At 68.0% G+C, this 57,671-nt stretch carries 41 protein-coding genes (2 of these 41 only partly in view); 22 read left to right on the forward strand and 19 right to left on the reverse strand.

The window, feature by feature from the left end:
• Both J2W22_RS20450 and J2W22_RS20455 read right to left on the reverse strand, forming a co-directional pair.
• A protein-coding gene (locus tag J2W22_RS20450; protein WP_307120123.1) for a TonB-dependent receptor crosses the window boundary here: on the reverse strand, nt 1–1,513 show its 5' portion. It extends 761 nt beyond the left edge of the window; the window shows 1,513 of its 2,274 coding nt (coding positions 1–1,513); the start codon lies at nt 1,511–1,513; its stop codon lies beyond the left edge, outside the window.
• 31 nt (nt 1,514–1,544) lie between these two features.
• Entirely contained in the window at nt 1,545–1,943 is a 399-nt protein-coding gene (locus J2W22_RS20455) for a DUF2946 family protein (RefSeq protein ID WP_307120124.1), read from the reverse strand.
• A gap of 219 nt (nt 1,944–2,162) precedes the next feature.
• Between J2W22_RS20455 and J2W22_RS20460 the strand changes: the two genes are divergently transcribed.
• A complete protein-coding gene (locus J2W22_RS20460) occupies nt 2,163–2,657 on the forward strand; it encodes an asparaginase domain-containing protein (RefSeq protein WP_307120125.1) in 495 nt (164 codons plus the stop codon).
• Between the two features lie 197 nt (nt 2,658–2,854).
• On the opposite strand, the gene hutU is transcribed toward J2W22_RS20460, so the two are convergent.
• From hutU to hutI, 4 genes are read right to left on the reverse strand one after another with little or no spacing between them, the layout of a single operon-like run.
• The gene (gene hutU, locus J2W22_RS20465) at nt 2,855–4,510 is read right to left on the reverse strand and encodes a urocanate hydratase (protein ID WP_307120126.1); all 1,656 of its coding nucleotides are present in this window, start codon (nt 4,508–4,510) and stop codon (nt 2,855–2,857) included.
• Entirely contained in the window at nt 4,507–5,319 is an 813-nt protein-coding gene (gene hutG / locus J2W22_RS20470; RefSeq protein WP_307120127.1) for an N-formylglutamate deformylase, read from the reverse strand. Before hutG ends, hutU begins: the two co-directional genes overlap by 4 nt.
• Nucleotides 5,316–6,845, reverse strand: a complete 1,530-nt coding sequence (gene hutH, locus J2W22_RS20475; RefSeq protein WP_307120128.1) for a histidine ammonia-lyase — start codon at nt 6,843–6,845, stop codon at nt 5,316–5,318. Before hutH ends, hutG begins: the two co-directional genes overlap by 4 nt.
• Nucleotides 6,842–8,035, reverse strand: coding sequence for an imidazolonepropionase (gene hutI / locus J2W22_RS20480; RefSeq protein WP_373423004.1), 1,194 nt, complete (start codon nt 8,033–8,035; stop codon nt 6,842–6,844). The genes hutH and hutI overlap by 4 nt, the downstream gene beginning before the upstream one ends.
• Nucleotides 8,036–8,223: 188 nt before the next feature.
• Here hutI and J2W22_RS20485 point away from each other — a divergent pair, with 188 nt between their 5' ends.
• The 7 genes from J2W22_RS20485 (at nt 8,224) to J2W22_RS20515 (ending at nt 16,328) form a co-directional block, all read left to right on the forward strand.
• Complete coding sequence (locus tag J2W22_RS20485) at nt 8,224–9,564, forward strand: formimidoylglutamate deiminase (RefSeq protein ID WP_307120130.1); 1,341 nt, start codon at nt 8,224–8,226, stop codon at nt 9,562–9,564.
• Nucleotides 9,561–10,253, forward strand: coding sequence for a UTRA domain-containing protein (locus J2W22_RS20490; RefSeq protein ID WP_307120131.1), 693 nt, complete (start codon nt 9,561–9,563; stop codon nt 10,251–10,253). Before J2W22_RS20485 ends, J2W22_RS20490 begins: the two co-directional genes overlap by 4 nt.
• A 205-nt stretch (nt 10,254–10,458) precedes the next feature.
• Nucleotides 10,459–11,340 carry a LysR family transcriptional regulator gene (locus J2W22_RS20495; protein WP_307120132.1) on the forward strand — a complete coding sequence of 294 codons (882 nt, stop codon included), beginning with the start codon at nt 10,459–10,461 and terminating at the stop codon, nt 11,338–11,340.
• Nucleotides 11,341–11,433: 93 nt separating this feature from the next.
• The gene (gene dgcN, locus J2W22_RS20500) at nt 11,434–12,468 is read left to right on the forward strand and encodes an N-acetyltransferase DgcN (protein ID WP_307120133.1); all 1,035 of its coding nucleotides are present in this window, start codon (nt 11,434–11,436) and stop codon (nt 12,466–12,468) included.
• Nucleotides 12,426–13,412: an N-acetyl-D-Glu racemase DgcA gene (dgcA, locus tag J2W22_RS20505; protein ID WP_307120134.1), complete on the forward strand. Its 987-nt coding sequence runs from the start codon at nt 12,426–12,428 to the stop codon at nt 13,410–13,412. The genes dgcN and dgcA overlap by 43 nt, the downstream gene beginning before the upstream one ends.
• A complete protein-coding gene (locus J2W22_RS20510) occupies nt 13,412–14,974 on the forward strand; it encodes an N-acyl-D-amino-acid deacylase family protein (protein WP_307120135.1) in 1,563 nt (520 codons plus the stop codon). The genes dgcA and J2W22_RS20510 overlap by 1 nt, the downstream gene beginning before the upstream one ends.
• A 112-nt stretch (nt 14,975–15,086) precedes the next feature.
• Nucleotides 15,087–16,328: a dicarboxylate/amino acid:cation symporter gene (locus J2W22_RS20515; RefSeq protein ID WP_307120136.1), complete on the forward strand. Its 1,242-nt coding sequence runs from the start codon at nt 15,087–15,089 to the stop codon at nt 16,326–16,328.
• A gap of 125 nt (nt 16,329–16,453) precedes the next feature.
• Here J2W22_RS20515 and J2W22_RS20520 read toward each other — a convergent pair whose 3' ends face one another.
• Together J2W22_RS20520 and J2W22_RS20525 are read right to left on the reverse strand one after the other, a co-directional pair.
• Nucleotides 16,454–17,710, reverse strand: a complete 1,257-nt coding sequence (locus J2W22_RS20520; RefSeq protein ID WP_307120137.1) for an amidohydrolase family protein — start codon at nt 17,708–17,710, stop codon at nt 16,454–16,456.
• Nucleotides 17,711–17,718: 8 nt separating this feature from the next.
• Complete coding sequence (locus J2W22_RS20525; RefSeq protein WP_307120138.1) at nt 17,719–19,728, reverse strand: S9 family peptidase; 2,010 nt, start codon at nt 19,726–19,728, stop codon at nt 17,719–17,721.
• A 128-nt stretch (nt 19,729–19,856) separates the two neighbouring features.
• Here J2W22_RS20525 and dacB point away from each other — a divergent pair, with 128 nt between their 5' ends.
• Nucleotides 19,857–21,296, forward strand: coding sequence for a D-alanyl-D-alanine carboxypeptidase/D-alanyl-D-alanine endopeptidase (gene dacB, locus J2W22_RS20530; RefSeq protein ID WP_307120139.1), 1,440 nt, complete (start codon nt 19,857–19,859; stop codon nt 21,294–21,296).
• A gap of 170 nt (nt 21,297–21,466) precedes the next feature.
• On the opposite strand, the gene J2W22_RS20535 is transcribed toward dacB, so the two are convergent.
• From J2W22_RS20535 to J2W22_RS20545, 3 genes are read right to left on the reverse strand one after another with little or no spacing between them, the layout of a single operon-like run.
• Complete coding sequence (locus J2W22_RS20535; RefSeq protein ID WP_307120140.1) at nt 21,467–22,654, reverse strand: dipeptidase; 1,188 nt, start codon at nt 22,652–22,654, stop codon at nt 21,467–21,469.
• Nucleotides 22,655–23,656, reverse strand: a complete 1,002-nt coding sequence (locus J2W22_RS20540) for a serine hydrolase domain-containing protein (RefSeq protein WP_307120141.1) — start codon at nt 23,654–23,656, stop codon at nt 22,655–22,657.
• Nucleotides 23,653–25,191, reverse strand: coding sequence for a permease (locus tag J2W22_RS20545; protein WP_307120142.1), 1,539 nt, complete (start codon nt 25,189–25,191; stop codon nt 23,653–23,655). The genes J2W22_RS20540 and J2W22_RS20545 overlap by 4 nt, the downstream gene beginning before the upstream one ends.
• A 259-nt stretch (nt 25,192–25,450) precedes the next feature.
• Between J2W22_RS20545 and J2W22_RS20550 the strand changes: the two genes are divergently transcribed.
• From J2W22_RS20550 to J2W22_RS20560, 3 genes are read left to right on the forward strand one after another with little or no spacing between them, the layout of a single operon-like run.
• Nucleotides 25,451–28,477, forward strand: a complete 3,027-nt coding sequence (locus tag J2W22_RS20550; RefSeq protein ID WP_307120143.1) for a TonB-dependent receptor plug domain-containing protein — start codon at nt 25,451–25,453, stop codon at nt 28,475–28,477.
• A 37-nt stretch (nt 28,478–28,514) separates the two neighbouring features.
• Entirely contained in the window at nt 28,515–29,684 is a 1,170-nt protein-coding gene (locus J2W22_RS20555) for a serine hydrolase domain-containing protein (protein WP_307120144.1), read from the forward strand.
• Between the two features lie 4 nt (nt 29,685–29,688).
• A complete protein-coding gene (locus tag J2W22_RS20560; protein ID WP_307120145.1) occupies nt 29,689–30,930 on the forward strand; it encodes a threonine synthase in 1,242 nt (413 codons plus the stop codon).
• A 77-nt stretch (nt 30,931–31,007) separates the two neighbouring features.
• Here J2W22_RS20560 and J2W22_RS20565 read toward each other — a convergent pair whose 3' ends face one another.
• Entirely contained in the window at nt 31,008–31,622 is a 615-nt protein-coding gene (locus tag J2W22_RS20565) for an alpha-ketoglutarate-dependent dioxygenase AlkB (protein WP_373423005.1), read from the reverse strand.
• Nucleotides 31,623–31,727: 105 nt separating this feature from the next.
• Here J2W22_RS20565 and J2W22_RS20570 point away from each other — a divergent pair, with 105 nt between their 5' ends.
• Nucleotides 31,728–32,051, forward strand: a complete 324-nt coding sequence (locus J2W22_RS20570; protein WP_307120146.1) for an ArsR/SmtB family transcription factor — start codon at nt 31,728–31,730, stop codon at nt 32,049–32,051.
• Here J2W22_RS20570 and J2W22_RS20575 read toward each other — a convergent pair.
• The 4 genes from J2W22_RS20575 to manD form a co-directional block, all read right to left on the reverse strand.
• Nucleotides 32,030–32,953 (reverse strand): 1-phosphofructokinase family hexose kinase, encoded by a 924-nt coding sequence (locus tag J2W22_RS20575; protein WP_307120147.1) that lies wholly within the window; start codon nt 32,951–32,953, stop codon nt 32,030–32,032. The two genes, J2W22_RS20570 and J2W22_RS20575, sit on opposite strands and share 22 nt — an antisense overlap.
• Nucleotides 32,953–33,954, reverse strand: a complete 1,002-nt coding sequence (locus tag J2W22_RS20580; RefSeq protein ID WP_307120148.1) for an AAA family ATPase — start codon at nt 33,952–33,954, stop codon at nt 32,953–32,955. Before J2W22_RS20580 ends, J2W22_RS20575 begins: the two co-directional genes overlap by 1 nt.
• Nucleotides 33,955–34,171: 217 nt before the next feature.
• Complete coding sequence (locus tag J2W22_RS20585) at nt 34,172–35,311, reverse strand: endo-1,4-beta-xylanase (RefSeq protein WP_307120149.1); 1,140 nt, start codon at nt 35,309–35,311, stop codon at nt 34,172–34,174.
• A 17-nt stretch (nt 35,312–35,328) separates the two neighbouring features.
• Nucleotides 35,329–36,540 carry a D-mannonate dehydratase ManD gene (gene manD, locus J2W22_RS20590; protein WP_307120150.1) on the reverse strand — a complete coding sequence of 404 codons (1,212 nt, stop codon included), beginning with the start codon at nt 36,538–36,540 and terminating at the stop codon, nt 35,329–35,331.
• A gap of 166 nt (nt 36,541–36,706) precedes the next feature.
• Here manD and J2W22_RS20595 point away from each other — a divergent pair, with 166 nt between their 5' ends.
• On the forward strand, nt 36,707–38,830 hold the full coding sequence (locus tag J2W22_RS20595; protein WP_307120151.1) for an alpha-glucuronidase family glycosyl hydrolase: 2,124 nt from the start codon (nt 36,707–36,709) through the stop codon (nt 38,828–38,830).
• A 165-nt stretch (nt 38,831–38,995) separates the two neighbouring features.
• Here J2W22_RS20595 and J2W22_RS20600 read toward each other — a convergent pair whose 3' ends face one another.
• Entirely contained in the window at nt 38,996–40,000 is a 1,005-nt protein-coding gene (locus J2W22_RS20600) for a cupin-like domain-containing protein (RefSeq protein WP_307120152.1), read from the reverse strand.
• A gap of 145 nt (nt 40,001–40,145) precedes the next feature.
• A complete protein-coding gene (locus J2W22_RS20605) occupies nt 40,146–43,460 on the reverse strand; it encodes a TonB-dependent receptor (RefSeq protein ID WP_307120153.1) in 3,315 nt (1,104 codons plus the stop codon).
• 304 nt (nt 43,461–43,764) lie between these two features.
• Here J2W22_RS20605 and J2W22_RS20610 point away from each other — a divergent pair, with 304 nt between their 5' ends.
• The 6 genes from J2W22_RS20610 to J2W22_RS20635 all read left to right on the forward strand — a co-directional run bounded on the left by J2W22_RS20610 (nt 43,765) and on the right by J2W22_RS20635 (nt 53,326).
• Nucleotides 43,765–45,216, forward strand: coding sequence for a tryptophan halogenase family protein (locus J2W22_RS20610; protein ID WP_307120154.1), 1,452 nt, complete (start codon nt 43,765–43,767; stop codon nt 45,214–45,216).
• Nucleotides 45,213–46,616 (forward strand): tryptophan halogenase family protein, encoded by a 1,404-nt coding sequence (locus tag J2W22_RS20615; protein ID WP_307120155.1) that lies wholly within the window; start codon nt 45,213–45,215, stop codon nt 46,614–46,616. The genes J2W22_RS20610 and J2W22_RS20615 overlap by 4 nt, the downstream gene beginning before the upstream one ends.
• Complete coding sequence (locus J2W22_RS20620; RefSeq protein WP_307120156.1) at nt 46,613–48,130, forward strand: tryptophan halogenase family protein; 1,518 nt, start codon at nt 46,613–46,615, stop codon at nt 48,128–48,130. Before J2W22_RS20615 ends, J2W22_RS20620 begins: the two co-directional genes overlap by 4 nt.
• Entirely contained in the window at nt 48,127–49,632 is a 1,506-nt protein-coding gene (locus J2W22_RS20625) for a tryptophan halogenase family protein (RefSeq protein WP_307120157.1), read from the forward strand. The genes J2W22_RS20620 and J2W22_RS20625 overlap by 4 nt, the downstream gene beginning before the upstream one ends.
• Before the next feature lie 113 nt (nt 49,633–49,745).
• Complete coding sequence (locus tag J2W22_RS20630; protein WP_307120158.1) at nt 49,746–51,380, forward strand: glycoside hydrolase family 43 protein; 1,635 nt, start codon at nt 49,746–49,748, stop codon at nt 51,378–51,380.
• A 158-nt stretch (nt 51,381–51,538) separates the two neighbouring features.
• The gene (locus J2W22_RS20635; RefSeq protein WP_307120159.1) at nt 51,539–53,326 is read left to right on the forward strand and encodes a glycoside hydrolase family 9 protein; all 1,788 of its coding nucleotides are present in this window, start codon (nt 51,539–51,541) and stop codon (nt 53,324–53,326) included.
• Between the two features lie 145 nt (nt 53,327–53,471).
• Here the strand turns inward: J2W22_RS20635 and J2W22_RS20640 are convergent, their stop codons facing one another.
• On the reverse strand, nt 53,472–55,862 hold the full coding sequence (locus J2W22_RS20640) for a glycoside hydrolase family 3 N-terminal domain-containing protein (RefSeq protein ID WP_307120160.1): 2,391 nt from the start codon (nt 55,860–55,862) through the stop codon (nt 53,472–53,474).
• A gap of 147 nt (nt 55,863–56,009) precedes the next feature.
• On the opposite strand from J2W22_RS20640, the gene J2W22_RS20645 reads away from it, so the two are divergent.
• Together J2W22_RS20645 and J2W22_RS20650 are read left to right on the forward strand one after the other, a co-directional pair.
• Nucleotides 56,010–57,098, forward strand: a complete 1,089-nt coding sequence (locus tag J2W22_RS20645) for a LacI family DNA-binding transcriptional regulator (RefSeq protein WP_307120161.1) — start codon at nt 56,010–56,012, stop codon at nt 57,096–57,098.
• 313 nt (nt 57,099–57,411) lie between these two features.
• On the forward strand, nt 57,412–57,671 hold the beginning of the coding sequence (locus J2W22_RS20650; RefSeq protein WP_307120162.1) for a sugar porter family MFS transporter. 1,144 nt of this gene lie beyond the right edge of the window; 260 of the gene's 1,404 nt are visible here — the first part of the coding sequence; it begins with the start codon at nt 57,412–57,414; its stop codon lies off the right edge, out of view.

Genomic DNA, 57,671 nt, shown 5'->3' on the forward strand with positions numbered 1-57,671 from the left:
AGCTGCTCGCGTTCCGCACCGCGTAGCGATGGACGCCCGAGCCGGCACGCCCGAGCCCGCCATCGAACGCTCGCCAGCTCTCGAACCGCGCGCCCAGCGTGAACACCAGCGCATCGGCCTTCAGCCGCCCCTCGGCCCAACCGGAGAGCAGACGCGTCTTGCCGAAGGTCCGCGTCGAGAAGTTGCGGCCATCATCCGACCGCCAGCGCGGCACGGCGTAGCTGGTCAGGTCGGTCTGGTAGAGATTGGCGCTTACCCCGGCAGCGAGATCGAACGGGCCGGTCTTCGCATCGAGCGAGAACTCGCCCGTGTACCAGCCGGTCGGCCCCTGCCGCGCCAGCGTGCCTGCGCCATTCGAGGCGCCGGACGCATAGCCGCCCGAGGTGAACCCGTCCGAACGCGCGACCTGATAGGTCGAGACGTTTAGCTTGGCGGTCACGTCATTGCCCAGCGGCGCCGCGATCTTGCCTCCGGCGAGGAACTCGTCACGGACCGTGCGCGACCAGTTGGCGCCGTTGGCGAGCCAGGTCTTGCCCAGCGTGGTCACGGTGCCGCCGCAGACGGGGGCGCCGGCAGCGTCGCGCAGATAGCATTGCGGCGCGGTCTGGCTGTCGAGATTGTGCCAATATGCGAACAGCAAATCGCCGGCGATGCCTGAGGCACCGTCATAGCCGATGCGCAGCTTGGCCTGGTCCTGCGTGGTGGCGGCAGGGCTCTGGGCGGCGAAGATCGGGTTGGTGCCGTTGCCGGGGGCGTTGGCGATCGCCTGGCCGGGGTCGACGATCGCGCCGGTGACCGGGATGCCGATGGCGCCTGCAGGGGCAGGTGTCAGCCCGTACCAGCTCATCGGCTGGCCGTCGTTGCGGAAGTGCCGCCCGGAGAGCCGCGCCGACCAGGGGCCATCCTTCTGCCGCCAACCCAGGCCCGCCTCGCCCGACCAGCCCCAATAGGTGGCGTGGGTGCCGTACTGGTCATAGGGCTCGGCGAGACCCTGGACGGTGGCGAACGCCTCGGTCTTCTCGGGCGAGCGGGTGGTGATGTTGACGATGCCGCCCATCGAATTGCCCGAGTAGCGCGCCGAATAGGGACCGTAGACGATGTCGAACTGCTCGACCTCGCCGGGGCCGACCACCCCCCATTTGGGCGCGAAGGCGAAGCTGTTGCCGAGGAAGTTCGACACCACGAACCCGTCGACCATCACCAGTGACCGCGCGCTCTGCATCGAATGGGTGCCGCGGAAGCCGGGTACGCCGTTGGAGTCGCCGGCATAGCGTTTGCGCACGAAGAAATCGGGCGCGTATTTCATCAGATCCTCGACATTCTGGGCGTTGATGCCGGCGAATTGTTCGTCACCCAGGCTCACCGAGAGCCCGCGCGGATCGATGCTGATCGGCGCATCCTTCTGGCCGATGACGAGGATGGAGGGTTCGTCCTGCGCCTCCTGGGCGAGGGCAGGGGCGGCAATGCAAAGCAGCGGCAGCGCGGCAATGCGCGCGCGGCGGTATGAAGACATGGGATTTCACCTGAACGAGGAAAGACGCGGTTCAGGTGCGGGAAGGCGGTCCTCGAAGGGGCGGCCGGGCGAAGGCGCGGCGACGCACCACGGGCTGCGCGACGGGCGCGAAGCCCAAGGCGAGGAGGAAGGCGATCGCGGCAAGCAGCAGCACCGGATCGGTGCCGCCGAGCATGGCATGGCCGAGCCCCGACCAGGCGCAATCCTGCTTGCCGCTGTCGGGGGTCTTGGCGTGGTCGGGGTCCATCGGAATGTCGATGGTCATCGTCGCGGGGCCGTTGCCGTCGCAGATCGCCATGGTCAGCGTCTTGCCGCCGGTTTCGGCGAGCATGTAGCCGGCGGGCACGAGCGCCTTCACCGCCAGCGCCATGGCGATCAGCCACAATGCCAGACAGCGATGTTCTTTCAGGAAGACGCGCCATGCCCCCATGGACGGTCGGGCTACGCCGTTCGGGGCGAGCTGTCATCAGCGTAATCGCGAAGGCGGGCTGGGCATTTTGTCCCACACCTCCGTCATCCCCGCGAAGGCGGGGATCCAGAGTCACAAGGGACGTCGCTCTGCTACCCTGGATCCCCGCCTTTGCGGGGATGACGAATGAAAGGAGGCGCGGGGATGACGCTGCGAACGAACCGGCGTAAGGGGCCGCGCATGACCAGCACCCAGCCCATCCTCGTGCTCACCACCGGCGGCACGATCGACAAGCAATATTTCGACGCCTCGAGCCAGTACACGATCGTCGGCACCGTGGTGACGCGGCTGCTCGAGCTCGGCCGGGTGCTGCATCCCTTCCAGGTCGAGGAAGTGATGCGCAAGGACAGCCTGGAGATGGACGACGCCGATCGTGCGAAGATCGCCGCCCGCGTCGCCGCTTCGGATGCTGCACGGATCCTCATCACCCATGGCACCGACACGATGACCGAGACCGCCAAGGCGCTGGCCGGGATCGCGGGCAAGACCATCGTGCTGGCCGGCGCGCTGGCGCCGGCGCGCTTCGCCGAGAGCGACGCGACCTTCAACCTGGGTATGGCCTTCGCCACGGTGCAGGTTGCGCAGCCTGGTGTTTACATCACCATGAACGGCACCGTGTTCGAAGCCGGCAAGGTGGTGAAGGACCGCGAAGCGGGGCGGTTCGTCGAGCTCTAACTTTCTTTTCCCCGGCGAAGGCCGGGGCCCAGTCTTGAAAGTCACGCGCCTTGGCGCGTCTTCGCCGCGTACTGCTTAGTCTGGGCCCCGGCCTTCGCCGGGGAAAAGCACTGCGCTGCCATGAGCGTTAGGAGGCGGAACGTGGTTGCAGCATGCCCCGCCTCCGTCCCTTGCCGTTTCCGGCAAGACCAGACTGCCTACAAGATACCGGGCAATTTCAGCCTCTTCTCACGCGCACAGTCCAAGGCTTCGACGTAGCCGGCATCGGCATGCCGCATCACGCCCGTCGCCGGATCGTTCCACAGCACCCGCTCGAGCCGCTTCGCCGCCTCCGGCGTGCCGTCGGCGACGATCACCATGCCGGCATGCTGCGAATAGCCCATGCCGACGCCGCCGCCATGATGCAGCGAGACCCAGGTCGCGCCCGATGCGGTGTTGAGCAGGGCATTGAGCAGCGGCCAGTCGGACACCGCGTCCGATCCGTCCCGCATCGCCTCCGTCTCGCGATTGGGGCTGGCGACCGATCCGCTGTCGAGATGGTCGCGGCCGATCACGATCGGGGCCTTGAGCTCGCCGTTCGCCACCATCTCGTTGAAGGCGAGGCCGAGCCGGTGGCGGTCGCCCAGGCCCACCCAGCAGATGCGCGCGGGCAGGCCTTGGAAGTGGATGCGCTCGGCCGCCATGTCGAGCCAGTTGTGGAGATGCGCATTGTCGGGCAGCAGCTCCTTCACCTTGGCGTCGGTCCTGGCGATATCCTCGGGATCGCCCGACAGCGCCGCCCAGCGGAACGGGCCGATCCCCCGGCAGAAGAGCGGGCGGATATAGGCGGGGACGAAACCCGGGAAGTCGAAGGCATTCGAAACCCCCTCGTCGAGCGCGACCTGGCGGATGTTGTTGCCGTAATCGACCGTCGGAACGCCGGCTTTATGGAAGTCGAGCATCGCCTTCACATGCTGCGCCATCGAGGCCTTGGCGGCTTTCGCCACGCGTTCGGGGTCGCGCTCGCGGGCGGAGAGCCATTCGTCGACGGTCCAGCCGACGGGAAGATAGCCGTTGACCGGGTCGTGCGCGCTGGTCTGATCGGTGAGCAGGTCGGGGCGGATGCCGCGGGCGAACATCTCGGGCAGCAGTTCCGCCGCATTGCCGAGCAGGCCGACCGAGACCGGCTTGTCGGCGCTTTTGATGATCGCCAGCGCCTCGTCGATGCTCTCGGCGGCGCGGTCGAGATAGCCGGTGCGCAGGCGCATCTCGATCCGGCTCGGCTGGCATTCGATGGCGAGGCAGGAGGCGCCGGCCATCACCGCCGCCAGCGGCTGCGCGCCGCCCATGCCGCCGAGACCCGCAGTGAGCAGCCAGCGACCCTTCAGGCTCCCGCCATAATGCTGGCGGCCCATCTCGGCGAAGGTCTCGTAGGTACCCTGCACGATGCCCTGGGTGCCGATATAGATCCACGAGCCGGCGGTCATCTGGCCGTACATCGCCAGGCCCTTGCGATCGAGCTCGTTGAAATGCTCCCAGGTCGCCCAGTGCGGCACCAGGTTCGAGTTGGCGAGGAGGACGCGGGGGGCGTTCTCGTGGGTGCGGAACACGCCGACCGGCTTGCCCGACTGGATCAGCAGGGTCTCGTCGGCCTCCAGGTCGCGCAGCGCGGCGACGATCTTGTCATAGCTCTCCCAGTCGCGCGCCGCCCGGCCGATGCCGCCATAGACGACCAGTTCCTCGGGCCGCTCGGCCACGTCGGGGTGGAGGTTGTTCATCAGCATGCGCAGCGGCGCTTCGGTGAGCCAGCTCTTGGCGGTCAGTTCGGTGCCGGTGGCGGGCTTGATGATGCGGCTGTTGTCGAGGCGGGTCATTCCGGGGCTCCGGCAAATTCGAGGCAGGCGGTGAGGACGTTGGTCAGGGCCTCGCGCATCGGCGCGGCGCGGGCTTCGGTGTAGGGCGTGGGCCAATGGGCTTCGTCGAAGGCGGCGGGCTCGTCGATATAGCCGCGGCAGGCCAGCTCCATCTGGATGGCGTGGACGCCCTGCTCGGGGCGGCCATAATGGCGCGTGGTCCAGCCGCCGCGGAAGCGGCCGTCGGTCACCCGGCTCCAGGGTGTCGCGGCGCAGGCGGCCTCGACCGCGCGGGCGAGGGCGGGCGCACAGGTGGTGCCGCCATTGGTGCCGATGTTGAACTGGGGCAGCTCGCCATCGAACAGCCGGGGGACATGGCTGCGGATCGAGTGCGCGTCGTAGAGGACGATTTTGGGGTGGATCGCGCGGAGGCGGGCGATCTCGACCTCGATCGCGGCATGGTACGGATCGAAATAATGCTCGCGCCGCCAGGCGATGTTCGCGGCGTCGGGCATGTCGTCGCGGTAGAGCGGGTCACCGTCGAAGGTGGTGGTCGGGCAGAGTTCCGTGGTCGCCTGACCCGGGTAGAGCGAGGCGCCCGAGGGATCGCGGTTCACGTCGATGACGCTGCGGGAGATGGTGGTGCGGATGGTCGTGGCACCCAGCCCGGCGGCAAAGTCGTAGAGCCGGTGAATCCACCAGTCCGCGTCCTTGGTCGCCAGCCAGGGCGAAACAAAACGGTTCTTCAGATCGTGAAGCAGGTCCGTCCCGGTATGCGGGAAGGCGACGATCAGCGGCGCCTCGCCGCGATGGATCTCCAGCCAGCTCATGCGACGCCTGGCAGGACGATCCCTGCCGCCTCGGCCACCGTGCCCGCGCGGACCAGCGCGGTGGCGGCTTCGATATCGGGGTGGAAATGCCGGTCATGGTCGAGCGTCGGCACATCCTGGCGAAGGCGGGCGCGGACGCGCTCCAGCGCCTCGGACGAGGTAAGTCCGGCATGGAAGTCGCAGCCCTGCGCGGCGGCGAGCAGCTCGATGCCGATCACCCCGGCACAGTTCGCCGCCATGTCGAGCAGGCGGCGGGCACCGTGCGCGGCCATCGAGACATGGTCCTCCTGGTTAGCCGAGGTCGGGATCGAATCGACGCTGGCCGGAGTGGCGCGCTGCTTGTTCTCGGAGACGAGCGCCGCGGCGGTCACCTGGGGGATCATGAAGCCCGAGTTGAGGCCCGGCTGGGGCGTGAGGAAGGCGGGCAGGTTGGAGAGGGCAGGATCGACCAGCATGGCGATGCGACGCTCGGCAATCGAGCCGATCTCGCAGATCGCCAGCGCGATCATGTCCGCGGCGAAGGCGACCGGCTCGGCGTGGAAATTGCCGCCCGACAGCGCCTCGTCGGTATCGGGGAAGATCAGCGGGTTGTCGCTGACGCCGTTCGCCTCGGTCTCCAGCGTCGTGCCGGCCTGGCGGAGCAGGTCGAGCACCGCGCCCATCACCTGGGGCTGGCAGCGCAGGCAATAGGGGTCCTGGACGCGCGGATCATTGTCGCGGTGCGAGGCGCGGATCGCCGAGCCGGCCATCAGCGTGCGCAGCGTCTCGCCAACCGCGATCTGGCCGGGGTGGCGGCGCAGCTGGTGGATGCGCGGGTCGAAGGGGGCGTCGGTGCCCTTCGCCGCCTCGGTCGACAGCGCGCCGGTGACCAGCGCAGCCTGGAACAAAGTCTCGGTCTCGAACAAGGCGGCAAGGGCATTGGCGGTGGAGAATTGGGTGCCGTTGAGCAGTGCCAGGCCTTCCTTGGGGCCGAGCGTTACGGGCGCGAGGCCGGCTTCGGCCAGCGCCTGTTCGGCGGGAAGCACATGGCCATCCACTTCGATCGAGCCGACCCCGATCATTGTCGCTGCCATGTGCGAGAGCGGGGCGAGGTCGCCGCTGGCACCGACCGAGCCTTGGCTCGGTACCACGGGGGTGAGCCCCTTGGCGAGCATCGCTTCGAGCAGCTGGACGGTGGCCGGCTGCACGCCCGAGGCGCCCTGGGCCAGGCTGGCGAGCTTGAGCGCCATCATCAGCCGGACGACCGGGGCAGGCGAGGGGGCGCCGATGCCGGCGGCATGGCTCAGCACGATGTTGCGCTGGAGCGTGGCGAGGTCCTCGGCCTCGATCTTCACGCTGGCGAGCTTTCCGAAGCCGGTGTTGATTCCATAGACCGGTTCGCCATGCGCGAGGATGCGCGCGACTGCGGCGGCGCTCTCCGCGATGCGCGGGGCGGATGCGGGATCGAGCTTCGGCACCGCGCCGCGCCAGATTGCGCGCCATTCGGCCAGCGGCACGTCGCCGGGGATCAGCAGGATTTCGGTCATTCGCCCTTCCAGATACCTTTGAAGACTCTGGCATGGAGCGGGTTCAGCCCCATGCGATAGACAAGCTCGGCCGGCCGCTCGATGTCCCAGATCGCGAGGTCGCAGCTCTTGCCGGGTTCGATGGTGCCGATTTCGGTGTGGAGGCCCAGCGCGCGCGCCGCTTCGCGGGTCACGCCGGCCAGGCATTCCTCGACGGTGAGGCGGAACAACGTCGCGCCCATGTTCATGACGAGCAGCAGACTGGTCAGCGGGGAGGTGCCGGGATTGCAGTCGGTGGCGAGCGCGATGGGCACGCCGGCGTTCCGCAGCGCCTGGATCGGCGGCAGCTTGGTCTCGCGGACGAAATAGTACGCACCGGGCAGGAGCGTAGCGACGGTGCCGGCCCTGGACATTGCGGTAATGCCTGCATCGTCGAGATATTCGAGATGGTCGGCGGAGAGCGCGCCGTACGAAGCCGCCAGGGCGGCGCCATGCTGGTTGGAGAGCTGCTCGGCGTGGAGCTTGACGTTCAGGCCATGGGCCTTTGCCGCATCGAAGACCCGCGCGGTCTCCTCGGGCGTGAAGCCGATTCCCTCGCAAAAGGCGTCGACCGCATCGGCGAGGCCGCCGAGCGCCGGGATCATCTCGTTGCAGACCAGATCGATATAGCCCGCGCGGTCATCGGTATATTCGGGCGGCAGGGCATGCGCGCCGAGGAAGGTCGTCGCTATCCGAACGCCGCGCTCCTGTCCCAGGGCGCGGGCGGCGCGCAGCATCTTCAGCTCGTCATCAAGCGACAGGCCATAGCCGGACTTCACTTCGACCGTGGTCGCACCCTCGGCGATCAGCGCATCGAGCCGGGGGAGGGCGCTCGCCACCAGCTCCGCCTCGCTGGCTTCGCGGGTGGCGCGCATCGTCGAGACGATTCCGCCGCCGGCCCGGGCGATCTCCTCATAGCTGGCGCCCTGCAGCCGCAGCTCGAATTCGTGCGCGCGATCGCCGCCATGGACGAGGTGCGTGTGGCAATCGATCAGCCCGGGGGTGATCCAGCGGCCTTCGCAGTCGATCGTCTCGGCGGCGGCCGGCGCCTCGTGCGCGGGGCCGACCCAGGCGATCCGCCCGTCCTTAGCCGCGACGGCGCCATGCTCGATCGTGCCGAGGCCAGGCCCCGCCATCGTTGCGATCCGTGCGTTGGTCCAGAGTCGGTCCATGCCGCGCATCCTTGCCTGTGGGGCTGGTTATGTCTAGACATAATCAAAGGCGCGTCGCACACTTCAACCGTCATCCCGGCGAAAGCCGGGATCTCGTGCGGCTCTTTGCCCGCCTTCGCCTGAGATCCCGGCTTTCGCCGGGATGACGGAAATGGGTGGCGGGATGATGGCTATGAGGAAAGCTGGGCATGGATCTCTGGTTCGAAACCGCACTACTCCCCACCGGCTGGGCCGAGCGCGTCACCCTGCGCATCGCCGATGGGCGCATCGCCGAGGTCCTCCCGAACACCGATCCCACCCCCGACGCCGAGCGCCACCGCGTCGCCATCCCCGGCCTGGGCAATGTCCACAGCCACGGCTTCCAGCGCGGCATGTCCGGGCTCAGCGAGCGGCGCGGGCGGCCCGATGACGATTTCTGGAGCTGGCGCGAGATCATGTACCGGTTCCTCGACCGGCTCACCCCCGACGACATCGCCGCGATCACCGCCCAGGCCTATGTCGAGATGCTTGAGACCGGCTATACCCGGGTCGGCGAGTTCCATTATCTCCACAACGACGTGGACGGCGCCCGCTATGCCGATCCGGCCGAGACCGCCGGCGCGATCGTCCACGCCGCCGCGCAGACCGGCATCGGCCTGACCCTGCTTCCTGTCTTCTACGCGCATAGCGATTTCGGCGGGAAGGACCCCAAGCCCGGCCAGCGCCGCTTCCTTTCGGACGTCGATGGTTTCGCGAAGCTGGTCGAGGCGAGCCGCGACAAGCTTCCCGCCGATGCCGTGCTCGGCGTCGCCCCGCACTCGCTGCGTGCCGTCACGCCCGAGGAGCTGGCGGCCGTCACCGCGCTCACCGACGGCCCGATCCACATCCACGCCGCCGAGCAGGTCAAGGAAGTCCAGGCCTGCGAACAGTGGAGCGGCGCGCGCCCGGTCGAGTGGTTGCTCCACAATGCCGGGGTCGACGTGCGCTGGACGCTGATCCACGCGACGCACCTCAACGCCTCCGAGACCGACAGGCTCGCCCGATCCGGCGCGGTCGCCGGCCTGTGTCCGGTCACCGAGGCCAATCTCGGCGACGGCATCTTCCCCGCCGAGGCCTATCTCGCCGCCGGCGGGCGGATCGCCACCGGCACCGATTCCAACATCCAGATCGATGCGGTGTACGAGCTGCGCTCGATCGAATATTCGCAGCGCCTGTCGCTGCGCCGCCGCGCGATCCTCTCGCCCGAGGGGGCATCGGTCGGCGAGACGCTGTTCGGCGCGGCGCTTGCCGGTGCGGGGCAGGCGCTGGGCGTCGCGACCGGTATTGCGCCCGGCGCCCCGGCCGATATCGTGAGCCTGAACATGGACCATCCGAGCTTCGCCGGCGCTTCCGCCGATACAATCCTCGATCGCTGGATCTTCGCCGGCCGCGCCGGCGCGATCGACTGCGTCTGGCGTGCCGGCCAGTTGCAAGTCGTTCGCGGCAGGCACCACGCGGGCGAGGTTATTGCTAATCATTATCACAAAATCCTGGGGCGCCTGCTCGGGTGACGCTGCAGGAACGCATCCGCTCGGACATCGAGGAGCGCATCCGCTCGGGGGAATTGCGCCCCGGCGACCGCATCCCGTTCGAGCACGAACTGGTCGCGCACTATGGCTGCGCCCGCGCCACGGTCAGCAAGGCGCTGGAGCGGCTTGCCCATGCCGGGCTGATCGAGCGGCGGCGCAAGGTCGGCTCCTTCGTCGCGCATCCCCAGGTCCATGCCGCGGTGCTCGAAGTGCCCGATCTCGCCCAGCTGATCGCGGCGCGCGGCGAGGCATATCGCTGGGAGCTCGATACCTGCCGGGTGGTCAACCGCGATGCCGATATCGAAGTCTCGGGCATCCCGGCGCCGGCGCTGCTGATCGAGGGCGTGCACTTCGCCGGCGGCCAGCCCTTCGCGATGGAGCGCCGGCTGATCGCGCTCGACACCGTGCCGGTTCCCCGCGCCGACACGTTCGAGAGCGAGGCGCCCGGCTCCTGGCTGCTCCACCACGTCCCCTGGACCGATGCGCGTCACCGCATCCGCGCGGTTCCGGCCGGCGGGGCGCTGGCCAAAAGGCTCAGGCTCGACGCGCATGCCGCCTGCCTCCAGGTCGAGCGCTGGACCTGGCGGACGGGCAGGGCGGTGACCTTCGTCCGCCAGACCTTCCCGGGCGACCGCTACGACCTGGTCGCGGAGTTCACGCCGGGGGGATAGTTCTCGACCGCCGGCAATGATGTTCGATCGTCATCCCCGCGAAAGCGGGGACCCATCTCCTGAACTCTCCCCGGTTACAGCGGCGGTTGTACTTCCTGATTTCTCTCCGAGATGGGCCCCCGCTTTCGCGGGGGTGACGGCGGGTCGGGAAATTTGCCCCAAAGCGGGGCCTTCCCCTTTTCGCGCAGTTCGATAGGCTGGCGCGATGAACCTGCGGCACATCGAGATCTTCCACGCCGTCTATGTGAACGGCTCGGTGAGCGGGGCGGCGCGCGCGCTCAACGTGTCGCAGCCCTCGGTCTCCAAGATGCTGCGCCATGCCGAGAGCCTGCTCGGCTTCCAGCTTTTCCACCGCACCAATGGCCGGCTCGTCCCCACCGAGGACGCGCATACGCTGTTCACCGAAGTCTCGGAGATCCAGGACCGCGTCTATGCGCTGCGCGAGGCGGGGCGGAACCTGAAGCGCGGCGCCGGCGGCATGCTGCGCATCTCGGCGCTGCCGAGTTTGGCGCTCAACGCGCTGCCTACCGCCGTCTCGCGCTTCATGCGCAATCACGAGGGCGTGCGCTTCGACCTGCAGACCGTCCATCACGACGACCTGCTGCGCAAGCTCTATGAGCGCGAGACCGATGTCGCGATCGCCTATGAGGTGCCGCATGCCGCGCCGATCGGCCATCGCTGGCTGGGCGAGGGCGAGCTGGTGGTGCTCTACCGCGAGGAGGACATGCCCGACGCGCCGCCGCGCATCGAGCTGGACCGGCTGCGCGGCCGCCCGTTCATCAGCCTCGCCAATTCGGGCCCGATCGGCCAGCTGTTCAGCCAGGAATGCGCCCGGCTCGAGCTCGAGCTCGACGAGGTCATCTCGGCGCGCACCTTCTACATCGCCACCGCGCTGGTCGCCCAGGGCGTGGGGATGACGGTGGTGGACAGCTTCACCGCGCAGGCGTCGCTCGTCCCCGGCTTGTCGATGCGGCCGCTGAAGCCGCAGCTCACCTTCGACGTCCATGCGATGTTCCTGCTCAACCGGCCGCCCACCGCGCTGGCCACCGATTTCCTCAAGACCCTCGCCAAGGTAATCGACGCCTGAGGGTGCGCAGGCAGGTGCCATAACGACAGGCTATGCCGAGCGGCGCACTCGCTATGCGCGGTGCCGGATGCGGGGCGATAGCGTTATCACCCAATGATACCGGCACCTTACCTCCTTTACCTCGGTCACAGCACCGATTTCGTGGGCATCAAGACGTCGCGCGGTCTCGCCGAGTTCCGGCGGGACGATTGCGTGGGCGAGTTCCGCCACGACGATTCCACCCTCACGCTCAGCCTGCCACGCATGACCATCGCGGAAGGAGCGGCGGCGGGGGCGAAGACGCTCGTGCTCGGCATCGCCAATTCGGGCGGCGTCATGGGCGGCGACCTGGTCCGCGATGCGATGGCTGCGCTCAACGCGGGGATGAACATCGCCGCAGGGCTGCACCAGCGGCTGCGCGACGTGCCCGAGTTGGCCGCGCTCGCCAGGGAGAAGAACCTGCAGCTGTTCGACGTGCGCGATCCGCCGGCGGACATGAAGGTCGGCAATGGCTATGCCCGCGCCGGCCGCCGTATCCTCACGGTCGGCACCGATTGCTCGGTCGGCAAGATGTACACCACCATCGCGCTCACCGATGCGCTGAAGGCGCGTGGCGAGAAGGCCGATTTCCGTGCGACGGGCCAGACCGGCATCCTGATCGCCGGATCGGGCGTGCCGATCGACGCGGTCGTCGCCGATTTCATCTCGGGCGGGATCGAGGCGCTGGCGCCCGAGCGCACCGACGGCGGCTGGGACGTGATCGAAGGCCAGGGCTCGCTGTTCCACCCGAGCTTCGCCGGCGTCTCCACCGGCCTGCTCCACGGCGCCCAGCCCGAGGCGCTGGTGCTGTGCCATGATCCGAGCCGCAGCCATATGCGCGGCCTTCCGGGCCGGGCGCTGCCGGGGCTGAAGGAATGCCTGGAGGCCAATCTCCAGACCGCGCGCCTGACCAGCCCGAACGTCCGCGCCGTCGGCGTCTGCCTCAACACCTCCCGGATGGAGAAGGACGAGGCCCTGGCGCTGTGCCGCCAGATCGAGGCCGAGCTCGGCCTTCCCTGCACCGATCCGATCGCCTTCGGGGTCGAGGCGATCATCGACGAATTGCTATGCAGCGAACCCTCTCGGTCCGCCACGACCGCTTCGCGCTGACCAAGCCCTTCCGCATCTCGCGCGGGGTGAAGACCGAGGCCGATGTGGTCACGGTCACGATCCATGCGGGGGATGTCGAAGGCTGGGGCGAGGGCGTGCCCTATGCCCGTTATGGCGAGAGCGTGGAGAGCGCGCTCGCTGCGATCGAAGGCATCCGCCCGGCGATCGAGGCGGGGGCGGGGCGCGAGGAATTGCTGGCGCTGCTGCCGGCCGGTGCCGCCCGCAACGCCATGGATTGCGCGCTCTGGGACCTGGAGGCGCGCCAGGCGGGCACCAGCGTGGCTGCACTGATCGGGGCGCCCGAGCCGGGTCCGATCGCCAGCGCGCTGACCATCGTGATCGACACGCCGATGATGATGGGCTGCGCTGCGCGCCGCCTTGCCCATGTGCCGTTGCTCAAGGTGAAGGTCGACGCGCGGCTGCCCGACGCCCAGATCCGCGCGGTCCGCACCGGCGCGCCGGATGCCAGGCTGATCGTCGATCCGAACGAAAGCTGGGACGCCACTCTGGTCGAGGCGATGCAGCCGGTGCTGGCCGAGCTGAAGGTCGACCTGCTCGAGCAGCCGGTCGCCGCTGGGATCGACGCCTGCCTCGAGACGTTCCGCCCGCTGGTGCCGATCGCCGCGGATGAATCGATCCACACCAGCGCAGAGCTGGACGTGATCGCGGGCCGCTATCAGGTGGTGAACGTCAAGCTCGACAAGTCCGGCGGCCTCACCGAAGGCCTGAAGCTCGCCCAGGCCGCGCGGGAACGCGGGCTCGGGCTGATGACCGGCTGCATGGTCAGCTCGTCGCTGTCGATCGCCGCCGCGCTGCACATCGCCCGCATGTCCGATTTCGTCGATCTTGACGGTCCCATCTGGCTCGCCAAGGATCGCCCGGGCGGAGTCGAGGATCGCGACGGCACGCTCTATCCGCCACTTCCGGGATTTTGGGGAACATGATGAAGACCGCGCTGCTGCTGGGGATCGCCGCCATCTCGCTGGGCGCCGCCGCGCCGGCCCCGCCGCAGAAGGTCGATCTGCTGATCCGCGGCGGCACGATCTACACCGGCTCGGACGCGCCGTTCATCGGCGATGTCGCGATCAGCGGCGACCATATCCTCTCGGTGAGCAAGCATGCGAACGTGCTTGCCGCGCGGGTGATCGATGCCAAGGGCATGATCGTCGCCCCCGGCTTCATCGATCCGCACACGCATATGGGCGAGGATCTCGCCTCGGACGACCAGGCCAGGCGGCTGATTCCCGCCTTCCTCATGCAGGGCGTCACCACCGCGTTCATCGGCAATGACGGCGGCGGCGATCCCGATGTCGCCAAGGTGCTGGGCAGCGCGAAGGCGAAGCCGGTGGGCATCAACTATGCGAGCTGGGTCGGCTTCGGCGCGATCCGCGAGAAGGTGGTGGGCGAGGACAATCGCGCGCCGACGCCGGAAGAGCTGGCGAGGATGAAGGGGCTGGTCGCCGATGCGATGTGCCACGGCGCGCTCGGCCTCTCGACCGGCCTGTTCTATGCGCCGCAGAGCTTCGCCAAGACCGAGGAAGTGATCGCGCTGGCCAGGGAAGCGGGCAAGCGCGGCGGCAGCTATGACAGCCATATCCGCGACGAGAGCAGCTACACCGTCGGCCTGGTCGCCGCGATCGACGAGGCGATCCGCATCGGCCGCGAGGGCGGGCTGCCCGCGCATATCAGCCATATCAAGGCGCTCGGCGTAGACGTGCAGGGCCAGGCGCCGAAGATCATCGCGATGGTCGAGGCCGCGCGCGCCCGCGGCGAGAAGGTGACGGCGAACCAGTACCCCTGGTCGGCATCGGGCACGAGCCTGGTCGCCTCGCTTGTGCCGCTCTGGGCCCAGGATGGCGGCCGTCCGGCGCTGCTCAAGCGCTTCGACGATCCGTCGCTGACCCAGAAGATGCATGACGGCATGGTCGAGAACCTGCGCAAGCGCGGTGGGGCGGACAAGCTGCTGATCGTCGAGGGCAAGTACAAGAACCGCTATCTCGATGCGGTGGCCAAGGAGATGAACCTGGCGCCGGTCGATGCGGCGATCGCGGTGATCCGCATCGGCGATCCCGGCACCGTCTCGTTCAACCAGAGCGAGGCAGACATCGCCGCCTTCATGAAGCAGCCCTGGGTGATGACCGGGTCGGACGCCTCGGGCGGCCATCCGCGCGTCTATGGCAGCTTCGCGCGCAAGTACGACAAGTACGTCAAGGCCGATCATGTGATCACGCTGCGCCAGTTCATCGAGCGCAGCTCCTCGCTGACCGCCGACACCTTCGGGCTGACGGGGCGCGGGCATCTGCGCAGCGGCGCCTTCGCCGATGTCGTGGTGTTCGATCCCAGGACCTATGCCTCGCGCGCCACTTACGAGGATCCGGCGCAGCTGGCAGCGGGCGTGCGGACGGTGGTGGTCAACGGTGTCGTCGCGGTCGACAAGGGCGCGATGACCGGCAAGGCCGCCGGCCGCGCGCTGGCGCATAAGCCGACGCCGGGTACGTGCGGCTAACAGACAAGAGCCTGTTCGTGCTCCTGCGAAAGCAGGAGCCCAGGGCAACGGGCGGATCGTTTTGGGCTCTGGGCTCCTGCTTCCGCAGGAGCACGGTGGAGGGGTGGGTAGCATGAAAACTTGGTTCGGCATCGCGCTATGGAAGCGCGTCCTCGCCTTCCTCGCACTCGGCGTGGTCTTCGCGCTGGTGGCGCCCCAGGCGACGCCGTACGTCCAGTTCATCGGCGATCTGTTCGTCCGGGCGATCCGCATGCTGGTGGCGCCGATCGTGCTGGTGACGATCGCCTCGGGCATCACCACGCTCGCCGATCCCAAGCGGCTCGGCAGCCTGGGCGGGCGGACCGTCGGCATGTTCGCGCTGACCACCTTCATCGCCGTCTCGATCGGCATGCTGGTCGCCGCGATCGTCCAGCCCGGCATCGGCGCGCCGCTGGGCACGGCCGAGGCGCATGTGCTGGGCAAGCCGGTCGCGCCCTATGAGCAGTTGATCAACATCATCCCCACCAACATCTTCGACGCGCTGGCCAAGGGCGACATGCTCGCGCTGATCTTCACCTCGATCCTGATCGGCTGCGGCACGGTGGTGGCGGGGGAGGCGGGCAAGCCCTTCGCCAATCTGCTCCAGTCGACCTCGGCAGTCCTTCTGCGGGTCGTCGGGCTGGTGATGGAAGCGACGCCGTTCGGCGTGTTCGCGCTGATCGCCAACGCCGTGGCGGCGAACGGCGCGGCGGTGTTCGTCCATGTCGGCTGGCTGGCGCTGGCGGTGGTGCTCGGCTCGCTGCTCCAGATGCTGGTGGTGCACAGCCTGCTCCTGCGCTTCGTCGCGCGCCTGCCGCTGCTGCCCTTCTTCCGCGGCATCGTCGACGCGCTGGCGGTGGCCTTCTCGACCGCTTCGAGCGGCGCGACCCTGCCGGTGGCGATGCGCGTCTCCGAGCAGAATCTCGGCATCGGCCGCCCGGTCTTCTCCACCGTGCTGCCGCTCGGCGCGAGCATCGGCAAGGACGGCACCGCGATGTATGTCGGGCTGCTTTCGATGTTCGCCCTCCAGGCCTTCGGCGTGCACCTGACCCCGACCGTCTACGCCACGGTGCTGCTGACCGGCGCGCTCGCCGCCTTCGGGACGGCGCCGGTGCCCTCGGCCTCGCTGTTCATGCTGGCTGCCGTGCTGAGCGCGGTCGGCGTCTCGCCCGAGCAGACGGCTTTGGTGGTCGGCTTCGTGCTGCCGTTCGACCGGCTGCTCGACATGACCCGCACGGTGCCGAGCGCGAGCGCGAACCTGACGGTGGCCACGCTGGTGGCGCGCTGGGAAGGCGAGCTGGACGAGGAAGTCTACAAGGCGCCGGATATGGCCTAGAAAGCCCTCTCCCTTTGGGAGAGGGTTGGGTGAGGGCAGCCTCTCGACGTAGAGGTGCGACTGCCCTCCTCCCTCCCACCGCCTTCGGCGACGGGCCCCTCCCTTCTCCCAATGGGAGAAGGGGTTTAGTCCAGCGAAACCTCGCGCCCCGCCACCCACACCCGCTTCACCGCGTACAGGTCCCGGAACGTCACGTCCGGCGCGCCGCCGGTCAGCACCAAGTCGGCCCGGGCGCCCTTGCGGATCACGCCTTCGTCCTTCCGTCCCATGATGCCCGCGCTCACCTTCGTCCCTGCCTCGATCGCCTCGGCAGGCGTGAAGCCCAGCTCGGTCAGGATGCGCATCTCGCGCAGCGCGCCGAAGCCCGGATAGACGCCCTCGATGCCGGTGTCGGTGCCCACGCCGATGCGGATCCTGGCCGCCTTCAGCCGGCGGATATTGTCGCGCATGATCGACCAGCGCCTGCTGTCATAGGGCGCGATCGCCTCACCCTTGGCCTGTCGCGCCGTCTCGCGCGCCTGCTGCTCGGGGGTGAGCAGCGCCAGCTCCTCGGGCGCCAGCACCCGCGCCTCGAGCGGCTCATAGGTCGCCAGCGTCGCGACATAGGCCATGTGGTGCTTCTTCATCAGGCGGATCAGCTCGTCATCGACCAGCGCGTCGCCCACGCCGTGCGCAACCGAGTCTACGCCCGCCCGCGCCGCGATCTTGGCGCCCTCCAGCGTCACCGTATGCGTCAGCACCTTGATGCCCGCCTTGTGCGCATCCGCGACGATCGCGGCGAGGGTCGGCTCGTCCATGCTCGGCCGGTCGGGACGGTCCGGGTCGCCATAGCGCCAGCCGTCGTTGAACACCTTCACCATGTCGGGCCTGTAGACCAGCGCCCCGGCCATCGCCGCATGCGCCTCGGCCGGGGTGGTGACCTGGATGGTGATCGAGTTGGTGAACTGGCTCTCGGTGCCATGTCCGTCGGGCACGCCGAGCCGCACTGCCAGAGTGAGGCGCGGCGTATCCGCCTGCAGCGCCCGGATCCCGGCCATCATCGCACCCGAGACCGAGAATTCGTTCACGCTGGTCACGCCCGCCCGCAGATAGGGCAGGTAGAAGCGATGCAGCGACGCCGCGTCGGTGAACGCCTCGCGCCGCGTATGGATGTGGAGGTCGTGCAGTCCGGGGATCAGCGTCATCCCGGTCGCGTCGATCACCTCGGTGCCCTCGGGCACGCGCAGCTTCCTGCCGACCCGCGCGACCTTGCCGTCTTCGATCAGCACGTCGGCGATCTTCGCCGGCTTGCCAGTGCCGTCGAACACCCGCGCCCCGTGGATCAGCGTCGCGCGCTCCTGCGCCTCCGCACTGCCCGCTCCGGCCATAGCCGCCACTGCCATCAGCCACCTCATTTCAGATGTCCGTCGAAGAAGGAGATGGTGCGGCGATAGGCGGTGAGCCAGTCGGCATAGCGGAAGAATTCGTGGCGCTCATTGGGGAAGACCAGCTCCTCATGCGGGATGCGCCGCGCCGCCAGCTCGCGGGCGAGCAGCAGAGACTGGGCGAAGTCGACATTGCGGTCGTCGTCGCCGTGCACGAGCAGCACCGGCGAGCGCCATGTCTCGATCGATCCCATCGGCGAGCTTTCCCACTGCTTCTGCCGCACCGCAGCTTGCCGCTCGGGCGCGGTGCCGTTGTCGACATTGCGGAGCAGGCTGTGGACGCCGTGGAAGTCCGCGCCCGCCTTGAACAGGTCGCTGTTCCGCGCCAGCGCCAGCGCGGTCAGATATCCGCCCCAGCTGCCGCCCCAGATGCCGATCTTCTCGGGCGCCACGTCCTTCTGCGCCGCCAGCCAGCGCCCGCCGGCGAGCACGTCGCGATACTCGCTGGCGCCGTCGCGGGCGATCTCCGGAGCGTCGCGGAAGGCCTGCCCATAGCCGGTGCCGCTGCGGTAGTTGACCGAGAGCACCGTATAGCCCTTCGCCGCCAGCGCTTGGTTCATCACATAGGCGTTCGAATAATATTGGCTGTGGTGGAAGCCGAGCACCATCTGCCGGCGCGGCCCGCCATGGACGAAGATCAGCGCCGGGCGCGGCCCCTTGCCCTTGCCCCGGAACAGCTGGCCATGGACGGTCACCCCGTCCGCGGCGGCATAGGTGACCGCCTCGGGCTCGATCGCGCCCTTCAGCTCTGCCACCTCGCCCAGCGGCGCCAGTGCCTTGGCCAGCACCGGATGCGCCGGGTGGCTGGCATCCGCGCCGATGCCGGCGAGCTGTCCGCCCGCGAACAGCGGCAGGCTCTCGCTGCCCTTGCCATTGGTGATCCGCTTCGCCGCGCCGCCAGCCGCCGGCACCTGCCAGAAATGCCGCCGGTCGGCCTCGTCGGCATTGGCGGCGAAGGTCACCACGTCATCGGCGCCGAGAATGAAGGTCTCGACCTCGAACCCGCCCGGGGTCAGCTCGCGCGGCTCGCCACCCCTGGCCGCATCGATCGCATAGACATGGAGGAAGCCGGTCCGCTCCCAGGGGAAGAGCAGCTGGCCAGCCTTGCTCCACCAGAGATTGTGCTGGCGCGTGCCGTAATAGCGCCCGCCCATGCCCTGCGGCGCGGTCCAGAGCGTGCGCGCCTTGCCCGTCGCCGCATCGGCCACCCGCAGCGACCAATAGGGGCCGCCGTCGCGCGCCGCGCCGGATGGCGGATCGAGATACTGGATATAGGCGACCTGTGTGCCGTCGGGCGACAGCGCCGGCTCGACCGAATAGCCGAGCGCCGGTTCCATATAGGTCAGCCTGCCGCCATCGACATCGAGCAGCGCGACGAACGCATGGTCGTTGCGATTATCGACGAACAGCAGCTTGCGGCCGTCGGGCGTCCATTTCAGGTCGGTCACCTCGCCGGGCACCGTCGCGATCCGCGCCGCCTTGCCGCCCTGCCACAGCCACAGCTCGCCGCGCCGGGTGAAGGCAATGCGCTGCCCGTCGGGCGAGAAGATGGGCAGGTGTCCGTCTCCGATGGGCGTGGGATCTCCGCCCTCTTCAACGACGAACACCTGCTGCCCCGGCGTCGAGATTGCCGAGGCGGTATTGGGAATCTTGCCGTCGGGGAACTCGTCATCCCCGCCGCGCACGAAGGCGATGCGCCGCCCGTCCGGGCTCAGCGCCAGATCGTAGAGCATCATGCCGTCATCCTCGGCATAGCGCGTCAGCTGCCGGGCCTTTTGCCCCGCATCGGCCACCCAGAGGTTGCGCGCGCCGGCGCGGTTCTCGACCCAGGCGAAGCGCGGCACGTCGCGTGCCCCCGCCATCTGGCTGGCAGTGGGCAAGGCGAGCGCTGCCGCCAGGTCGTCGGTCTGGGCCAGCGCCGGCGCGGCCAGGGCCAGCGTCATGGTGCAGCATAGGGTGAGGGTGGTCCGCATCATCTTCATTACGCCAGCGTGCCGGGCCTATGTTGCCCAAACAATGCTGGCATGCGCGGCGGTTATGCCCGGGCGACTCCTCTGAATGATCGCGGGTTTGCACTGCGTCCGGCGAGAGTTACGCTTGCGGCATGAAGCACATCGCCCTCGGCATCGCCCTTGTCCTCGCCACGCCGGCGCTCGCCCAGCAGACGCTGGAGCAGCGCGTCGCCGCCAAGCTCGCCGAGGCGCCCACCGGCACGCGCTTCGGGCTGGTGGTGGTCGACGATACGGGGAAGGAGATCGTCGCGATCAACCCCGACGGGCGCTTCATCCCGGCTTCGAACACCAAGATCTACACCACCGCCGCCGCCTTCGCGAACCTGCCCGGCATCAACCAGCCCGACACCATCGGCGGCGCCACCGTGGCGCTGCGGGGCGAGGACGTGGTGTTGCGGGGCCGGGGCGACGCGCGCCTGTCGAGCGCCGACGACTGCACCGTCGATTGCCTCGCCACGCTCGCCGATGCGATTGCCGCGAAGACGAAGCGTGTCCGCAACGTCATCGGCGACGACACGCTCTTCCCCGATCAGCGCTGGGGTCCCGGCATGAGCTGGAACAACATCCCCAGCTCTTCGGGCACCGGCGCCTCGGCGCTCACCCTGGACGACAATGAGCTCAAGCTCACCATCACCCCGGCCAAGGCAGGCGAACCCGCCAAGGTCGATCTCTGGCCCTATTTCACGATCGACAACCAGGCCCGGACCGTGCCCGGCGCCGAGACCGAGCTGGGCTGGGACCGCGATCCCAACGGCAAGCAGCTCCGCATCACCGGCACGGTCGGCGCCGATGCCAAGCCGAAGAGCTGGCAGCTCGGCATCGACGATCCCGCCGATTATGCCGCCTGGCGGCTGAAGGTGCTGCTCGAGGCGCGCGGGGTGAAGGTGAAGGGCCAGGTTCAGGTCCGCCACCGCGCGCTCACGCCGCAGGACGATCCCGATTATCGCGCCAAGAAGAGCCTGCCCGTGGTCCAGGCCGCGCCGGGCGAGCCGGTCCTTGCCGGCCTGACTCCGCCGCCGCTCGCCGATGATCTCAAGCACGTCAACAAGGTCAGCCAGAACCTCCATGCCGAGCTGACCCTGCGCCGCGTTGCGTCGCTGCAGGGCAGCGGCTCGATCGCGGACGGTGTCGCGCAGGTCGAGAAGATGCTGGAGACCGCCGGCGTGCCGCGCACTGCCTGGGACTTTTCGGACGGCTCGGGCATGTCGAGCTACAACCGCGTCGCGCCGCGCGGCACGGTGAAGCTGCTGCGCTGGATCGCCGCCCAGCCCTGGGGCGCGCAATATCGCGAGACCCTGCCGATCGGCGGCGTCGACGGCACGCTGCGCAATCGCTTCAAGGGCACGCCGCTGGAGGGCAGGGTCTTCGCCAAGACCGGCACGCTCAACGCCACCAATGCGCTGGCCGGCTATTTCACCGGCGCGAGCGGCCGGACCTACACCTTCGCCTTCTACGCCAATGACGTGCCACGCGACGCGAGCGGGACGAAGTACATGGACGATGCGCTGAACTTGGTGGCGGCGGGGAACTAGGTCTTCACTCCCTCTGCCGCTTTCGCGGGAGAGGGACGGCTCGCAACGCGAGCCAGGGTGAGGGTGTGTGCGGGAGGCAGGCACATCGCTCGCGGCCCGCACACACCCTCACCCGGCCTCGCTAAAGCTCGACCACCCTCTCCCGCGAAAGCGGGAGAGGGTTGATTGCGTCACCTCCCCTTCGCCGCCCAGTCCTCCGCCTGCTTCAGCACGCGCAGCACGTTGCCGCTCCAGATCTTCTCGATGTCCGCATCCGAGAACCCCTCGCGCCGCAGCCGCGCGGTGATCTTGGGCAGGGCGGTGATGTCTTCCATCCCGCGCACGCCGCCGCCGCCGTCCCAGTCGGCGCCGATGCCGACATGGTCGACGCCCATCACCGCGATGCAGTGGAGCAGGCTCTTCATGAACAGCTCGAAGTCCGCGCCCTGATAGGGATTGGTCGCGTCCGCCTTGGCCTTGTCGGCGATCAGCTTCTTCTGCTCGGCATCCGAGAGCGCGTGCCAATTGTCCTGCCGGTCGGAGATCTTGTTCCGCGCATCGTCATGGTCGCCCTCGACCAGGTAGACGCTGTTCACCTGCAGCACGCCGCCCGCCTTGGCGAGCTTGCGCATGCGCTCGTCGTCCAGGTTGCGCGGGTGGTTGAAGATCGCCCTGGGCCCGGAGTGGGAGGCGATGATCGGCACCTTGGACAGTGCCAGCGCCTGGTCGAACACATCGTCCGACGAGTGGCTGACGTCGATCACCATGCCCAGCCGGTTCATCTCGGCGACCCATTGCTTGCCGAGCGGGCTCAGGCCGTTCCACTGCTTCACCTTGTCGGTGGCGCTGTCGCCGAACTGGTTGTTGCGGAAATGGATCGGCCCGGCGAGCCGCACGCCCTGGTCGTGATACCATTTGAGCAGGGTCAGGTCGGTGCCCAGCGGATAGCTGTTCTCGATCGACTGGAAGACGACGCGCTTGCCCGCCTTGGCGATCCGGTACGCGTCCTCGGGTGTGGTCGCGAGTTCCATCTTGTCGCTGTTCGCCGCCACCACGCGCTGGATCCACATCTCGCGGGTCAGCGCGGCGTCGCGCGCCTTGGCATAGCCTTCCGGCGTCAGCGGGCCCTGGCCGGTGTAGATCACGAAGAACCCGCCATCGAGCCCGCCTTGCTCCATGCGCGGCAGGTCGATCTGGCTCTTATCGAAGTCGCGGTCGTGCCACTCGTCGAACTTCCAGCCGGGATGCTCGAACAGTTCGGGGGTGTCCAGGTGCGTGTCGAGCACCAGCATCTGCTGGTGCGCCAGCCGGTCGGCCGGGGAGGGGGTGTCGCTATCGGGCCCGGACAGGGCGATGGCGAGGGCGAGTAGCGAGATCATTTAGGCCTCCCAGGCAGTGATGACGGCATCCCCCGTCGCGGGGCGCAGCACGAAGATGCCGCTGTCGAAATGGCGGGTCGGGTGGACGCGGTTGGTGAGCAGGGTCCAGGCGAGCCCACGCTCGAAGTCGATCCACAGGCCGGTGCCGGTGAAGCCCGTGTGGCCGATCGTCTCGTCCGAGCAGGCCTGGCCGCCCGACCAGCCGGCGAACTTGCGCTCCCAGCCGCAGGTGCGGTGGCTGTATTGCGGGGTGCGGATCGCCTTCAGCATGGCCTCCGAGAAGCTGCCGGACAGCACGCCCTGGGCGAAGTCGAGCACCCCGGCGACGGTGCCGAACAGCCCGGCATGGCCAGTCTGCCCGCCCATCGCCCGGCAATTCTCGTCATGCACCTCGCCCTTGAGCACGCGGTTCTGCCACATGCAGCGCTCGGTGGCGACCGCGGGGCCGGGCGGCGGGCCGTAGCTGAGGCCCGGGCCGAGCGGCCACTCCCCCAGCGGCTTGCCGGTCACCCGCTCGATCGCGATGCCGAGCAGCAGGAAGTTGATGTCCGAATAGACCGGCTCCGGAATATGCTTCCACTCGCGCTGGAGCACGAAAGCCCGGAGGCGATCCGGATCGTCGCCATAGGTATAGATCGGCTCGACCGCGGGGAAGAGCGTGCGGTGCGCCAGGCAATCCCTGAACGTGAGCGTGCGCTCATAGGCGCCGGCCACGTCATACTGGCGCAGGTCCGGGATCGCCGTCGTCAGCGGCGCGTCGAGGTCGATCCGGCCCTCCTCGGCAAGCCGCAGGATCATCGTCGTGGTCGCCACGACCTTGGAAACCGAGGCGAGGTCGAACCAGTGATCCAGCGTCAGCGGCTCGGGCTCTGGCACCAGCGCCGCCATGCCGGTATGCGTCACCCAGCGCCGCCCGTCCGCCGCCACCACGCCCAGCGTCGCGCCGGGGATCCGGCCCGAGGCGACGGCCTCGGCTGCGGGTGCGAAAGCTGCCTCGATCACGCGGTCACCTCGTCCGGCCGGGCCTTCGCCCGCACGATGAACGGCACGAAGATCAGCGCCGCGACGCTCATCGTGCCGGCCATGATGAAGAAGCCGTCATAGCCGATCGCCTTCTGGAACACGCCCGAAAGCCCGGCGAGCAGCCTTGGGATCAGGAAGGCGAGCCCCGAGAGCAGCGCATATTGCGTACCCGGGAAACGCGGGTTCACCAGCATCGACAAATAGACCACGAACACCGCGCCTTCGAATCCATGCCCGAACTGATCCAGCGCCATGGCGAGATACAGGTCGAAATCGCCCGCGGTCACCTGCACGCCGAGCAGCGAGAACCATACCGGCCCCCCCGGCGCCTGATAGGCGAGCCAGGCGAAGATCCAGTTGGAGAAGGCCGACATCACCGCGCCGATCACCAGCGCCCAGCCCATCGGCGCCTTGGCCGCCAGCCAGCCGCCCAGCGCCACGCCGAGCATCGAGGAGAGCAAAGCCACCGCGCCATCGGCGACGGCGATTGCCTCCAGGCTATAGCCCAGCGCGTTGAACAACGGGTGGGACAGGGTGAGCGCCATCACGTCGCCCATCCGATAGACCGAGACGAACAGCAGGATCGGGATCACCACCAGCCCATAGCGCCAGGCGACGTTGAGATAGGGCGCCAACCCTGAGCTGGTGAGCAGCCGATGGTTGGCCGGCAGCCGCCTGATCCACGGCACCGCCGCGCCGAGCGCGACGAACGGCAGCAGCGCCACCGCGAACACCCAATATTTGACGATGTCGGGATTATCGAGCCCGACCGATCCCATCGCGGTGAGCAGTGTCCAGCCGACCACCGCCGTGATCACCAGGCTGCCGGCGAGCACCACCGCGCTCGCCAGGATGCCGGTGACGAGCGCAGTCGCCCGGCCGCCGCCATGCCCGGCATCGGGGCGCATGCAGGCTAGGATCGGGAAGGGGAGGAAGGCAGCCGCCGCGATCACCAGATAGGCGGTGGTCCAGTCGCTCTTCGCGGCGATGTAGATCGCCCCGCTGCCCGCGGCGACCATCGCGCTGCGATAGCCCCACAGGTTCGCCGCCACCATCGGGCCCTGCTGCTCGGCGGTCGGCGCCAGCTCGATGCGCCAGGCGTCGGCGGCGACCTCCAGCGTGGTGGTCCAGAAGGCGAGCAGCACCGCGAACAGCGCGGTCACCTGGAGATTGGCGTCGGACGAGGTGAACGCCATCGCCACAGTGGAGAGGAAGATGCCGAGCTGGGAGAGCATGATCCAGCCGCGGCGCTTGCCCCAGAAGCGCCCGAAGCCGGGCACGTCATACTTGTCGAGCAGGGGCGCCCAGGCGAATTTGAAGGTCGGCAGCAGCGCCACCCAGGCGAAGAAGCCCACCGTCACGATGTCCACGCCGTGCTTGGCCAGCCGCAGCAGCAGCACCGCGTTGAACATGTAGAAGGGCAGGCCCGCAGCGAAGCCGAGCAGCAGGTACAGCGCGAGCCTTCCAAAGCCCGGGCGGATCGCCGGCGTGGCGGGACTCGGGGCTTCAGTCACGCAGCGTCACGGGGTGAAAACGGGTCATGAAGGGCCTTCCTCGTCCTGTTCGCCTAAGGCTCGGACGGGTCGGGCGCGCAGTCAATGGCGATGCTGGCAGGCTTGTGTTGCAGCCGTGTCACGCTTTGACGCGTATTCGTCACATTTGATGCCGTGGGGTTATGGCGCGGGGAAGAGAAACTATGGCGCGACGCAACATTATTGGTACCTAATGCCCTCTCACCGCACAGGATATTGCGGACTTCAGGGGGTTCGAGACATGATCGAAGCAAGGGCGTTCAAGAAGGTTCTGGCCAGCAGTTCGGCTTTTGCGGCGATCGCGCTCGCAATGCCGGCCTGGGCACAGACCACCGCTCCGGCGACGCAGGAAGCGCCGGCACAGGCGGCACCGGCCGAGGAAGGCGAAATTCTCGTCACCGGCTCGCGCATTCGCCGCGACGGGTTCCAGAACCCGACGCCGCTCACCGTCCTGACCCAGCAGGACATCCAGAACACGTCGCCGACGAACAACATCGCCGACTTCGTCAACCAGCTGCCGCAGCTCGCCGGCTCGACCAAGCCGGCAAACTCGCGCCTCAACCTCTCGAACGGCTCGGCCGGCATCAACGCGCTCAACATGCGCAACCTCGGCGAAGGCCGCGTGCTGGTCCTGCTCGATGGCCGCCGCTCGGTCGGCTCTACCATCTATGGCTGGGTCGACATCAACACGATCCCGCAGGCACTGGTCGATCGCGTCGAAGTCGTCACCGGCGGTGCCTCGTCGGCCTATGGTTCGGACGCCGTCTCGGGCGTGGTCAACTTCATCCTCAACAAGAAGCTGGAAGGCCTGAAGATCGAGGCCGATACCGGCATCACCACCTATGGCGACGGCGGAAACTATTCGGCCAGCATCGCGGGCGGCAAGTCGTTCGCCGGGGGCCGCGGCCATGTCCTGCTCAGCGCGAACATCGATCACCAGGACGGCATCTTTGAAGTCGGCAACGAGCGTGAATGGAACCACACAGGCTATGTCCGGGCCGAGAACCCGGCCTGGGTGGGCAGCACCGCGACGACGCCGGGCACCACCAACAACCGCTACTTCACCACGCTCCGCAACGTCGGCGCATCCAACTCGACGCCGGGCGGCCTGATCACCGCCTCGGCCGGTACCACCGTCAACGCGCTGCGTGGCCTCTATTTCGGCCAGGGCGGCGCGGTGAACACCTTCGACTATGGCACCTTCACCTTCCCGGCTTTCACCCGCGCGCCCGGTTCCTCGGCGCCGAGCGTCACGCAGAACGGATCGTGGCAGGTCAATGATTCCGGCACGCGCATCGGCCTGATGCCGAAGGACGATCGCTGGGGCGTGTTCGGCCGGCTGAGCTACGAAGTAGCCGACGGCATCGAGCTGTTCGCCGAGGGTTCGTACAACAAGCAGAAGGTCTTCTTCAACGCGGGCCCGAACCTGTCGACCGGCATCACCTACAACACCACCGGCTGCACGACCGTGCCGGTGCCGGTGACCTGCAACGCCTTCGCGCTACAGGCACTCGGCGCGTCGCGTCTCGCGGGCGTCACCAGCGTCACGGTGGCGACGACCGCCGCCGACCTGCCGTTCCGCGCGATCGACAACGAGCGCAAGGTGCAGCGCTATGTCGTCGGCGCCAATGGCGATTTCGACGCGTTCGGCAAGGCGGCGCACTGGGAAGTCTATGCCCAATATGGCCGCTCCGATGTGCGCGAGCAGCTGCGCAACATCATGCACAATACCCGCATGGCCAATGCCACTGCGGGGGCGTTCGCGCCGGCAGGCAATGCCCGCGGCTATACGGTCGGCTCGATCCAGTGCCTGATCAACGTCGACGCCAGCACCACCAATGACGATCCGAACTGCGTGCCGCTGAACCGCCTCGGCGTCGGCGTCGCGGACCAGGCGGCGATCAACTATGTGCTCGGCAACCCGTATCGCGATCAGGTGCTGGAGCAGTATGTCGCCGGCACCAACTGGGCACTGACGCCCTTCGCCACCTGGGCCGGGGACGTCAGCGTCTCGATCGGCGGCGAAGTCCGCAAGGAGAAGATTCGCGGCACCGTGCCGAAGGAGTACCAGCCGGTCATCACCACCACGGGCACGACCAACGCCTGGTCGGTGGGCAACTATCTGCCCTTCACCGGCGAATATAGCGTGAAGGAAGCCTATCTCGAGACCGTGGTCCCGCTCGGGCTCGGCCTGGAATTCAACGGCGCGGTCCGCGCCACGGACTATTCGAACGCCGGCTATGTCACCACCTGGAAGCTGGGTGCGACCTGGGCGCCGATTCCGGATATCCGCTTCCGCGTGACGCGTTCGCGTGACATCCGGGCGCCCAACCTCAACGAGCTCTACCAGGCCGGTACCGCGAACAGCGACTCGGTGCGCAACCCGCTCTATTCGTCGACCAATCCGGCGAATGGCCCGCAGACCTTCGGCTATTCGGGTCTGGTCACCGGCAATCCCAACCTGCGTCCGGAAATCGCCAATTCGTGGAATATCGGCGCTGTCGTCTCGCCGCGCTTCCTGCCGGGCTTCACCGCGTCGGCGGACTATTTCCGCATCGATCTCGAAGGCGCGATCGACTCGATCAGCGCCCAGGAGATCATGAACCGCTGCGCCGAGGGTATTGCCGAATATTGCGCCGCGATCAGCGATGATCCGGTCCGTTCGACGCCGGCGGCGCCCTACAAGCTGATCCGCAGCCAGCCGTTCAACTTCGTGCGCAAGCTGGTGCGTGGCATCGACTTCGATGCGGCCTATCGGATCCCGCTGGGCGGAGCGAGCACCTTCACCCTCAAGGGCGTCGCGACGCGCTATATCGAGAATCTGTCGGATACCGGCATCGCGGGGCAGGTTGCGGTGAACACCGTCGGCACCAATGGTGGCCAGGCCAGCACCCCGACCTGGATCTTCCGCGGCAGCGCTACCTATGAGAGCGAGACCTTCTCGGCCACCGTCACCGGCCGCGGCGTCAGCGCGGGCAAATATTCGGCGACCGGCATCGAGTGCACCACCAGCTGCCCGACGACGAGCACGACCTCGGTCTATCAGACCTATGACAACAACCAGGTCTCGGGCCTGTTCTACGTCGATCTCAACCTGACCCAGACCGTGCCGTTCGGCGGCAACAAGGCGCAGTTCTTCGTCAACGTCACCAACCTGTTCAACCGCTGGCCGCTGTTGCTGCCGGAGACAGGCCTTGCCGCGAACAGCACCTATTCGGACATGCTCGGCCGCCAGTTCCGCGCCGGCATCCGCATCAGCCTGAAATGATCCTCATGCCGGCTCCATCCCCCATGGTGGAGCCGGCATGATCGCCGCCGCGCTCCTGCTCGCGGCGGCAGCGGACCCGGTCGCCGCGGTCCGCGTGACATTCGACAAGAGAGGAGAGACGTCGGTCAGCCTGAAGGGGCTGGCCGACGTCGCTTCGTCCAGGCCGGTCACCGCCGATGATCCGGTGCGCATCGCCTCGATCTCGAAGCTGGTCATCGCGATCGGCGTGCTGCGGCTGGTCGAGCAGGGCAGGCTCGATCTCGATACGGACGTTTCGCGCTGGCTCGGCTGGAAGCTGCGCAATCCCGCCTTTCCGGACAGGCCGATCAGCCTGCGCCTGCTGCTCTCGCACCGCTCCAGCCTCACCGACGGGGTGGACTATGTCCTGCCACTCGATGCCGACATGCGCGCGGTGCTCCAGGACCCAAAGGCATGGGACTCGGCGCACGCGCCCGGCAGCTGGTGGGTCTATACCAACTTCAACTTCCCGGTGATCGCCGCGGTGATGGAGCGTGCCACCGGCGAGCGGTTCGATCGGCTGATGGACCGCCTCGTCCTCAGGCCGATGCAGCTCGATGCTTGCTACAATTGGGCCAGCTGCAAGCCGGAGACCGCAGCGCGTGCGATCGTCCAGTATCGCGAGGGCCAGCCGGTCAAGGACGACAATCGCAGCGCCGCGCCCGCCTGTGCTGTCACACCCGCCGGCAACGGTAGCTGCGACCTTTCGACCTGGCGGCCCGGCCGGAACGGCGCGATCTTCTCGCCCCAGGGCGGGCTGCGCATTTCCGCACGTGGGCTGGCCCGGGTCGGCCGGATGTTCCTCAACGATGGCCGGCTCGACGGGGTGCGGATCCTCCGCCCGTCCTCGGTCCGCATGCTGGAGACGCCGCTTTGGACCTATGACGGACATAACGGCGATATCGGCGGCGACATCTCGGTCGCGGTGCCGACGGGCGGGGCGACCTGCGGCTATGGCCTCGCCGTCATGTTCACCGCCACCGGCGCGCCGGGCTGCCGCGACGATCCGGTCGGCGACGGCCGCAGGCGCTTCGGCCATTCGGGCGACGCCTATGGCCTCAAGTCCGGCTTGTGGATCGATCGGGCGGCGGGCAAGGGCATGGTTTATTTCGCCACCGATGTTCCGGATGTGCCCGGGAAACGATCGGCCTATACGCCGGTAGAGGAATCGCTCGCCCGATCGGAGTAGCAACTTGCGCCACGACGCCAATATCACCGCCGACCGCCAGACCTTCGTCACCCATCTCGAATGCTCGATGACCGGAGAGCGCTACGAGGCGGACCAGCTTCACGGCCTGTCGCGCGTCGGCCGTCCGCTGCTGGTGCGCTACGATCTGGAAGCCGTGAAGGCCGCGCTACCCCGGGACGAGCTCGCCCGGCGCCCGGCCGATCTGTGGAAATATCGCGAGCTGCTGCCCGTGCGCCGCACGGAGAACATCGTCAGCCTGGGCGAGATCGCCACGCCGATCATCCCGCTCGACAAGCTCGCCGCCGAAGCCGGGGCGAAGCATCTCTGGGTCAAGGACGAGGGGCGGCTGCCCACCGGCTCGTTCAAGGCGCGCGGGCTGGTCATGGCGATCGCCATGGCCAAGGAACTGGGCGTCAAGACGATCGCGATGCCGACCAACGGCAATGCCGGCGCCGCCGCGGCGGCCTATGCCAGCCGCGTCGGGATCGAGTCGGTGATCTTCTGCCCGGCGGACACGCCCGAGGTGAACGTCCGCGAGATCGCCGCCCAGGGCGCGCGGGTCTACCGGGTCAACGGCCTGATCGACGATTGCGGCAAGCTGGTGGGGCAGGGCGCGAAGGAACGCGGCTGGTTCGACCTGTCGACGCTCAAGGAGCCCTATCGGATCGAGGGCAAGAAGACGATGGGCCTGGAACTCGCCGAGCAACTCGACTGGCAGCTGCCCGACGTGATCTTCTACCCCACCGGCGGCGGCACCGGGCTGATCGGCATGTGGAAGGCCTTTGCCGAGATGGAGGCGCTGGGCTGGATCGGATCGAAGCGTCCGCGGATGATCGCGGTCCAGGCCGAGGGCTGTGCGCCGATGGTCCGCGCCTTCGAGGCTGGCGAGCGCCACGCGACGCGCTGGGAAGACGCCCACACGATCGCGATGGGCATCCGCGTGCCCCAGGCGGTCGGCGACTTCCTGATCCTCGATGCCGTGCGTGAAAGCGGCGGCGTGGCGATGGCGGTGAGCGACGAGAGCATCGCCCGGGCGGTCGACGATGCCGCGCGCAAGGACGGGTTGCTGCTCTGCCCCGAAGGTGGCGCGACGCTAGCCGCCTGGCGCAAGGCGCTGGCCGAGGGGCTGGTCTCGCCCGAGGAGAAGGCGGTGCTGTTCAACTGCGCGACCGGCCTGAAATACCCGCTCGCCGACCAGTCCAAGACGCTCGACAAGGATGGGCCGATCGACTTCAGCGCCCTATAGTTCTCCGGCGAAAGCCGGAGCCCAGGGTTTCTCTGCCGTCTCGCTTGTGACCCTGGGCCCCGGCTTTCGCCGGGGAACTAGGTGGCGACCTCGGCCAGGCTCCGGAACGTAACCGACCACCGCGGCGCGTCCATCGGCGCGATGCTGTGCTCCCACACATGCCGCGCCTCGCCGGAGAGGTGGTACGCCCCGCGCGGTTCCAGCGGCAGCTCCGCCCGGTCGAACTTCCCGTCGGCCCGCCGCCGGCGCAGCCGCAGCATCGCGGGCGCGCCCAGCGACACGCCGACGACATGCTCGAATACCGGCCGGTCGCGGTGCCAGCCGATGCCGGCGCCCGGATCGTAGCGGATCACCAGCGCCTGGACGAGCGCGTCCGCCGCCAGCCCGGCGAATTCCGCCGCCCGCGCGCGCAGCGGCAACAGCCAGTCGGGAAGCGCCTCCGTCTCGCCGAAGCTTGAATCGGTGAAGTCGTAGAGCCAGCCGAAGCTGCGCGTCAGCCGCTTGCCCAGCCATTGCTGAAATCGGAACGGCTCGAGGCCCGCCATGTCGATGGCCCGAATCAGTTCCGCTTCTTCCATAGGTGAAACGATATTCTTCACCTGTTCGATGCCGGCGGGCAGGGGTTCTTCGAAAAGTGTTGGAAACAAGGTGGACACGAGCTGGATATGGGGATCGCCTGCTTCAGTCGCCACAGATGAATATCTTCAACTTTATATAAAATTCCTTTGCATTTCCCGCGCGATAGCGGTTGCAACCGGCGCCCCGGCACCCTAGCTGTCTGCCCCGTGAAGAATGAAATGATCGCAGTTGTCGATCGCGCCTCCGCGTTCCTGAAGGCGCTGTCGGGTCGAAGCCGTTTTCTGCTGCTGTGCCACCTTCTCGATGGCGAGAAGTCGGTGGGTGAGCTCGCACGCCTCACGGGTGCGCGCGATACCGCCGTGTCGCAGCAGCTCGCGCTCCTGCGCCGCGAAGGGATGGTCGCCGCGCGCCGCGACGGCCAGATGATCTTCTATACGCTCGCCAGCGAAGAAGCGCGCCAGATGCTCGAGGCGATGTACGGCCTGTTTTACAAGCAGGACGCGGCCGAGGCCGAGCGCGTTCAGGAAGCCATTCCGGCGTAAAGCCGTTCGACATCCTCCTTGCGCGCCAGCTCGGTCGCGGGAGTCATCAGCGTCGCCGCGCCGGCGGCGATGCCATAGCGCAACGCGTCCTCGATCCCCTTGCCCCGCGATGCGGCGAGGGTGATCGCGGCGACCATCGAGTCCCCGGCGCCCACCGTGCCCTTGGCCTCCACCGGCACCGCCGCCACGCGCAATTCCTTGTCCTTGCCGACCAGTAGCGCCCCGCGCTCGGCGAGCGAGACCACCACCCATTCGGCAAAGCCGCGGTCGCACAGTTCCCTCGCGGCCGCCGCCTCGTCCGCCTCGCTCGCGATCTCGCGCCCGAGCAGGTCGGCGACCTCCCGCAGGCTCGGCTTGATCAGCCAGGCCCCCGCGCCCTCGCAAGCGGCCAGCGCCGGCCCCGAGGTGTCGATCGCCAGCTTCACGCCCGCAGCGCGGCAGCGCTCCGCGATGCGCTTGAGGATGGCGGGGTCGCAGCCCGGCGGCAGGCTGCCGCTCACCACGATATGGGTCACGTCCGCCACGCCGAACAGCGCATCGAGCAGCGCCGTCTGCTCGTCTTCGCTGAGCTCAGGCCCGGGCAGCACGAAGCGATACTGGTCGCCGGGCCGGCCCTCGTCGACGGTGAAGCTCTCGCGCACCGCGCCGGCGATCGACACGGGCAGGATCGGCACCTCCTGATCCTTGAGCAGCTTGACGATCGTCGCGCCCGCCGGTCCGCCATTGGGGAACACCGCGGTCGCCATGCCGCCCAGATGCGTCACCACCCGCGCCACGTTGATCCCGCCGCCGCCCGGATCGAAGCGCGGGGCGGAGCAGCGCAGCTTGTGCTGGGGCCGCACCTTCTCGGTGCAGGTCGTCACGTCGAGCGCCGGGTTGAGCGTCAGCGTGGCGATCGCCATCAGCGCGCCCGGTCCAGCGCGGCGCGCGCGGCGGCGACGATCAGCTCCTGCGGACGGTTCACCCGGATGCGGTGCCAGTGGATCTCGCCCACCGAGCGGCGCGACTGCTCGCGCACCACCTTCTCGGTCGCGTCCGAGGCGTCGTTCTCGCGTGCCTTCACCCGGGCGATGCGGTCCTTCTCGGGCGCCTCCAGCCAGATGCCGGTGAAGCTCGCCCGATAGCGGTCGGCCAGCGCCTCCACCACGTCGCGCTCGCTGCGCGCCATGAACACCGCGTCGAGGATCACGCTGTTGCCACAGGCCAGGTGATCGTCGGCGGATTCGAACAGCGCCTCATAGGTCTCGTCGTCATTGCGACGGGTATAATGCCTGGGCGGCAGCCGGGTTTCCGGGCTCACCCCGGCAAGGCGCTTGCGGAACACGTCGGAGCGCAGCACCCGCGCGCCGGGCAGGCGGCCGATCCGGCTGCCCAGCAGCCGCGCCAGCGTCGACTTGCCGGTGCCCGAAAGCCCGCCGATCACCACCAGCCGTGGCTGGGCCGGGGCGAGCAGGCTGTCGGCCAGCTCGCCATCGCCGTCGGCGCTCGCCCGCAGCGAGAGATAGAGCGGCAGCAGCGCCCAGCCGGTCGCGCCCTGCGGGGCGATGTCGAGATAGCGGTTGGCCAGCGTGTTCGCCTCGCCCGCCATGCCGCCGCGCATCACTTCCAGCACCGGCCGGGCGAGGTCGTAGAGCATGTCCATCGGCTCGCCCATCACCGCACGCATCCGCCCGGTGGCGATGCGGCGGGCGATCGAGTCCTGGTGCGCGGCGAGTTCGGCCTTCTGGGCCTCGCTGGTCGCGGCCAGGGCAAGCATCTTGCGGAAGGACGCGCCGTCCCCCTTGGGTGCGGCGGCGTGAAGCGCGGCGATGCGATCGGCAAGAGCGTGCAGCTGGCCCGTATCGAGGTCACCGGAAAGCAGCGCCTCGAAGCTCGGTTCCTGGCTCGCGGCTGCCGCCGCCATCGTTCCACTCCCGCAATAGGTCCGTCGAATCAGCCCCTAGCACGAGTTTTCTGAACGATCTTGAACAAGATCGACCTCTCTGCGTCCCCGGGCCAAAACTCTTTCGTCACCCCCGCGAAAGCGGGGGCCCATCTCGTGCACTATCCGCGAACACGCCGGTGCATATGTCGCTACCGGAGGAGATGGGTCCCCGCTTTCGCGGGGACAACGCCCAATTCTAGCGCGGTGCCGCCGCCGCGAACGCGTCCTTGATCACCCCGTAAAGCGCCTTGGGCTGGTACTTGTCATCATAGGGCGTCGCGCGCTGCAGGGTCTTGTCCTTGCGCGGGGTGAAGCCGTTGAGCCAGGTGAAGCGATCACACATCCCCCAGGCGAGCACGTCGCGCAGCTGCGGATAGGAGAACATGATCTCCAGATAGGCTGCGGCATAATTGGCGACGATCCCGTCGCGGACCTTGGTATCGGTCGGCAGCACCTTGTCGTTCACGTCGAACTCGGTGATCGCCAGCTTGTAGCCCAGCTGCACCGCGGTATCGAGGAAGGTCCGCCACGGCTTTTCCTGCCGGCCCACCAGCGCGCCGACGGTGCCGCCATCGGTCAGCCCGATATGCGATTGCACGCCCAGCGTGTCGCAGGGCACGCCGCGCTTGCGCAGGCCCTCGAGCAGCTTGAGCACGCCGTAGCGATGCCCCTCGTTGCCCGGCTCCCAGCTCATATAGTCGTTATAGGTCAGCTCCACGCCCGGGGCATGCTCGCGCGCGGTGTGATAGGCGAAGTCGAGCATCGCCTCGGTCCCGCCGAACGCCTTGGACAGCGACGAGGTGCGCAGCGCGCCGCTGCCTTCCTCCACCGTCTCGTTGACCACATCGAAGCTGGTGATCCGCCCCGCATAGAGCTTGCAAAGGGTGCGGATGTGCGTGCCGAGGATCTTCTCGGCCTCCTTCACCGGGCTGGCGCCGAAATCATGCTCGTTCAGCCATTTCGGGAAATATTGCGTCTTGTGCCACAGCAGCGTGTGGCCGCGCATCGCCATGCCGTTCGCCTCGGCGAAATCAATCATGTCGGAGAAATGGTCGAGGTTGAAGGTCTTGGCATCGGGCCGGATCGCCTGCCACTTGAACTCGTTCTCCGCCACCAGCACGCCACAGTCGCGCTTGAGCAGCTCGGCGTACTTGGGATTGGCGAAGGAGCCGCGATCCGCGCCGGGCGGGCTCCAGGCGACGCACGAGCCGAAGCGCATGCCCTTGGTCTTCGCCACGGCGTTCAGCCCCTCGGCGGCCTGGGCGATGGCGGGCAGGGGCAGGGCGGCCAGCGCCGCGCCCGCACCCAGCAATCCACGGCGTGTAATCTCGGTCATGGCCAGCCTCTCCCCGCTTACCAGTTGAACAGCGTCCCGTCCTCGAGCCGCGCGACGGGGAGATAGGCGCGCTTGTATTCGTATTTCGCCGCCAGTTCCTCGTCGATCTCGACCCCCAGCCCGGGTGCGTCGCCCGGATGCATCATCCCGTCCTTGAACGAATAGGCATGCGGGAAGACTTCGTCGGTCTTCGCCGTGTGCGGCATCAGCTCCTGGATGCCGAAATTCGGGACCGACAGGCCGAAGTGCAGCGCTGCGGCCATGCACACCGGCGACAGGTCGGTGGCGCCGTGGCAGCCGGTGCGCACCTGGTACAGGTCCGCGAAGGACGCGATCCGGCGCATGTGCGTGATCCCGCCCGCATGGACCATCGTCGCGCGGACATAGTCGATCAGCTGTTCCTCGATCAGCTGCTTGGCATCCCAGATCGTGTTGAAGATCTCGCCCACCGCCAGCGGGGTGGTGGTGTGCTGGCGGATCAGCCGGAAGCCGGCCTGGTTCTCGGCCGGGGTCGCATCCTCCAGCCAGAACAGCCGATAGGGCTCCAGCTCCTTGCCCAGACGCCCGGCCTCGATCGGGGTCAGCCGGTGATGGACGTCGTGGAGCAGATGGACGTCCCAGCCCAGCACCTCGCGCGCCTTTTCGAACAGGGGCGCCACCGAGCGGAGATACTTCTCGGTCGACCACAGGCTCTCGGTCGGCAGGCTCCCATCGGCCGGCTCGTAGCGCTGGCCCGGCTTGGCGACGCCATAGGTGGACTTGAGCCCCGGCACGCCGGCCTGCAGCCGCACCGCCTTGTAGCCCTCTTCCACGTGCCGGACGGCTTCCTCGATCGTCTCCTCGATCGTCGCGCCGTTTGCGTGGCCATAGACCATGCAGCCCTCGCGGCTCGCCCCGCCGAGCAGCTGGTAGAGCGGCATGCCCGCCACCTTGGCCTTGATGTCCCACAGCGCCATGTCGACCGCGGCGATCGCGCACATCGTCACCGGGCCGCGCCGCCAGTACGCGCCCTTGTAGAGATACTGCCAGATGTCCTCGATCCGGTGCGCGTCGCGCCCGATCAGGCAGGGGATGACGTGATCCTGGAGATAGGCGACCACTGCCATCTCGCGCCCGTTCAGCGTCGCGTCGCCGATGCCGGTCGTGCCGTCGGCCGTCTCGATCTTGAGTGTCACGAAATTGCGGTCGGGGCAGGTGACGATCACGCGCGCGGACAGGATCTCGGCCATGACGTCTCTGTTTCCCCTTCCTGTTCCGGCGCATCGCTCGGCGCGCCTATCTGCTTGGTAGCGCTACCATTGTTGCCCTGTTACAAGCTTGTCAACGGCGGCGTTTGACCGTTTGCAGGTAGGAAGAGCGATGCTTCGGAAATTGCTGACTATTTTGTCTGCGTTTATGTGTTTCGGCCTTGCGAATCAAGCGCATGCCGAAGACGGATATGACCTCTGGCTGCGCTATCAGCCGCTCGAGTCCAGCGCGAAGGCGCGTGTCGCGCCGGCGGTTCGCTACTTTGTCGCGCCCACCGATCGCCCGGTCATCGCCGCGGCGGCGGACGAGCTGAAGCGCGGGCTCGGCGGGATGCTCGGTGCGGCTCCCGGCCAGCATGGCAGGATCGACGAAGCCGGCGGCATCCTCATCGCCACTTCCGACGCCGTGCCGCTCGACGTGGCCGCGCTCGATCTGCCGCGGAGCCTCGGCGACGAAGGCTATGCGATCCGCACGATGATGGTGGAGGGCAAGCGCACCATCCTCATCCTCGCCGACAAGGATGTGGGGGCGCTCTACGGCGTATTCCGCTTGCTCAAGCTGCTCCAGACCGGCCAGTCCATCGACAAGCTCGACATTGTCGACGCGCCGAAGCTCAAGGTCCGCGTCCTCAACCATTGGGACAATCTCGATCGCCATGTCGAGCGCGGCTATTCCGGCCTGTCGATCTGGGACTGGCAGAAGCTGCCGCTCCACAAGGATCCGCGCTATGTCGACTATGCCCGGGCCAATGCCTCGATCGGCATCAACGGCACGGTGCTGACCAACGTCAACGCCAATGCCGATATCCTGCGCCCCGATTACCTGCAGAAGGTGAAGGCGCTGGCCGAGGTCTTCCGCCCCTACGGCATCAAGGTCTACCTCACCGCCCGCTTCTCCGCGCCGATCGAGCTCGGCAAGCTCAAGACCGCCGATCCGCTCGATCCGCAGGTCCAGGCCTGGTGGAAGGCCAAGATCGACGAAATCTACTCGGTCATCCCCGATTTCGGCGGCCTGCTCGTCAAGGCCAATTCGGAGGGCCAGCCCGGCCCGGCGGACTATCACCGCACCCATGCCGAGGGCGCCAACATGATGGCGGATGCGCTCGCTCCGCATCACGGCATCCTGATGTGGCGCGCCTTCGTCTATGCCGCGGAGAATGCCGAGGACCGGCACAAGCAGGCCTATACCGAGTTCCAGCCGCTCGACGGCAAGTTCCGCGACAATGTCCTCGTCCAGGTCAAGAACGGCGCGATCGACTTCCAGCCGCGCGAGCCCTTCCATCCGCTGTTCGGCGCGATGCCGAAGACGCCGCTGATGATGGAATTCCAGATCACCAAGGAATATCTCGGCTTCGCCACGCACCTAGCCTACCTGGGCACGATGTGGGAGGAGGCGCTCGAGGCCGATACCTTCCGGCCGGGCAAGGGCAGCACCGTCGCCAAGGTGATCGAGACGCCGATCGATGCCGGCGCCGCCACCGGCATGGCCGGGGTCGCCAATATCGGCAACGACCGCAACTGGTCGGGCTCGCAGTTCGACCAGGCCAACTGGTACGCGTTCGGCCGCTTCGCCTGGGATCCCGATGCCAAGGCGGAACCGATCGCGCGGGACTGGGCGCGGATGACCTGGGGCAATGATCCCCGGGTGGTCGACACGGTCGTCTCGATGATGATGGGCTCGCGCGAGGCGGTGGTCGATTACATGACCCCGCTCGGCCTCGGTCATCTGATGGCGACCAGCCACCATTATGGCCCGGGCCCCTGGGTCTCGGACCTCGCCCGCCCCGAATGGAACCCGGTCTATTACCACAAGGCCGACGCCGCCGGCATCGGCTTCGACCGGACGAAGACGGGCAGCGATGCGCTCGGCCAATATGCGCCCGAGATCGTCAAGGCCTGGGGCAGCCCGAAGACGATCCCCGAGAAGCTGCTGCTCTGGTTCCACCATGTCCCTTGGGACTATCGCACCAGATCGGGCCGCAACCTGTGGGACGAGCTGGTCACCCGCTATGATGCGGGCGTCGGCGCGGTCGGTGGGATGCAGGCCGATTGGGCAGGGCTGCGCGGCAAGGTTGACGAGGCCCGCTGGGCGGAGGTCCGCGACTTCCTGGCGATCCAGCATGCGGAGGCGACCTGGTGGCGCGACGCCTCGATCGCCTATTTCCAGTCGATCTCGAAGCGCCCGCTCCCGGCGGGACACGCCGCCCCGGCGCACGACCTCGACTGGTACAAGGCGATCACCAACCCCTACGCCCCCGGGCAGGGGAAGTAGGCCCCCAATTCCCTCTCCCGCATTTGCGGGAGAGGGAGGGAGCCGCGAAGCGGCGGAAGGGTGAGGGCATGAACGAGACGCGGTGCTTGCCTCTCGTTCATGCCCTCACCCGGTCTCGCTAAAGCTCGACCACCCTCTCCCACAAAAGCGGGAGAGGGTTGAATCTCACGGCCTCTGCAATCCCCGCATCAGATACTGCTTGATGTACTGCCGCAGCTGCGGCGTCGGCTCGCCCAGCACGCTGCGGTGCTCGGGGGCCAGGTGGGTGGCGGGGTCGCCATGTTCCTGGAACACGAAGGCGTCGAAATATTCCGACCAGGCGTTCCGTCGCTCGGCCGGCAGGCGGCTCAGCGTCAGCACTGCATAGATCATCGCGTCGAACCGCGCGTCCTGGTCGGGCGAGTCCGTCCACCAGAAGTTCACCAGCGCATTGAAGTCCGACAGCGCCTCGACATGGTGCCACCAGAGCGCGGGGATGAAGATCGCGTCGCCCGGCTCCAGCTCGGCCACCTGCGCCACCGCCAGCGCGTCGCGGAAGCGCGGGAAGCGCACGAAGTCGGGTTCGGCCAGGTCGACCATGCTCAGCGGCTGGCCGGCGACCGTATGGTCGAGCGGCCCGATATGGAGGTTCGCCGTCTGGTCGGGCGGGAACAAAGTGAAGCGCCGCCGTCCTGCCGCGACCACGGCGATATTGTCCGATGCGTCGAAATGGGTGCTGATGCTGGTGCGGTTGCCCACCCAGATCCGCGGCTCCGCGCCCATGCCGAACAGGGCGGGGAGCTGGTTGGCCCCGGCAAATCCCGGCAGTGCCTGCGCCGTCCCCACCGCACCGGCATAGACGGCGGGCACCTCCTCGCGCCCCTGCAGCTGCAGCAGATATCTGAGCAGGTCGGCGAACCGTCCCTTGCGCCGCTCGAAATTGAAGCCGCGCATGTCGTCCGAATAGAAGAAGCGGCCCTTGATCGCGGGCGGGCCGACGAACGCCTCGGCCGCCGCACCGTGATCGAAGCCGAGCAGATAGTCACACGCCGCCTGGGCCGACACCGCGCCTGCCGCGACCAGCGGCCAGTCCCTGGCCACGCCGCGCAGCACCACCGGCGCATAGCCCTGGATCAACGCACGCAGCCCCGGTGCGTCGAGCGGCCCCTCCATCTCCCGCAGCGGCGTCATGCTTCCTGTCCCCGACATGTTCGGGCATAGTCCCGGCGGTTCATGTCTGCCGCATGTCCATGATGTCGCATGACTTTTCTGTACGCCGCACAAAAAAATGGCGCCGCCGGCGGGACCGGCAGCGCCAGGCAGGGTGTGTCTCAGATCAGAAGTTGAAGCGCATGATCGCGGCGAAGCGCCGGTCGTTCATGTACCAGCCGCGCGGCACCTCGACATTCTTGCCGGCCGCGTCGGTCACGATCGCGGTGGTGCGCACCACTTCGTTGAGCAGGTTCGACGCCTGCACGCCGATCTTCACCTGCGGCGAGAAGGAGTAGAAGATCGAAGCGTCGAGCTGGCCGGTCGCCTTGTTGATGATCGGGTCGTTCGGCGTGATCACGTCGCGGATGGTCAGCAGGAAGTCGGAGCGCCACGAATAGGTCGCGCGCAGCGACAGCGGGCCATAGTCGAAGAACGGGGTGATGTTCACCTGGTGCTTCGACAGACCCTGGAGCGGCAGGTCCTGCAGCCGCACCGTCGTCACGCGGCCCGCGCCGACGTCCGGATCGGTCTCGGACAGCGTGCTCTGCGGCACGCCGCTCGATTCGATATAGGTGTAGTTGGCCTGCAGGCCCAGGCCCTTGAGCGGCCCCGGCAGGAAGTTGAAGGTCTGCTGATAGGCGACCTCGACGCCCTTGATCGTGCCGGTCTCCGTGGCGTTGTCCGGCTTGGTGTAGACCGTGCTGAACGTCTGGCCGTTGTTGGACAGGTTCAGGCGCTGGGTGTTGTTGGTCACCACATTCTTCAGGCGCTTGTAGAAGCCCGAAACGGTCAGCTGGCCGACGCTGGAGAAATACCATTCCGCGGTGAGGTCGAAATTGTCGGCCTCGACCGGCTTGAGGAACGGGTTGCCGCGGTTGACGTCCGCCTGCAGGCGGAAGCTGCCCGGGATCGCCGTGCCGTCGGCATTGGTGTTCTGCACCGCATTGACGCGGATGTCGCCATAGTTGCGGATCAGGCCGGTCGCCGGCAGCGAGATGCCCTTGAAATAGGCTGCACGGAACTGCAGCCCGCCGCCCACTTCGAGCTTCAGGTTCACGCTCGGCAGCCAATAGTCGTACTTGGTCTTGCCCGGGGTCGGCACGATCGCCCCGTTCTGGAAGGCGCGGACCGAGTCCCGCGTTGCCTGGGGCATCGCGCAGAAGCCCTGGACCACCGCCGATGCGTCGGCCGGCGGCGCCAGGCAGGTCGCCTCGGTCGGCAGGTAGACGCTGCCATAGGTATATTGCTGCACGCCCTGCGAATCGCGCTTGGTAGTGGTGTAGCGCACGCCGGCATTGCCGGTCAGGCGCAGCCCGCCGAGCTGCGTGTCGAAGCGCGCCATCACATAGGCGGCCTTGTTGGTCTCGCGGATCGGGTTGATCTCGCTCGGCAGGAACGGCGTGCCGGAGATCACGCCGCAGCGTGCGGCCAGCGCGTTCCAGCCGCCGTTGCGCACGACGCTGTCGCTCGGGCAGTTGGCCACGCCCGGCTGCCATTCGCGGCCGACCATGTTCGCATAGGCGATATAGGCGGCATAGTCGGCGGTCGAGTTGGGCGTGTAGAACAGCCGGCCCTGGCCCGCGAGCGGGTTCGGCGCCTGGCCCTGGAAGAAGTTGCTGAAATAATAGGGCGCGTTGTAGCCGCCGAGCACTGCCGAGCCGCCATTGCCGCCGGTCACGCCGTCGACATTGTCGCTCAGCCAGACCGGGCCGTTATTGCCCCACTGCTCGGAGAGCACGCCCCAGTTGTAGGTCGAGAAGCGCGAGACCTGGTCGCGGTCCGCCCAGCGGCCGCCGACACGGATCGACTTGAGGAAGCCGTTTTCGGGCAGGGTATATTCCAGGTCGAGACGGAAGGCGTCGGAATTGCCGTCGCTGTCCTCGATATGGTCCATCGCCGCGCGCGGGAAGCTGTTGTACGGATCGGTGAAGCTGGTGTGGCCCGCGCCGTAATAGTTGGGCGAGAATTGCGAGCCCGGCGCACCTGCCGGCCGGCCGCCGGAGCCGGCGCAATCATTGTCGGTGCCCGGCGGATCCTGCGAATTGGCGGCGGGACCGCTGCACACCTGCGGCGGCAGGAACTGCACGATCGGATAGTCCTTGCCGCGCAGCTGGATCGAGGCGTTCTGATAGGTCGAGTTCCACAACCCGTTGTCCATCAGGTTGGTCTTCGAATCGACGTGCTGATAGTCGACGACCACGCCGAGCCGCTCGTTCACGTCCCACTTGAAGTTGAAGCTGTAATCGTCGGTAACCAGCCGCTCGTCATGCGCGCGGGCGATGTTGTTCGATTGCAGGCCGAGCATCGGCACGCGGGCATCGTCGCCGGTGTTCTGGTCTGCGCGCCAGCCGGTCGGGCCGGTGATCGTGCCGCCGGTGAACATGCCGTCGCTGTCGAAGTTGAGCGTGGTGCCCGGCACGCGCCGCGAATCGCCGTTCGACGAGACGTTGTCGGTCGCGATCTCCATGGCGTGCTCGGTCCAGGCCTGGCGCGCGTCGGAGCGCAGGAACTGCGCCACCGCTTCCATCGACCCGTCATTGCTGCGCCACTGGGCGGCAGCCGAATAGCCATAGCGGGTGCGGTCGAACTCCTGGCTGCCCATCGCCGCGCCGCGCGGGAACAGCACGCGCTTGTTCACCGTGGTACCGCCATTGGCGTTCACGTCGCCGTCCGAATAGAGGTTGCGCAGGCGGAAGCTCGAGATCTGCAGGCGGTCCGCGCGGCTCTTCAGGTTCGAATAGGAAGCGCTGGCGAGGAAGCCGATCTCGCCGATCGGGGTGCTCCAGCGGTTACTGATCACGGCCGAGAGGTTGGCGCCCGGGTTCTTGGCGAAGTCGCCATAGTTCACTTCGGTCGAGGCCGCGATCACCAGCCCCTTGGAATCGAACGGCTTGCGGGTGCGCAGGTTGACCACGCCGGCGATGCCGCCCTCGATGCGGTCGGCCGAGGGCGATTTGAACACGTCGACGCCGCCCATCATCTCGGCGGGCACGTCGGCGAAGCTCAGCGAGCGGCCGTTATTGGCGCTGAACGCCTCGCGGCCGTTGAACTCCGAGCGGACATAGGTGAGGCCGCGCACCACCACGCCCGATCCTTCGACCGAGAAGTGGTCGGGGTCGACGCCGGCGGCGAAGCGGTTGATCGACACGCCCGGGATGCGCTGCAGCGTCTCGGTGACCGAGCGGTCGGGAAGCGCGCCGATGTCCTCGGCGGTCACCGAATCGACGATCACGTCCGAATTCTTCTTCAGCGCCTGCGCGTTCTGCAGCGACTGGCGATAGCCCTGGACGACAATCGTATCCTCGGCCGGCGCATCCTGCGCGCCGCTCGCGGCAGGGGCGGTATCCTGCGCCCAGGCAGGTGCTGCCACCGAAAGGCAGGCAAGCGCCGCCGCCGAGACGCCGGCGCGCAGCGCCCCCGTCCGGAATCGGCCGGCCATGTCTGCATGCTGAATAGAATCGTGCTTTCGCATCGAGCTGTCCCCTCCCGTTGTTAGCGCTATCATTTCAATGCGCGTTTCTTGTTTGTGTCCAACCTAAAGTAGGAGTTATGAAAAGATCAAGCGCCTTGTTGCAGATTTGCGAAAACCGCGGATTTCCTGTGCTTTGCAATAGCTTCGCTGCACTGCGGCGTGATTTTCGCAACTGCGAAAAGGCCGATCCGGCCGCGAGTCGTCGCGTCTTCCGATTGACGATTTCGCGACGGGAGCGCTAACATTCGTGCCGGAGAGGGGCATCGCAAGAATGCTGGTGGGGCGCATACTCGTGGTTGGCGGGGGCACCGCGGGGTGGATGGCCGCCGCGGCGCTCGCGCATAAGTTCGCCGGCACGCATCTGGCCATCACGCTGGTCGAATCGGCGGAGATCGGCACGGTCGGCGTGGGCGAGGCGACGATCCCGCACATCCGCCATTTCAACGCGACGCTCGGCATCGACGAGGCCGATTTCCTCGCCGCGACCAAGGGCACCTACAAGCTCGGCATCGAGTTCGTCGACTGGGGCCGCAAGGGCGACAGCTATATCCACCCCTTCGCCGCGTTCGGCGAGCCCGTGGACGGCGTGCCCTTCCACCACCAATGGCTGGCGACGGAGGGGGCGGGGGCGTTCGAGGACTATTCGCTTCCGATCCAGGCCGCCCGCCGCGGCCGCTTCCGCCGGCCCGACGGCGATCCCTACAATTACGCCTATCAGTTCGATGCCGGGCTCTATGCCAAATATCTGCGTGCCTATGCCGAGGCGCGCGGCGTCGTCCGGCGCGAGGGCAAGGTGGTCGATGTCGCATTGGACGGCGAAAGCGGCTTCGTCCGCTCGGTCACGCTTGAAAGCGGCGAGACGCTGGAAGCCGAGCTGTTCGTCGATTGCTCGGGCTTTCGCGGCCTGCTGATCGAGCAGGCGCTCAACACCGGCTATGAGCAATGGACGCACTGGCTGCCCTGCGACCGCGCCATTGCCATTCCCTGTGCCAACAAGGGACCGCTCGCACCGCTGACCCGCGCCGCCGCCAAGCCGTCCGGCTGGTGCTGGCGCATCCCGCTCCAGCACCGCACCGGCAACGGCCATGTCTATTCGAGCGGCTTCATCGATGATGACGCGGCGCTGGAAGTGCTGCTCGCCCAGCTTCCCGCCGAACCGCTCGCCGATCCCAACCGGCTCCGCTTCGTCACCGGCAAGCGCAAGCGCCAATGGGTCGGCAACACCGTCGCGATCGGCCTGTCTTCGGGGTTCCTCGAGCCGCTCGAATCCACCTCGATCCACCTGATCCAGGTCGCGATCGGCAAGCTGCTAGATCTGTTTCCGACCGGCGACTGGGATCCGCTCGATGCCGCCGAGTTCAACCGGGCGATGGCGCTCGAATATGAGCGCGTCCGCGACTTCCTGATCCTCCATTATCACGCCACCCAGCGCGACGATTCCGAATTCTGGCGCCACTGCCGCAACATGAGCCTGCCGGACTCGCTCGAATACAAGCTCCAGCTGTTCCGCGAGCGCGGCGTGGTGGTCCAGTATCGCGAGGGCACCTTCCTCGAGCCGAGCTGGCTCGCGGTCTATCTCGGCCAGCACGTCGTCCCGCGCCACCCGGACCCGCGCGCGGGCGGGGAGGGTGTCGCCGCCGCGCTCGCCGCGATGCGCGCGGACATCGCCGCCGTTGCCGAGGCGATGCCTCGCCACGAGGCTGCGCTGGGGATGGTCGCATGATCCGCAGCATCGGCATCGTCGGAGCCGGTGTCGCTGGCTGGATGGCGGCGCTGGCGCTGCGCCGCGCGCTGCCGGGCGCCGGCATCTCGGTCGTCGAGACCGAAGGCCCGGACTGGAGCCTCGGCCCCTTCGGCCCGGGCGAGACCAGCCTGCCAGGCTTCGAAGCCTGGCTCGCCGATCACGGCATCGACGAAGGCGCGCTTCTCCGCTCTGCCCGTGGCAGCTTCTCGCTCGGCACCGCCTTTTCCGGCTGGGCGGGGCAGGAGGCCGACTGGTTCCTGCCCTTCGGCACGATCGGCGCGCCGATCGGCACGGTCGCCTTCCACCAGCTCGCCGCCCGCATGCGGGAGAGCGGCCAGGCGCTCCGCCTCGCCGATTTCTCGCTCGCCGCCATCGCCGCCGCCTCGGGTCGCTTCGCCCGGCCGAGCCCCGATCCGCGCTCCGTCCTGTCGAGCTATGGCTATGGCCTCCATCTCGACCGCGCCGGCCTGGCCGAGGCGCTCCGCCTCGCCTCGGGCCTGCAACCCGCCGGCGGTTTCCGCGCCTTTGAAGACGACATCGTCACGCTGCAGGACGGCACTTGCCTGACCGCCGATCTCTGGCTCGATTGCTCGGGCCCGGCCGCGCTGCTTGCTGGCGACCACGGTTGGGAGAGCTGGGCCGAATGGCTCCCCGTCGACCGCGCGGTCGAAACCTGGAACGCGGTTGAGGGCGTGCCCCCACCCTATGCCCATGCCGGCGCCTTCGAGGCCGGCTGGCAGCGCACCGTGCCCTTGATCGGCGGCCAGGGTGGGGCGCTGCTCTATGCCTCCGCCTTCCTCCCGGACCAGCCCGGGGCCATTCCCTTTGTGCAGGGCCGCCGCACCCGCGCCTGGATCGGCAATGTCGTCGCGCTCGGCGCTGCCGCCACGCTGATCGAGCCGCTCCACGGCTACAATCTCGCCTTGCTCCAGAACGCGATCGCCCGCCTGATCGGGCTGCTTCCCGCCGCGCCGGGCGGCCCCGAGCCGGCCGAGTACAACCGCCTCGCCGCCAGCGAGGCCGATCGGGTCCGCGACTTCGCGATCCTCCACTACAAGACCAATGGCCGCACCGGCGAGCCGCTCTGGGACCAGGCCCGCGCCGCGCCCGTCCCCGAGACGCTGGCCCACAAGCTCGACCTCTATGCCAGCCGCGGCCGCCTGCCGGTCTATGACGAGGAGCTGTTCGAGCAGGAGGAATGGATCGCAGTGCTCGACGGCCAGGGTATCCGCCCGCGCCGTCACGATGCGCTCGCCGACGCGATCCCCGAGCCGCAGCTCCGCGCCCTTGCCGCGCGCATCCGCGAAGTCATCGTCGACGCGGTCCGCCGGATGCCGCACCATGGCGCGACGCTCCGCGAGGAAGGATTGCTGCCATGACCGCCCCCGCGCCGATCCGCAGCATCGTCATCGTCGGCGGCGGCACCGCCGGCTGGATGGCCGCCGCCGCGCTCACCCGGCTGATCCCCGCCGGCGTCGCGGTCACGCTGGTGGAATCCGAGGAGATCGGCACCGTTGGCGTCGGCGAGGCGACGATCCCGCCGATCCGCAGCTTCAACGCCTTGCTCGGCATCGACGAGGCCGATTTCCTCGCCGCCACCCAGGGCACGATCAAGCTCGGCATCGAGTTCGTGAACTGGACTCGCGACCGGCACCGCTATGTCCATCCGTTCGGCGAGTTCGGCTTCGATATCGAGGGCGTGAAGTTCCACCAGGTCTGGCGCAAGCTGCACGCGGCGGGCCGCGCCGAGGCGATCGACGCCTATAATGTCTGCGCGCGGGCGATGCAGGCGGGGCGCTACCAGCCCCCGGTGACCGACCCCGGCTCGATCCTCTCGCGCATGGCCCATGCCTATCAGTTCGACGCCGGGCTCTACGCGAAATACCTCCGCGCCTATGCCGAGGATCGCGGCGTCGTCCGCATCGAAGGCAAGGTCGCGCATGTCCCCCTCCGCGCCGAGGACGGCTTCATCGAGGCGGTGGTCCTCGAAGGCGATCGCCGCATCGAAGGCGAGCTGTTCCTCGACTGCACCGGCTTCCGCGCCCTCCTCATCGAGCAGACCCTCCACACCGGCTGGGAGAGCTGGGCGCACTGGCTGCAATGCGACCGCGCCGTGGCGGTCCCCAGTGCGAGCCCGGGCCCCGAGATCACCCCTTTCACCCGCGCCACCGCGCACAAGGCCGGCTGGCAATGGCGCATCCCGCTCCAGCACCGCGTCGGCAACGGCCATGTCTATTGCAGCGCCGACATCTCCGACGACCAGGCCCGCGAGACGCTGCTCGCCCATCTCGACGGCGCGCCCCTGCGCGATCCCTTCATCCTCCGCTTCGAAGCCGGCCGCCGCAAGCGTGCCTGGGAGAAGAACTGCATCGCGCTCGGCCTGTCCTCGGGCTTCCTCGAGCCGCTCGAATCGACCAGCATCCATCTGATCCAGTCGGGCATCCACAAGCTGATGGCGCTGCTCCCCGACACCGGCTTCAGCCATGTCGAGCGCGACGAGTATAACCGCCTGACCGACCTCCAGATGGAGCAGGTCCGCGACTTCATCATCCTCCACTATCACGCCAACCAGCGCAGCGACGGCGACCTCTGGCGCCGCATGCGCGAGATGGCGATCCCCGACACGCTCCGCCGCAAGCTCGACCTGTTCCGGGGCCGCGGCCGCTTCTTCCGCTACGAGGACGAGCTGTTCGCCGAATCGAGCTGGATCGCGGTGCTGCTGGGGCAGGGGATATTGCCGCAGGGCTGGGACCCGCTCGCCGACGCGTTCGACGACGACAAGCTCGCCTTCAGCCTTTCCCGCATCCACGAGATGTTCGCCCGCGCCGCCCAGGCGATGCCCCGCCACGAGGACTGGCTCGCCCGCAACGCGCCCGCAAGGACCCCTGCATGACCGACAATCGCAACATCCGCTCGATCCTCATCGTCGGCGGCGGCACCGCCGGCTGGATGACCGCCGCCACCCTCTCGCGCATCCTCGGCCCCGACTATGCGAAGATCACCCTGGTCGAGAGCGACGAGATCGGCATCATCGGCGTCGGCGAGGCGACTATCCCCCAGATGGCGACCTTCAACCGCATGCTCGGCCTCGACGAGGACCAGTTCGTCCGCGAGACCAAGGGCAGCTTCAAGCTCGGCATCCAGTTCGTGAACTGGGGCCGCGTCGGCCACCGCTATTTCCACCCCTTCGGCAAATACGGCCTCGACATGAAGGGGGTGTCCTTCCACGCCTATTATCTCCGCCTGCGTCAATTGGGCGAGGCGCCGGACGTCGATGACTGGTCGCTCCAGGCGATGGCGGCGCGCGACGACAAGTTCATGCGCAGCATCGACGCGGGCAACTCCCCGCTCTCCGAAATCGCCTATGCCTATCATTTCGACGCCGGCCTCTACGCCAAGTTCCTCCGCCGTTATGCCGAGAAGGGCGGGGTCACCCGCCGCGAAGGCAAGATCGTCGACGTGAAGCTGCGCGGCGAGGACGGCTTCGTCCAGTCGGTCCAGCTCGAGGACGGCTCTCAGCTCGAGGCCGACCTGTTCATCGACTGCTCGGGCTTTCGCGGCCTGATCATCGAGCAGGCGCTCAAGGCGGGCTATACCGACTGGTCGCAATATCTCCCCTGCAACCGTGCCATCGCCGTGCCCTGCGCCAGCGTCGACGCCTGGACGCCCTATACCCGCAGCACCGCGCATAGTGCCGGCTGGCAATGGCGCATCCCGCTCCAGCACCGGATCGGCAACGGCCATGTCTTCTGCTCGGATTACATGTCCGACGACGAGGCGACCGCGATCCTGATGGCCAATCTCGACGGCGAGCCGCTCGCCGATCCGCGCACCGTCCCGTTCAAGACCGGCCATCGCAACCGCATGTGGGTCAAGAACTGCGTCGCCATGGGCCTGTCCGGCGGCTTCCTCGAGCCGCTCGAATCCACTTCGATCTGGCTGATCCAGTCGGGCCTGTCGCGCTTCCTGACCATGTTCCCGGACCGCGACTTCAACCAGGCCGATATCGATCGCTACAACCGCATCATGCAGACCGACTATGAGGAGATCCGCGACTTCCTCGTCCTCCATTACCACGCCACCGAGCGCACCGATTCCCCCTTCTGGGACTATTGCCGCACGATGGAGATCCCCGAGCGGCTCGCCGAGAAGATGCGCGTGTTCCGCACGCACGGCCGCGCCTTCCGCGAGAATGAGGAGCTGTTCAACGACACCAGCTGGTTCGCGGTGATGCTCGGCCAGCTCATGGAGCCGGCCGGCCACGATCCGGTCGCCGATGTCATGTCGCTCGAAGAGACCCGCGACCGGCTCGCCCATATCCGCGAGGCCATCGCCAATTCCGCCGACTACATGCCCAAACACCGCGATTTCATCCGGGAGCATTGCGCAGCATGAGCATCTCTTCTTCGTCATCCCCCCTTACTCCGTCATCCCCGCGCAGGCGGGGATCCAGGGTTTCTCTGCTGCGGCGCTTGGGGCTCTGGATCCCCGCCTGCGCGGGGATGACGATGGGGATGGTGACCCCCGCCACCGCCCAGCCCGTCGCGACCTTCTCCAGCTTCACCTATAGCGGCAAGGACGCCTCGGACCTGCTCACCGCCGGCCCGAACGACTATCGCAACCCGGTCCTCAAGGGCTTCTACCCCGATCCCAGCGTCACCCGCGTCGGCGACGATTTCTACCTGGTCAATTCCACCTTCAGCTGGTTCCCCGGCATCCCGGTCTTCCACAGCCGCGATCTCGTCCACTGGACCCAGATCGGCAACGCGATCGACCGGCCGGGCCAGCTCGATTTCAAGCAGCTCGGCCTGTCGCGCGGCGTCTTCGCGCCGTCGATCCAGGCCAAGGACGGGATCTTCTACCTGCTCAACACCTGCGTCGATTGCGGCGGCAATTTCCTGCTGACTGCCAGGAACCCTGCGGGGCCCTGGTCCGACCCGGTCTGGCTGCCCGATCTCGAAGGCGGCATCGATCCCTCGATGTTCTTCGATGACGACGGCCGGGCCTGGGTGGTCAACAACGGCCCGCCCGAAGGCACGCCGCTCTACCAGGGCCACCGCGCCATCTGGATCCAGGAGTTCGACCGCAAGACGCTGAAGACCTTCGGCCCGCGCAAGGTGCTGGTGAACGGCGGCATCGACCTCTCGAAGAAGCCGATCTGGATCGAGGGCCCGCACATCTTCAAGAAGGACGGCTGGTATTATCTCAGCTGCGCCGAGGGCGGCACCGCCGAGGGCCACAGCCAGGTGATCCTGCGCTCGAAGAACGTCACCGGCCCCTATGAGGCATGGAGCGGCAACCCGATCCTCACCCAGCGCGACTTGGCCGCTGACCGGGCGATGCCGATCACCTCGGCCGGCCATGCCCAGCTCGTCACCACGCCGGACGGCAAATGGTGGGCGACCTTCCTCGCCGTGCGCCCGTACGAGGGAGATTTCTACACCACCGGCCGCGAGACCTTCCTGCTGCCGGTTGAGTGGAAGGATGGCTGGCCAGTGATCCTCCCGCCGGCCACCGCGATCCCCTGGACGCATGCCAGGCCCGCATTGCCCCAGGGCAAGGTCCCGATCCCCACTTCGGGCGCCTTCACCCTGCGCGACGATTTCCGCGGCAAGCTCCCGGCCTATTGGATGATGCTGCGCAATCCCCGCGACGACTGGTACCGCACCGGCGCCGCCGGCCTGATGCTCAAGGCACGGCCGATAGGTCTGGGAGACAACGCCAACCCAAGCTTCCTCGCCCGCCGCCAGCAGCACACCAATGCCGTGGCCGAGACCGCGGTGCAGTTCGCGCCGGAGAAGGAAGGCGACCGCGCCGGCCTCGTCGTGCTGCAGAACGACGATTACTGGTTCTTCGTCGGCCGCAAGCGGGTGAACGGCAAGGACGTGATCACGGTCGACCAGCGCGAAGGGCCGACCAGGCCCAGGCTCGGCAAGACGCTCTTCACCGCCGCCGCGCCCGCCGGCACGGTCAGGCTGCGCATCGCGGTGCAGGGCCGCAGCTACGCCTTCAGCTATGCCGCGCCGGGCGCCCGGCCGGCCTGGAAGCCGCTCGGCAAGGTCGAGACCGACAGCCTGACCACCAAGGTCGCCGGCGGTTTCGTCGGCTCGGTCTTCGGCCTGTTCGCTGGGGCAGGGGAGTGAGGCATCCAGAAATTCCTCCCCGGAACGGGGAGGGGGACCGCTGCCGAAGGCAGTGGTGGAGGGGGCCCGCTTTCCATCAGCATCATCGTTCGAGGAGGGCGGGCCCCCTCCACCAAGCCGCTGCGCGTCTTGGTCCCCCTCCCCGTTCCGGGGAGGAATTGCGGGCTCGCTTTGCAGTTCTAGTCCTTGCGCCCCTCCTCACCGCGGCCGCCGCACCCGACCCGGTCATCAACCTCAACCAGCTCGGCTTCCAGCCCGGCGACCCCAAGGCCGCGATCGTCGAGGCCGAAGGCGCCCCGCTCGACTGGCAACTGATCGACGCCACCGGCAACCCCGTCGCCAGCGGCAAGGCCCAGCCCTTCGGCCCCGACGCCGCCTCGGGCGCGACCATCCAGCGCATCGATTTCTCCAGCTTCAACACAGTCGGCAGCGGCTACCGCATCCGCATCGGCGCCAGCGAGAGCGCGCCCTTCGACATCCGGCCCAATCTCTACCGCCCGCTCGCCCGCGACGCGCTCGCCTTCTTCTACCACCAGCGCGCCGGCATCCCGATCGAGGCGCGCATCGTCGGCGAGAAATGGGCACGCCCCGCCGGCCATGTCCGCGAGGTCGCGAAATGCTTCGCCGGCAAGGACGAGCGCGGCACCGAATGGACCGGCTGCCCCTACAGCCTCGACGTGACCGGCGGCTGGTACGATGCCGGCGACCACGGCAAGTACGTCGTCAATGGCGGCATCTCGCTATGGACATTGCTCAACGCCTATGAGGGTAATCCCCAGGCGCTCCGGCAGGCCCCCAACGGCGCCCCTGGCCTGCTCGCCGAAGCCCGCTACGAGATGGAGTTCCTGCTCAGGATGCAGGTCCCGGAGGGCACCCGGCTGCGCGTGCCCGTCGGCAAGCCCCGGCCGGTACCGGGCAAGCCCGCCTGGGAAACCGCGCCGCCGCCCGTTGCCGAGATCGAGGCCTCGGGCATGGCGCACCAGAAGGTCGCCGATCGTGCCTGGACGGCGCTGCCCACGCCGCCGCAAAGCGACACGCAGGAACGGCTGCTCTATCCGCCCACCACTGCCGCGACGCTCAACCTCGCCGCCACCGCCGCACAGTGCGCCCGGGTCTGGCGGAAGACGGACCCCGGTTTCGCCGCACGCTGTCTCGCCGCCGCCGAGCGCGCTTTCGCCGCGGCGAAGCGCAACCCGGAAGTGTACGCCACCAACAGCTTCACCGGCTCGGGCGGCTATGGCGACAATGACGTGTCCGACGAATTCTACTGGGCCGCAGCCGAGCTGTTCGCCACCACCCGCAAGCCGGAATATCGCGCGGCGGTCGAGGCCTCGCCCCATTTCCGCGGGGAGGCCGGCGAGCCCGGTTGGCCTCAGGTCGCCACGCTCGGCACGATCACCCTCGCGACCCAGCCCGACCTGCTGCCCGCTGCCGAGACCGATCGCCTGCGCGCCAGCCTGGTCGCCGCCGCCGATCGCTTCCTCGCCGACACCCGGGCCGGCGGCTACCGGATCCCGTTCCCCAATCGCTATGGCTGGGGTTCCAATTCGAACCTGCTCAACCGCGCGATGCTGCTCGGCCTGGCCTTCGACCTGACCGGCAACGCGAAATACCGGGCAGGGGTGATCGACGTCGCCGACTATCTGCTCGGCCGCAATCCGAACCGCGTCTCCTATGTCAGCGGCTATGGCAGCATCTCGATGCGCAACCCGCATCACCGCTTCTGGGCGCCGTCGCTCGATCCAAAACTCCCCGGCCCGCCGCCGGGCGTGCTCTCGGGCGGCCCCAATGCCACGGCAATGGCCGATCCGGTCGCGATGAAGCTCAAGGGCCGCTGCGCGCCACAACGCTGCTGGGCGGACGACGTCCACGCCTATGCGCTTAACGAAGTCGCGATCAACTGGAACGCGCCGCTGGTATGGGTGGCGGCGTGGTTGGCTGAGTAAAATCCTCCCTCGCGAAGCGGGGGAGGGGGACCGCCGCCAAAGGCGGTGGTGGAGGGGGTCTAGCCGCGAGCGCGTCGCTCGCTGAGCCGCCCCCTCCGTCGCGCTACGCGCGCCACCTCCCCCGCTTGCGCGAGGGAGGATTCGCCTATTTCACGGTAAGAACAGTGCTCTTCAAATCCACCGAATTCGGCCCTGCCGAGATCGTGAACGTCCCCGGCTCGACGACCCGCTTCATCGCCACGTTCCACAGCGACAAATCCTTCGGCGTCAGCTCGAACGAAACCGTCTTCCTCTCGCCCGGCTGCAGCGTCACCCGCTGGAACCGCTTGAGCTCGATCAGCGGCCGGGTGACGCTCGCCTCGTCGTCGCGGACATAGAGCTGGACCACCTCGTCACCGGCGCGCTTGCCGGTGTTGGTCACGTCCACCTTCACGGTGACATTATCGGCGATCCCGATCGTGCCCGTGCCCAGCACCGGCGTACCCATCTCGAAGCTTGAGTAGCTCAGGCCATAGCCGAACGGGTAGAGCGGGCTGGTGTCGCCGAACAGATAGCCGCGCCGCGCGGTGGGCTTCCTGTTGTAGTAGATCGGCAGCTGGCCGACGCTGCGCGCGATCGACACGGGCAGCTTGCCGCCCGGGTTGAACCGGCCGAACACCACATCGGCCAGCGCGTTGCCGGTCTGCTCGCCCAGATACCAGCCCTCGATCAGCGCCGGTGCCTTCTCGGCGAGATAGTTGACCGCATAGGGCCGGCCGTTGAGCAGGATCACCACCACCGGCTTGCCGAGCGCGAAGATCTCCTTCGCCAGCTGGTCCTGCGGCCCGGGCAGGTCGAGCGTGTCGCTGTCGCCCAGATGCTCGTCGGCCCAGGCCTCGCGGCTCAGCGCCTCGTTGCCGCCCAGCACCATCACCACGACATCGGCGTCCTTCGCCGCCGCCACCGCGTCGGCACGCAGCTTGTCGTTGGTCGCCGCGTCGGTCAGCACCACCTTGTCCTGCGCCCAGACATGGCCCTCGGTCAGGCGCACGCCTTCCGAATAGTCGACCTGGAACTTGCCCTTGCCCTCGGCCTGCATCGCCTCCAGCACCGAGACGACATGGTTCGGCACGTCCGAATAGCCGCCGATCGGCGTATCCTTGGCATGCGTGCCGATCACCGCCATCTTCCTGATGCCGGCAGCATCCAGCGGCAGCAGGCCATTGGCGTTCTTCAGCAGCACCACCGATTCCCGCGCCGCCTGGCGTGCGAGGGCGATGGCTTCCGGCGTGTTGGTCTTCTTCGCCGCGGTCTTCACATCGGCATAGGGATTCTCGAACAGCCCGCCCTCGAACTTCATCTCGAGCACGCGGCGCACCGCATTGTCGATCTGGCCCTGGCTGACCTTGCCCTCGCGGACCAGCTGGATGAGGAAGTTGAATCCCTCCCCGTCCGGCGTCTCGACATCGACACCCGCATCGATCGCCCGTGCGCCGGCGTCCTTGACGTCCTTGAACATCTTGTGGCGCGTCACGAGCTCGCGCACCGCGAAATAGTCGCTGACCACCGCGCCCTTGAAGCCCCATTCGCCGCGCAGCACGTCGTGGAGCAGCCATTTGTTGGCATGGCTCGGGATGCCGTCGATCTCGTTGTAGCTCGCCATCACCGCGCGCACCGGCAGCTGGGTCACCGCGCTCTCGAACGGCGGGAAGAAGTCCTCGCGCAGCGTCCGCTCGCCGAGCGAGGCCGGGCCGATATTGGTGCCGTTCTCCGGCTGGCCGTGCCCGGTCATGTGCTTGAGCGTGACGAACACCTTGTCCTTGGCCAGCGGCAGCGTCGTGCCCTGGAAGCCGCGGATCGCCGCCAGCCCCATCTCGCTGACCAGGTACGGATCCTCGCCATAGGTCTCCTCGATGCGACCCCAGCGCGGATCGCGCGCCACGTCGACCACCGGCGCCAGCACCAGATTGGCGCCGCGCGCCCGCGCCTCGGACGCGGCGACGCTGAACACCTTCTCCAGCAGCGCCGGATCCCAGGTCGAGGCGAGGCCGATCGACTGCGGGAAGCTCGTCGCCCCCGGCGCCACGAGCCCGTGCAGCGCCTCCTCGTGCATGATCATCGGGATACCGAGCCGGGTCTTCTCCACCGCCCATTTCTGCGCGGCGTTGACATAGGTCGCGGTGTCCGCCGGGTTGCGGTTGCCCACGCCCGCCGCCGCGCCTGCTGCGCCATTGGCCGCCGGCGTCACGCCGCGCCGGTCGGACGGGCGCGAGACCATGCCCAGGCCGTTGGGGAAGGCCTGGCTCGCCTTGGCGGGATCGAAGTCCCCCGCCGCGGTCTGGATCCTGTCCTTGTGCTCCCAGATCGCCACCAGCTGCGCGACCTTCTCCTCCAGCGTCATCCGCGCGAGCAGGTCGTCGACGCGCGCATCCACGCTCTGGCCGGCGTCCTTGTAGAGCGGCTTGCCGGCCTGCGCGGTCTGCGCCTGGGCGGCAAGCACCGGGGTCAGCGCCGTGGCGGCGATGGCAAGCGCGGCGATGCGGCGGAAATTACGCACGTTCCTCTCCCTCTGGTGGATCGCGGCGCTCGGGCGCCGGTCTGTTCCGAATATGGTAGCGCTATCAATATCAGCGCCGATCCCGCACGGTCAACCGCGACGCACGCCCGATTGCATTATTGCTAATCGCAGCATATCCCCGAAACAATGAGCAGACCCAGCCGTAGAAGCCGAGGCACGGTCACCGTCCAGGATGTCGCACGCGCCGCCGGCGTGTCGGCCATGACGGTGTCTCGCGTGGTCAACGGCGGATCCAATGTTAGGGAAACAACCCGCCAGGCCGTCCTCGAGGCGATCGCCAAGCTCAACTATTCGCCCAACAGCGCGGCGCGCAGCCTCGCGGCGGGCGAGGCGACCCAGATCGGCCTGCTCTATTCGAACCCGTCGGCGGCCTATCTCTCGCAATTCCTGATCGGCGCGCTGGCCGCGGCCCGCCGCGCCGGCTGCCACCTGGTCCTCGAGGCCTGTGAAGGCGAGCGCGCCGACGAGCAGGCCGAGGCCACCCGCCAGTTCGCCGCCACCAGCGTCGAGGGCGTGATCCTGCCGCCGCCGCTCTCCGAGGCCGCGCCCGTCCGCGCCGAGCTCGAGACCGCCGGCATCCCCTGGGTATCGGTCGCCATGGGCCTGCCGCCCGAGCGCAGCCTCAACGTCCGCATCGACGATGCCGCAGCCGCCGCCGCGATGACGAAGCACCTGATCGACCTCGGCCACCGCCGCATCGGCTTCATCCGCGGCAACCCCAACCAGACCTCGTCGGCCGAGCGCCATCGCGGCTTCGTCGAGGCGGTCGAGGCCGCCGGGCTCGACATCAAGGCGATGCCGGTCGAGCAGGGCTATTTCACCTTCCGCTCAGGCATCGTCGCCGCCGAGCGGCTGCTCGACCGCAAGGATCCGCCCACCGCGATCTTCGCCTCGAACGACGACATGGCCGCGGCTGCGGTCGGCGTCGCGCACCGCCGCGGGCTGCACGTGCCGCAGGACATCAGCATCGTCGGCTTCGACGATACCGCGCTCGCCACCACCATGTGGCCCGAGCTGACCACCGTCCGCCAGCCGATCGCCGCCATGGCCGAGAGCGCGCTCACCCTGCTCCTCGCCCGGCTCCGTGCCCACCGCGCCGGCACCACCGACAAGCTCGAGGAGCAGGTCCTCGATTTCGAGCTGATCCAGCGCGAATCCTGCGGCCCGCCCCCGGGCGCGGGCAGGCCGGCCCCGACCAAGACGGTCCGGCGCTAGGCGGTTATCGCCATTCCACTAGCCGTCACCCCCGCGAAAGCGGGGGCCCATCTCGTGCGCGATCGGCAGATACAACCGGTGCGTTGCGGGAAAGTACGGGAGATGGGTCCCCGCTTTCGCGGGGATGACGAAGGGCGGTGCGCCGCATATCGTCAGAAGCCGCTTGGCCCCCGGCCCAAACAGGTCCAGCATGACAACGCGGGACAGAGTCGCTCCTCCGGCGTAACCCCACTTGCTTTTCCCGTCGGATCGAGCCACCGTTACCGCTAACAATGCCGCCCGGACGGGGCCGCGATGGAGGGGAACGAACCTGATGAATGATACGGCGCAGAAGGCCAATATCGGCCTGATCGGCGCCATCGTCGCGGTGGCGACGATCGGCGGCCTGCTTTTCGGCTATGACAGTGGCGCAGTGAACGGCACGCAGGACGGGCTCAAGCACGCCTTCGCGCTCGACGAGGCCGGGCTTGGCTTCACCGTCGGCTCGCTGCTGATCGGCTGCGTGTTCGGCGCCTTCTTCGCGGGCACGCTCGCCGATTCGATGGGCCGCCGCAACGTCATGCGCCTTGCCGC

It is taken from the genome of Sphingomonas kyeonggiensis, assembly GCF_030812785.1.
Lineage (GTDB): Bacteria > Pseudomonadota > Alphaproteobacteria > Sphingomonadales > Sphingomonadaceae > Sphingomonas > Sphingomonas kyeonggiensis_B.

Bases quoted from the DNA above. Each gene is read 5' to 3' on its own strand.
- J2W22_RS20460 (WP_307120125.1), top strand. From the start codon at position 2,163: ATGACCAGCACCCAGCCCATCCTCGTGCTCACCACCGGCGGCACGATC.
- J2W22_RS20495 (WP_307120132.1), top strand. From the start codon at position 10,459: ATGAACCTGCGGCACATCGAGATCTTCCACGCCGTCTATGTGAACGGC.
- J2W22_RS20620 (WP_307120156.1), top strand. From the start codon at position 46,613: ATGACCGCCCCCGCGCCGATCCGCAGCATCGTCATCGTCGGCGGCGGC.
- J2W22_RS20605 (WP_307120153.1), bottom strand. From the start codon at position 43,460: ATGGCCGGCCGATTCCGGACGGGGGCGCTGCGCGCCGGCGTCTCGGCG.
- J2W22_RS20585 (WP_307120149.1), bottom strand. From the start codon at position 35,311: ATGACCGAGATTACACGCCGTGGATTGCTGGGTGCGGGCGCGGCGCTG.
- J2W22_RS20645 (WP_307120161.1), top strand. From the start codon at position 56,010: ATGAGCAGACCCAGCCGTAGAAGCCGAGGCACGGTCACCGTCCAGGAT.
- J2W22_RS20575 (WP_307120147.1), bottom strand. From the start codon at position 32,953: ATGGCGATCGCCACGCTGACGCTCAACCCGGCGCTCGACGTGACGACC.
- J2W22_RS20570 (WP_307120146.1), top strand. From the start codon at position 31,728: ATGATCGCAGTTGTCGATCGCGCCTCCGCGTTCCTGAAGGCGCTGTCG.
- hutI (WP_373423004.1), bottom strand. From the start codon at position 8,035: ATGGACCGACTCTGGACCAACGCACGGATCGCAACGATGGCGGGGCCT.
- dgcN (WP_307120133.1), top strand. From the start codon at position 11,434: ATGATACCGGCACCTTACCTCCTTTACCTCGGTCACAGCACCGATTTC.
- J2W22_RS20630 (WP_307120158.1), top strand. From the start codon at position 49,746: ATGGGGATGGTGACCCCCGCCACCGCCCAGCCCGTCGCGACCTTCTCC.
- J2W22_RS20520 (WP_307120137.1), bottom strand. From the start codon at position 17,710: ATGGCAGTGGCGGCTATGGCCGGAGCGGGCAGTGCGGAGGCGCAGGAG.
- J2W22_RS20555 (WP_307120144.1), top strand. From the start codon at position 28,515: ATGATCGCCGCCGCGCTCCTGCTCGCGGCGGCAGCGGACCCGGTCGCC.
- J2W22_RS20535 (WP_307120140.1), bottom strand. From the start codon at position 22,654: ATGATCTCGCTACTCGCCCTCGCCATCGCCCTGTCCGGGCCCGATAGC.
- J2W22_RS20485 (WP_307120130.1), top strand. From the start codon at position 8,224: ATGGATCTCTGGTTCGAAACCGCACTACTCCCCACCGGCTGGGCCGAG.
- J2W22_RS20615 (WP_307120155.1), top strand. From the start codon at position 45,213: ATGATCCGCAGCATCGGCATCGTCGGAGCCGGTGTCGCTGGCTGGATG.
- J2W22_RS20625 (WP_307120157.1), top strand. From the start codon at position 48,127: ATGACCGACAATCGCAACATCCGCTCGATCCTCATCGTCGGCGGCGGC.
- dgcA (WP_307120134.1), top strand. From the start codon at position 12,426: ATGCAGCGAACCCTCTCGGTCCGCCACGACCGCTTCGCGCTGACCAAG.
- J2W22_RS20510 (WP_307120135.1), top strand. From the start codon at position 13,412: ATGAAGACCGCGCTGCTGCTGGGGATCGCCGCCATCTCGCTGGGCGCC.
- hutH (WP_307120128.1), bottom strand. From the start codon at position 6,845: ATGACCGAAATCCTGCTGATCCCCGGCGACGTGCCGCTGGCCGAATGG.
- J2W22_RS20595 (WP_307120151.1), top strand. From the start codon at position 36,707: ATGTGTTTCGGCCTTGCGAATCAAGCGCATGCCGAAGACGGATATGAC.
- J2W22_RS20455 (WP_307120124.1), bottom strand. From the start codon at position 1,943: ATGGGGGCATGGCGCGTCTTCCTGAAAGAACATCGCTGTCTGGCATTG.
- J2W22_RS20580 (WP_307120148.1), bottom strand. From the start codon at position 33,954: ATGGCGGCGGCAGCCGCGAGCCAGGAACCGAGCTTCGAGGCGCTGCTT.
- J2W22_RS20525 (WP_307120138.1), bottom strand. From the start codon at position 19,728: ATGATGCGGACCACCCTCACCCTATGCTGCACCATGACGCTGGCCCTG.
- J2W22_RS20610 (WP_307120154.1), top strand. From the start codon at position 43,765: ATGCTGGTGGGGCGCATACTCGTGGTTGGCGGGGGCACCGCGGGGTGG.
- hutU (WP_307120126.1), bottom strand. From the start codon at position 4,510: ATGACCCGCCTCGACAACAGCCGCATCATCAAGCCCGCCACCGGCACC.
- hutG (WP_307120127.1), bottom strand. From the start codon at position 5,319: ATGAGCTGGCTGGAGATCCATCGCGGCGAGGCGCCGCTGATCGTCGCC.
- manD (WP_307120150.1), bottom strand. From the start codon at position 36,540: ATGGCCGAGATCCTGTCCGCGCGCGTGATCGTCACCTGCCCCGACCGC.
- J2W22_RS20515 (WP_307120136.1), top strand. From the start codon at position 15,087: ATGAAAACTTGGTTCGGCATCGCGCTATGGAAGCGCGTCCTCGCCTTC.
- J2W22_RS20550 (WP_307120143.1), top strand. From the start codon at position 25,451: ATGATCGAAGCAAGGGCGTTCAAGAAGGTTCTGGCCAGCAGTTCGGCT.
- J2W22_RS20600 (WP_307120152.1), bottom strand. From the start codon at position 40,000: ATGACGCCGCTGCGGGAGATGGAGGGGCCGCTCGACGCACCGGGGCTG.
- dacB (WP_307120139.1), top strand. From the start codon at position 19,857: ATGAAGCACATCGCCCTCGGCATCGCCCTTGTCCTCGCCACGCCGGCG.